This is a genomic window from Steroidobacter agaridevorans (assembly GCF_009932555.1).
GTDB lineage: Bacteria > Pseudomonadota > Gammaproteobacteria > Steroidobacterales > Steroidobacteraceae > Steroidobacter > Steroidobacter agaridevorans.
In genome coordinates this window covers 1-47,355 of the sequence record NZ_BLJO01000015.1, presented here as the reverse complement: position 1 = coordinate 47,355, position 47,355 = coordinate 1, and the positions used below count along the sequence as shown (strand labels likewise).

The 47,355-nt window shown below is 61.5% G+C and carries 44 protein-coding genes, 2 tRNA genes, 1 other RNA gene and 1 pseudogene; 11 read left to right on the top strand and 37 right to left on the bottom strand.

The features are described 5' to 3' along the window. The first annotated feature begins 443 nt into the window (after positions 1–443). Positions 444–520, top strand: a tRNA-Met gene (locus GYH35_RS34130). Between the two features lie 241 nt (positions 521–761). On the opposite strand, the gene nuoN is transcribed toward GYH35_RS34130, so the two are convergent. The 21 genes from nuoN to rlmE form a co-directional block, all read right to left on the bottom strand. Then, positions 762–2,204: an NADH-quinone oxidoreductase subunit NuoN gene (nuoN, locus tag GYH35_RS34125; protein WP_202624989.1), complete on the bottom strand. Its 1,443-nt coding sequence runs from the start codon at positions 2,202–2,204 to the stop codon at positions 762–764. A 19-nt stretch (positions 2,205–2,223) separates the two neighbouring features. Continuing rightward, entirely contained in the window at positions 2,224–3,759 is a 1,536-nt protein-coding gene (locus GYH35_RS34120; protein WP_161816436.1) for an NADH-quinone oxidoreductase subunit M, read from the bottom strand. Positions 3,760–3,778: 19 nt separating this feature from the next. Then, a complete protein-coding gene (nuoL, locus tag GYH35_RS34115; RefSeq protein ID WP_161816437.1) occupies positions 3,779–5,896 on the bottom strand; it encodes an NADH-quinone oxidoreductase subunit L in 2,118 nt (705 codons plus the stop codon). An 18-nt stretch (positions 5,897–5,914) separates the two neighbouring features. Continuing rightward, positions 5,915–6,220, bottom strand: coding sequence for an NADH-quinone oxidoreductase subunit NuoK (nuoK, locus tag GYH35_RS34110; protein ID WP_129649173.1), 306 nt, complete (start codon positions 6,218–6,220; stop codon positions 5,915–5,917). Further along, positions 6,217–6,840 carry an NADH-quinone oxidoreductase subunit J gene (locus tag GYH35_RS34105; protein WP_161816438.1) on the bottom strand — a complete coding sequence of 208 codons (624 nt, stop codon included), beginning with the start codon at positions 6,838–6,840 and terminating at the stop codon, positions 6,217–6,219. Before GYH35_RS34105 ends, nuoK begins: the two co-directional genes overlap by 4 nt. Continuing rightward, positions 6,840–7,331, bottom strand: coding sequence for an NADH-quinone oxidoreductase subunit NuoI (gene nuoI, locus GYH35_RS34100; RefSeq protein ID WP_129649169.1), 492 nt, complete (start codon positions 7,329–7,331; stop codon positions 6,840–6,842). The genes GYH35_RS34105 and nuoI overlap by 1 nt, the downstream gene beginning before the upstream one ends. 21 nt (positions 7,332–7,352) lie before the next feature. Next, complete coding sequence (gene nuoH, locus GYH35_RS34095) at positions 7,353–8,372, bottom strand: NADH-quinone oxidoreductase subunit NuoH (protein ID WP_161816473.1); 1,020 nt, start codon at positions 8,370–8,372, stop codon at positions 7,353–7,355. Between the two features lie 38 nt (positions 8,373–8,410). Next, positions 8,411–10,588 (bottom strand): NADH-quinone oxidoreductase subunit NuoG, encoded by a 2,178-nt coding sequence (nuoG, locus tag GYH35_RS34090; RefSeq protein ID WP_161816439.1) that lies wholly within the window; start codon positions 10,586–10,588, stop codon positions 8,411–8,413. 125 nt (positions 10,589–10,713) lie between these two features. Beyond that, entirely contained in the window at positions 10,714–12,048 is a 1,335-nt protein-coding gene (gene nuoF / locus GYH35_RS34085; RefSeq protein WP_161816440.1) for an NADH-quinone oxidoreductase subunit NuoF, read from the bottom strand. 30 nt (positions 12,049–12,078) lie between these two features. Next, positions 12,079–12,666 (bottom strand): NADH-quinone oxidoreductase subunit NuoE, encoded by a 588-nt coding sequence (nuoE, locus tag GYH35_RS34080; protein ID WP_161816441.1) that lies wholly within the window; start codon positions 12,664–12,666, stop codon positions 12,079–12,081. After that, positions 12,663–13,916: an NADH-quinone oxidoreductase subunit D gene (locus tag GYH35_RS34075; RefSeq protein ID WP_161830708.1), complete on the bottom strand. Its 1,254-nt coding sequence runs from the start codon at positions 13,914–13,916 to the stop codon at positions 12,663–12,665. The genes nuoE and GYH35_RS34075 overlap by 4 nt, the downstream gene beginning before the upstream one ends. 8 nt (positions 13,917–13,924) lie before the next feature. Continuing rightward, on the bottom strand, positions 13,925–14,644 hold the full coding sequence (locus tag GYH35_RS34070) for an NADH-quinone oxidoreductase subunit C (protein WP_161816443.1): 720 nt from the start codon (positions 14,642–14,644) through the stop codon (positions 13,925–13,927). 27 nt (positions 14,645–14,671) lie between these two features. Further along, positions 14,672–15,175: a NuoB/complex I 20 kDa subunit family protein gene (locus GYH35_RS34065; protein WP_129778973.1), complete on the bottom strand. Its 504-nt coding sequence runs from the start codon at positions 15,173–15,175 to the stop codon at positions 14,672–14,674. Beyond that, positions 15,166–15,522 carry an NADH-quinone oxidoreductase subunit A gene (locus GYH35_RS34060; RefSeq protein WP_129649367.1) on the bottom strand — a complete coding sequence of 119 codons (357 nt, stop codon included), beginning with the start codon at positions 15,520–15,522 and terminating at the stop codon, positions 15,166–15,168. Before GYH35_RS34060 ends, GYH35_RS34065 begins: the two co-directional genes overlap by 10 nt. Positions 15,523–15,811: 289 nt before the next feature. After that, a tRNA-Leu gene (locus tag GYH35_RS34055) sits at positions 15,812–15,896 on the bottom strand. A 44-nt stretch (positions 15,897–15,940) separates the two neighbouring features. Then, positions 15,941–16,363 carry a preprotein translocase subunit SecG gene (gene secG, locus GYH35_RS34050; RefSeq protein WP_161830707.1) on the bottom strand — a complete coding sequence of 141 codons (423 nt, stop codon included), beginning with the start codon at positions 16,361–16,363 and terminating at the stop codon, positions 15,941–15,943. A gap of 34 nt (positions 16,364–16,397) precedes the next feature. Then, entirely contained in the window at positions 16,398–17,156 is a 759-nt protein-coding gene (gene tpiA / locus GYH35_RS34045) for a triose-phosphate isomerase (protein ID WP_161816445.1), read from the bottom strand. A 101-nt stretch (positions 17,157–17,257) separates the two neighbouring features. Continuing rightward, positions 17,258–18,607, bottom strand: a complete 1,350-nt coding sequence (glmM, locus tag GYH35_RS34040) for a phosphoglucosamine mutase (protein WP_161816446.1) — start codon at positions 18,605–18,607, stop codon at positions 17,258–17,260. 18 nt (positions 18,608–18,625) lie between these two features. Next, complete coding sequence (gene folP, locus GYH35_RS34035) at positions 18,626–19,495, bottom strand: dihydropteroate synthase (protein WP_161816447.1); 870 nt, start codon at positions 19,493–19,495, stop codon at positions 18,626–18,628. Positions 19,496–19,566: 71 nt separating this feature from the next. Further along, positions 19,567–21,498 carry an ATP-dependent zinc metalloprotease FtsH gene (gene ftsH / locus GYH35_RS34030; RefSeq protein ID WP_161816448.1) on the bottom strand — a complete coding sequence of 644 codons (1,932 nt, stop codon included), beginning with the start codon at positions 21,496–21,498 and terminating at the stop codon, positions 19,567–19,569. Positions 21,499–21,661: 163 nt separating this feature from the next. Next, positions 21,662–22,285, bottom strand: coding sequence for a 23S rRNA (uridine(2552)-2'-O)-methyltransferase RlmE (rlmE, locus tag GYH35_RS34025; protein WP_161816449.1), 624 nt, complete (start codon positions 22,283–22,285; stop codon positions 21,662–21,664). Here rlmE and yhbY point away from each other — a divergent pair. After that, a complete protein-coding gene (yhbY, locus tag GYH35_RS34020; RefSeq protein ID WP_161816450.1) occupies positions 22,284–22,595 on the top strand; it encodes a ribosome assembly RNA-binding protein YhbY in 312 nt (103 codons plus the stop codon). The two genes, rlmE and yhbY, sit on opposite strands and share 2 nt — an antisense overlap. Here yhbY and GYH35_RS34015 read toward each other — a convergent pair. The 9 genes from GYH35_RS34015 to hrcA all read right to left on the bottom strand — a co-directional run bounded on the left by GYH35_RS34015 (position 22,576) and on the right by hrcA (position 34,212). Then, complete coding sequence (locus GYH35_RS34015; RefSeq protein WP_161830706.1) at positions 22,576–23,064, bottom strand: DUF4149 domain-containing protein; 489 nt, start codon at positions 23,062–23,064, stop codon at positions 22,576–22,578. The two genes, yhbY and GYH35_RS34015, sit on opposite strands and share 20 nt — an antisense overlap. 76 nt (positions 23,065–23,140) lie before the next feature. Continuing rightward, the gene (greA, locus tag GYH35_RS34010) at positions 23,141–23,617 is read right to left on the bottom strand and encodes a transcription elongation factor GreA (RefSeq protein ID WP_161816452.1); all 477 of its coding nucleotides are present in this window, start codon (positions 23,615–23,617) and stop codon (positions 23,141–23,143) included. Then, positions 23,614–26,883 carry a carbamoyl-phosphate synthase large subunit gene (gene carB, locus GYH35_RS34005; RefSeq protein ID WP_161816453.1) on the bottom strand — a complete coding sequence of 1,090 codons (3,270 nt, stop codon included), beginning with the start codon at positions 26,881–26,883 and terminating at the stop codon, positions 23,614–23,616. Before carB ends, greA begins: the two co-directional genes overlap by 4 nt. Before the next feature lie 10 nt (positions 26,884–26,893). Next, positions 26,894–28,099 carry a glutamine-hydrolyzing carbamoyl-phosphate synthase small subunit gene (gene carA / locus GYH35_RS34000; RefSeq protein ID WP_161816454.1) on the bottom strand — a complete coding sequence of 402 codons (1,206 nt, stop codon included), beginning with the start codon at positions 28,097–28,099 and terminating at the stop codon, positions 26,894–26,896. A 220-nt stretch (positions 28,100–28,319) separates the two neighbouring features. Then, positions 28,320–29,132: a 4-hydroxy-tetrahydrodipicolinate reductase gene (gene dapB, locus GYH35_RS33995; RefSeq protein ID WP_161816455.1), complete on the bottom strand. Its 813-nt coding sequence runs from the start codon at positions 29,130–29,132 to the stop codon at positions 28,320–28,322. 8 nt (positions 29,133–29,140) lie between these two features. After that, positions 29,141–30,268, bottom strand: coding sequence for a molecular chaperone DnaJ (gene dnaJ, locus GYH35_RS33990; RefSeq protein ID WP_161816456.1), 1,128 nt, complete (start codon positions 30,266–30,268; stop codon positions 29,141–29,143). Between the two features lie 115 nt (positions 30,269–30,383). Next, positions 30,384–32,315, bottom strand: coding sequence for a molecular chaperone DnaK (gene dnaK / locus GYH35_RS33985; RefSeq protein ID WP_161830705.1), 1,932 nt, complete (start codon positions 32,313–32,315; stop codon positions 30,384–30,386). A gap of 159 nt (positions 32,316–32,474) precedes the next feature. Next, entirely contained in the window at positions 32,475–32,996 is a 522-nt protein-coding gene (grpE, locus tag GYH35_RS33980; RefSeq protein ID WP_161816458.1) for a nucleotide exchange factor GrpE, read from the bottom strand. Between the two features lie 157 nt (positions 32,997–33,153). After that, positions 33,154–34,212 carry a heat-inducible transcriptional repressor HrcA gene (hrcA, locus tag GYH35_RS33975; protein WP_161816459.1) on the bottom strand — a complete coding sequence of 353 codons (1,059 nt, stop codon included), beginning with the start codon at positions 34,210–34,212 and terminating at the stop codon, positions 33,154–33,156. Between the two features lie 262 nt (positions 34,213–34,474). Here hrcA and GYH35_RS33970 point away from each other — a divergent pair, with 262 nt between their 5' ends. Both GYH35_RS33970 and recN read left to right on the top strand, forming a co-directional pair. Next, the gene (locus GYH35_RS33970; RefSeq protein ID WP_161816460.1) at positions 34,475–35,395 is read left to right on the top strand and encodes an NAD(+) kinase; all 921 of its coding nucleotides are present in this window, start codon (positions 34,475–34,477) and stop codon (positions 35,393–35,395) included. A 17-nt stretch (positions 35,396–35,412) separates the two neighbouring features. Then, the gene (gene recN / locus GYH35_RS33965; protein WP_161830704.1) at positions 35,413–37,179 is read left to right on the top strand and encodes a DNA repair protein RecN; all 1,767 of its coding nucleotides are present in this window, start codon (positions 35,413–35,415) and stop codon (positions 37,177–37,179) included. 16 nt (positions 37,180–37,195) lie between these two features. Here the strand turns inward: recN and fur are convergent, their stop codons facing one another. Beyond that, the gene (gene fur / locus GYH35_RS33960; protein ID WP_161816462.1) at positions 37,196–37,633 is read right to left on the bottom strand and encodes a ferric iron uptake transcriptional regulator; all 438 of its coding nucleotides are present in this window, start codon (positions 37,631–37,633) and stop codon (positions 37,196–37,198) included. A gap of 111 nt (positions 37,634–37,744) precedes the next feature. Here fur and GYH35_RS33955 point away from each other — a divergent pair, with 111 nt between their 5' ends. Continuing rightward, positions 37,745–38,146 (top strand): outer membrane protein assembly factor BamE, encoded by a 402-nt coding sequence (locus GYH35_RS33955; RefSeq protein WP_161816463.1) that lies wholly within the window; start codon positions 37,745–37,747, stop codon positions 38,144–38,146. Between the two features lie 6 nt (positions 38,147–38,152). Here GYH35_RS33955 and GYH35_RS33950 read toward each other — a convergent pair whose 3' ends face one another. Both GYH35_RS33950 and GYH35_RS33945 read right to left on the bottom strand, forming a co-directional pair. After that, a complete protein-coding gene (locus GYH35_RS33950) occupies positions 38,153–38,464 on the bottom strand; it encodes an RnfH family protein (RefSeq protein ID WP_161816464.1) in 312 nt (103 codons plus the stop codon). Continuing rightward, positions 38,451–38,888, bottom strand: coding sequence for a type II toxin-antitoxin system RatA family toxin (locus GYH35_RS33945; protein WP_161816465.1), 438 nt, complete (start codon positions 38,886–38,888; stop codon positions 38,451–38,453). Before GYH35_RS33945 ends, GYH35_RS33950 begins: the two co-directional genes overlap by 14 nt. Positions 38,889–38,917: 29 nt before the next feature. On the opposite strand from GYH35_RS33945, the gene smpB reads away from it, so the two are divergent. From smpB to GYH35_RS33925, 4 genes are all read left to right on the top strand, one after another. Then, entirely contained in the window at positions 38,918–39,394 is a 477-nt protein-coding gene (gene smpB, locus GYH35_RS33940; protein WP_129649118.1) for an SsrA-binding protein SmpB, read from the top strand. A gap of 102 nt (positions 39,395–39,496) precedes the next feature. Further along, positions 39,497–39,848, top strand: a transfer-messenger RNA (tmRNA) gene (gene ssrA / locus GYH35_RS33935). A 172-nt stretch (positions 39,849–40,020) separates the two neighbouring features. Next, entirely contained in the window at positions 40,021–41,241 is a 1,221-nt protein-coding gene (locus GYH35_RS33930; RefSeq protein WP_161830703.1) for a tyrosine-type recombinase/integrase, read from the top strand. Between the two features lie 10 nt (positions 41,242–41,251). After that, entirely contained in the window at positions 41,252–41,785 is a 534-nt protein-coding gene (locus tag GYH35_RS33925) for a hypothetical protein (protein WP_161830702.1), read from the top strand. 256 nt (positions 41,786–42,041) lie between these two features. Here GYH35_RS33925 and GYH35_RS33920 read toward each other — a convergent pair whose 3' ends face one another. Continuing rightward, entirely contained in the window at positions 42,042–42,452 is a 411-nt protein-coding gene (locus GYH35_RS33920; protein WP_161830701.1) for a PIN domain-containing protein, read from the bottom strand. Continuing rightward, the gene (locus tag GYH35_RS35300) at positions 42,439–42,672 is read right to left on the bottom strand and encodes an AbrB/MazE/SpoVT family DNA-binding domain-containing protein (RefSeq protein ID WP_161830700.1); all 234 of its coding nucleotides are present in this window, start codon (positions 42,670–42,672) and stop codon (positions 42,439–42,441) included. The genes GYH35_RS33920 and GYH35_RS35300 overlap by 14 nt, the downstream gene beginning before the upstream one ends. Between GYH35_RS35300 and GYH35_RS33910 the strand changes: the two genes are divergently transcribed. Next, positions 42,638–43,459: a hypothetical protein gene (locus GYH35_RS33910; RefSeq protein WP_202624990.1), complete on the top strand. Its 822-nt coding sequence runs from the start codon at positions 42,638–42,640 to the stop codon at positions 43,457–43,459. The two genes, GYH35_RS35300 and GYH35_RS33910, sit on opposite strands and share 35 nt — an antisense overlap. Positions 43,460–43,466: 7 nt before the next feature. Continuing rightward, positions 43,467–44,636: a helix-turn-helix domain-containing protein gene (locus tag GYH35_RS33905; protein WP_161830698.1), complete on the top strand. Its 1,170-nt coding sequence runs from the start codon at positions 43,467–43,469 to the stop codon at positions 44,634–44,636. A gap of 67 nt (positions 44,637–44,703) precedes the next feature. Here GYH35_RS33905 and GYH35_RS33900 read toward each other — a convergent pair whose 3' ends face one another. Together GYH35_RS33900 and GYH35_RS33895 are read right to left on the bottom strand one after the other, a co-directional pair. Then, complete coding sequence (locus tag GYH35_RS33900) at positions 44,704–46,509, bottom strand: ATP-binding protein (RefSeq protein ID WP_161830697.1); 1,806 nt, start codon at positions 46,507–46,509, stop codon at positions 44,704–44,706. Continuing rightward, positions 46,506–47,355, bottom strand: a pseudogene (locus GYH35_RS33895) (hypothetical protein); the annotation flags it as partial. The pseudogene GYH35_RS33895 and the gene GYH35_RS33900, both read right to left, overlap by 4 nt.

Below are 47,355 nucleotides of genomic sequence, written 5' to 3'. Positions count from 1 at the left end.
TCGGCCGTCGTCAGCTGAGCACGAGTCCAAACCAACCAGAACTCACGACTCGTACACCACTTCCAGGGACGCGATCACAGTAAGCCGGCTCCTCGATAAGACCGAGTTCACGCGCCTCCGCCGACTCTAACAACGAGACGACTTCCGTGACACCGAGCCGCGCCAGACCGGCAAATTCATCGGACGCCCAATCGCCGGACCGAGGTCGTCCCATCACGCCCAGACGGCCACTGCCGATGCGCGTAATTTCGTAGAGGGTTGGTTGCATGTGTTTGTATGGAACTCCGACCGATCTTGTCGCGCCCGAGCCTTGAAAATTGCCGCCGTCGGCTTCATTTACAGCCGTAACGACGGACATTCACACTGATTTCTTTACGATTTCGCGGCCGATTATTTAGCTTGTAATGTTCGTCGCGAGGCGCTTACAATGCGCGCCCTCCTGTTGCGGGGTGGAGCAGTCTGGCAGCTCGTCGGGCTCATAACCCGAAGGTCGCAGGTTCAAATCCTGCCCCCGCTACCAACCTTGTCGGCATTCCCGCTGGCAAGTGGTTACCTGAATTTGCCGGCATCCGATTGGCCCGACCCGGGCGCGATTCAGCACGCCCGCGCCTGCAGCCACCACACCCTTCTGCTCTAGCGGAACACCACACCGCGCACGCCTCATAGGCTTTTATTGTTCTATCGCGCGGCCCAGAGAAGTTGCGCCGCTGCGGCTCGAGACAGAACCGGCAGCGGCGTATTTCGAGATTAGCGCTCTCGCCTTACGGCAGCACGCGAGCGCAAAGATCCAACAATACCGACGGGAAAATGCCGAGGGCGAGCACGGCCACGCCGTTGGCGCTCAGTACGGCGCGAAGCGTGCCGCCGGCTTCGATGTTGTAGGTGTCGGTCGGCTCATCGAAGTACATGAGCTTGATGACGCGCAGGTAGTAGAACGCACCCACGACCGACAGCAGCACGGCCACCGCCGCCAGCCAGCTCAGGCCCACATTCACCACCGCGCCGAGCACGGCGATCTTCGCCCAGAAGCCGACGAACGGCGGCACGCCGGCGGTGCTGAACATCAGCATCATCATGACAGCAGCGAACCAAGGGCTCTTGCGGGCCAGTCCCTTGAAGTCCTCGAGCTGGTCGCCTTCGAAGCCTTTGCGCGACAGCAGCAGGATCATGCCGAAGGAGCCGACCGCCATGATCACGTAGGTCAGCGTGTAGAACATCGAAGCGCGGTAGCCGTCGTTCGTTCCGGCGAGGATGCCCAGCAGGATGAAGCCGACGTGCGAGATGGTCGAGTACGCCAGCATGCGCTTGAGATTGGTCTGCGCGATGGCGACCACGTTGCCGATGATCATCGATGCGATCGAGATCGCGATCAGCATGTTCTGCCAGCTTGCGACCATCGCATCGAGACCTTCGGCGAGCACGCGGATCGCGAGGATGAACGACGCGATCTTCGGCGCGGAGCCGATGAACATGGTCACCGGCGTCGGCGCGCCGTGATAAACGTCGGGCACCCACATGTGGAACGGCACGGCGCCGAACTTGAAGGCGATGCCGACGATGACGAACGCCAGGCCGAAGATCAGGCCGAGGTTGCCCGCCCCTACTTCGCGCACCGCCACCGCCAGCTCATCGAGCTGCAACGTGCCGGCGACGCCGTAGAGAATCGAGAAGCCATACAACAGCGCGCCGGAAGCAATCGCGCCGAGCACGAAATACTTCATCGCCGATTCGGCGGCGACACCCGAGTCACGATCGAACGCCACCATCGCATACAGCGACAACGACAACAGCTCGACGCCCAGGTACACGGTCAGCAAGCTGCCGGCCGAGACCATCACCATCACGCCGAGCATCGCTACGAGCGCCAGGATGAAGAACTCGCCACGGAACAGGCCATTCCGCTGCAGGTACTCCCGCGAGTACAGCAACGACACGGCGACCGTTCCGTAGGTGAACAGCTTGAGCACATCGCCCATCGGATCGGCGATGAACATGCCATCGAACGCGATGACGCGGCCGTCGACCGCATAGTTCACGGTGACGAACGCACAGCCCGCCAGCGTGAGCATCGTGAGTCCGTAGGTGACCCAGCGCTTGCTGTCGTCCAGGAACACATCGACCAGCAGGATCACGCAGATCGCCGTCAGCAGGAAGATCTCCGCCGCCGCAGCCTGCATACCAAAGTTTGTTACTACTGCTTCCATCTACTTAGGCTCGATAGGTTCAGAGCTTGGAGACGGTGATCTGCTGCACCAGGTTTTCCACCGTGGGGCGCATCACGTCCAGCAAAGGTGCGGGCCACAGGCCGAGTCCGAGCACCGCCAAGGCGAGTACGCCGAGGACCAGGAACTCGCGGCCATTCACGTCCGTCAGTTCGGCGACGTGATGGTTGGCGACCGGGCCGAACACCACGCGCTTCACCAGCCACAAGGTGTAAGCGGCGCCGAGGATCAGCGTCAGACCCGCCAGGAATGCGTACCAGAAATCGGCACGGAAGCTGGCGAGGATCACCAGGAACTCGCCGACGAAGCCGGACGTCGCGGGCAAGCCGGAGTTCGCCATGCCGAACAGCACCATGAACGCCGCGAAGATCGGCATCGTGTTCACAACGCCGCCGTACGAGCTGATCTCACGGCTGTGCACGCGGTCGTACAGCACGCCGACGCAGAAGAACATCGCGCCGGAGATCAGGCCGTGCGAAATCATCTGCACCATCGCGCCGTCGATGCCCATCGCAGCGCCAGTCGTGTCGCCCGAGTTCACGCGCATCAACTCGAACGTGAGAAACGAGCCGAGCGTGACGAAGCCCATGTGCGCAATCGAGGAGTACGCGATCAGCTTCTTCATGTCCTGCTGCACCAGGGCGACGAAGCCGATGTACACCACCCCGATCAGCGACAGCGAGATCACCAGCCAGTCGAGCGTGTCGCTCGCATCCGGCGTGATCGGCAGCGAGAAGCGCAGGAAGCCGTAGCCGCCCATCTTCAGCATGATGGCCGCCAGGATCACCGAGCCGCCGGTGGGCGCTTCCACGTGCGCATCCGGCAACCAGGTGTGCACCGGCCACATCGGCACCTTGACCGCGAACGCGGCGAGGAACGCGACGAAAATAAACAACTGCTCGTTCAGGCCCAGCGGCAGGCGCTGGAAGTCCGCGATCGCATAGCTGCACTGGCCGGCATCGCAGGTCTGCAGATACATGTAGATCAGCGAGACCAGCATCAGCACCGAGCCGAGGAACGTGTACAGGAAGAACTTGATCGTCGCGTACACACGGCGCGGTCCGCCCCAGATGCCGATGATGATGAACATCGGGATCAGCATCGCTTCCCACAGCACGTAGAACAGCAGCGCGTCGAGCGACGCGAACACGCCGATCATCAAGCCTTCGAGGATCAGGAACGCCGCGTAGTACTGCGCCGGGCGCTTGTCGATCACGCTCCAGCCCGCAATCACGACCAGCGGCGTGATGAAGGCCGTCAGCACGATCAGCGGCATTGCGAAACCATCGACGCCAAGCGCGTAGTAGGAGTTGAACAGCGGGATCCAGGTGCGCTCCTCTACGAACTGCATCGCCGCGGTCGTGGTGTCGAAGTTCGTCCACAACAACGTCGAGATGCCGAACGTGACGGCGGTGGTAATGAGCGCAATCCAGCGACCGGCTGCGATGCCCTTGTCGCCGAGCAGGATCATGGCCACACCACCGGCGATGGGCAGCCACATCAAAACACTGAGAATGGGCCAGGTAATCGTCGACATATCGGGTTCTTACTTTGAATTACCGCAGCACATACCACGCGAGGAGCACCGACAGGCCGATGATCATCGCGAACGCGTAGTGATACAGATAGCCGGACTGAAGACGACGCATGACGCCCGACAGCCAGCCGACTGCACGCGCTGAGCCATTGACCGCCGCACCATCGATGAGGGCCACGTCACCCACCCGCCACAACGCGGTGCCAAGACCGACGCTGCCGCGCGCGAACACCGCCTGATAGATCTCGTCGAAGTAGAACTTCTTCGCGAACAGGTGATAGAGAGCCGAGAACTTGCCCGCGATCACCGCTGGCAGATCCGGACGCTTGATGTACAGGAACCACGCCGCCGCCCAGCCCGCGAACGCCAGGTAGATCGCCGGTTGCTGGAACGCGTGCAAAATGAATCCGAGCGGGCCGTGCCACTCTTCGCCGATGTGGCCGAGCACGTTGTGCTCCTCGTTCACGAACAACACGCCGTTGAAAAAATCGCCGAACAGCATCGGGCCGATCGTGACCGCGCCGATGAACAGCGACGGAATCGCCAGCAGGATCAGCGGCAATGTCACAACCCACGGACTCTCGTGCGGCTCGACCGGGCCGTGATGGCCGTGATCGTCGTGAGCGACGGCGTGCGCTCCAGCCGGCGCGTGATGGCCATGAGCAGCGGCGCCATGGTCGGCGTGTGTGTCGGGCTCGTGACCCGCGTCCGCATCGCTCGTCAGGTGCGTGCTGTTGCTCTCGCCATGCGACTCATGCGACACCTCGCGGAAACGTTCCGGACCATGGAACGTCATGAACACCAGACGGAAGCTGTAGAACGCAGTGATGAACACGCCGAGGAACACGCACCAGTACGCGTAGGTCGCGCCCGGAATGTGAGAAGCATGCACCGCTTCGATCAGCGCATCCTTCGAGAAGAAGCCCGACGTGCCCGGGAAGCCGATCAGCGCGAGCGTGCCGATGGCCGACGTCCAGTACGTGATAGGCATGTACTTCTTCAGGCCGCCCATCTTGCGCATGTCCTGCTCGTGATGCATGCCGATGATCACCGAGCCCGCCGCCAGGAACAGCAGCGCCTTGAAGAAGGCGTGCGTCATGAGATGGAACAGTGCGCCGGCGTAAGCGGACACACCGAGCGCCACCGTCATGTAGCCGAGCTGCGAGAGCGTCGAGTACGCGACCACGCGCTTGATGTCGTTGTTCACCAGGCCCAGCAGGCCCATGAAGAACGCGGTCGTCGCACCGATGACCAGCACCGTCGACAGCGCCACTTCCGACAGCTCGAACAGCGGCGACATGCGCGCCACCATGAAGATACCCGCCGTCACCATCGTTGCCGCGTGGATCAGCGCCGAGATCGGGGTCGGGCCTTCCATCGAATCCGGCAGCCACACGTGCAGCGGCACCTGCGCCGACTTGCCCATCGCGCCGACGAACAGGCAGATACAAACGACCGTGATCGCCTGCCATTCCACGCCCGGGAAGATTTCCATCGTGTTCGCGACGATCGCGTCACGCGCGTCGAACACGGTCGCGTAGTCGAGCGAGCCGGTGTAGTACGCGACGCCGGCGATGCCGAGCACGAAGCCGAAGTCGCCGACGCGGTTGACCAGGAACGCCTTCAGGTTGGCGAAGATCGCCGACGGGCGCGTGTACCAGAAGCCGATCAGCAGGTACGACACCACACCCACCGCTTCCCAGCCGAAGAACAGCTGCATGAAGTTGTTCGACATCACCAGCATGAGCATGGAGAACGTGAACAGCGAGATATAAGCGAAGAAGCGCTGATAGCCCGGGTCTTCCTTCATGTAGCCGATGGTGTAGACGTGCACGCACAGCGACACGAAGGTCACCACCGTCATCATCATGGCGCTCAGGTTGTCGACCAGGAAGCCGACTTCCATGCGAATGCCGTCGCTCACCAGCCAGGTGTAGACGGTCTGATTCACGATGGGCGCGCCGTCGACCAGCAACAGCTTCAACACGTAAGCCGAGAGGCCGAACGCGATGGCGACGCCCGCGATAGTGACGGTATGAGCACCGGCGCGGCCGATGACCTTGCCGGCGAGGCCGGCGAGGATGGCCGCCAGCAGCGGGGCGAGAACGATGGTCAGGAGTACGGATTGCGAGATCATTTCTTGTTAATCCGGGGACTAGCCTTTCATCGTGTCGAGCTGCTCGACGTTGATGCTCTTACGCTCGCGGAACAGCACCACCAGGATGGCGAGACCGATGGCGGACTCGGCGGCCGCGACCGTAAGGATGAAGAACACGAACACCTGCCCGCCGAGGTCGCCCAGCTGGCGCGCGAACGCGATGAAGTTGAAGTTCACCGCGAGCAGCATCAGCTCGATGCACATCAGCAGCAGAATGACGTTCTTCCGGTTCAGGAAGATGCCGGCGACGCTGAGCGCGAACAGAATGCCGGCCAGCATCAAAACGAAGTTCAGGGAAATCATGACTGCTTCTCCCCTCCTTCGATCACGGGAGGCATCTTCACCACACGGATGCGATCCTGGGCACGCACCGACACCTGCGCACCGATATCCTGCTGCTTCAGGCCGGCGCGGCGACGCATGGTCAGCACGATCGCGGCCACGATGGCGAGCAGCAGGATCACGGCCGCGAGCTCGAACGGATACAGATATTTGGTGTAGAGCAGCTCACCGAGCGCGCCGGTGTTGCTGTAGCCGGCTTCCGCCGCCACTTGCGTGACAGGCGTGACTTCCTGACCGAGCGTCTTCACGAACACGACGCTGCCGATCTCGGCGACGACGATCAGCGCGATCAGAATGCCGAGCGGCGCATAGCGCGTGAATCCTTCCCGCACCTCCGCAATCTTGACGTCGAGCATCATGACCACGAACAGGAACAGGACCATCACGGCGCCGACGTAGACCAGCACCAGCACGATGGCGAGGAACTCCGCTTCCAGCAATATCCACAGGACGGCGCTGTTGAAGAACGAGAACACCAGGAACAGCGCCGCGTGCACCGGGTTGCGCGCGGTAATGACGCCGATGGCTGAAACCAGCAGCACACCGGAGAACGCGTAGAAAAGAATTTCGGTGATGGACATTAGCGGTACTTCGCGTCGGCAGCTTTGTCGGCCGCGATCATGGCTTCGTAGCGATCGCCGATGGCCAGCAGCTTGTCCTTGGTCATGATGTTCTCGCCGGGATTCTCCATGTGGTACTCATGGATGCGCGTCTCGACGATGGCATCGACCGGGCAGGCCTCTTCGCAGAAGCCGCAGAAGATGCACTTGAACAGATCGATGTCGTAACGCGTGGTGCGGCGGGTGCCGTCGGCGGCGACGTCGGACTCGATGGTGATCGCCAGCGCCGGGCACACCGCTTCGCACAGCTTGCAGGCGATGCAGCGCTCCTGGCCGTTCGCGTAACGGCGCTGCGCATGCAGGCCGCGATAGCGAGGCGATTGCGGGGTCTTCTCTTCCGGGTACTGGACCGTGATGTTGGGACGCGCGACGAACTGACGCATCGTCACGTACAGACCGACGATGAGCTCGGTCAGGAAGAACGTCTTGAAAAAACTGGCAGGCGTTTTCATGGCTTACTCGGTGCTAGCGCCTTATTTCGACCAGGGTCCGATGTCGTATGCGAAGAACACGCCGAGCACGGCGAGCCAGACCAGCGTCACCGGAATGAACACTTTCCAGCCCAGGCGCATGATCTGGTCGTAGCGATAGCGCGGGAACGTCGCACGGAACCACAGGTAACAGAACAGGAAGAACGCCAGCTTCAGGAACAGCCAGTGGAAGCCCGGCGCGGTGATGAAGCCCGGCAGCGGATAGCCTTCGAACGGCGACAGCCAGCCGCCGAAGAAGAAGATCGCGGTCAGCGCCGAGATCAGGATCATGTTCACGTACTCGGCGACGAAGAACACGGCGAACGCCATGCCCGAGTACTCGACGTGGAAGCCGGCGACGATCTCCGACTCGCCTTCCACCACGTCGAACGGCGCGCGGTTGGTTTCAGCGACGCCCGAGATGAAATAGACCACGAACAGCGGAATCATCCACCAGAAGAAGTAGCTGAAGTAGCCGCCCGACTGCCGCTCGATGATCTCACCGAGATTCAGCGAGCCCGCGGCCATCACGACGCCGACGAGCGCAAAGCCCATGGCGATTTCGTAAGCGACCATCTGCGCGGCGGCGCGCATGGCGCCAAGGAACGCGTACTTCGAGTTGGTTGCCCAACCGGCGAGGATCACGCCGTACACACCCGCCGAGCTGAGCGCCAGCAGATACAACAAACCGGCGTTGATGTCGGCGACCGCGAAGCCCGGCCACAACGGTACGACGGCCCACGCGGCGAGCGCAGGAATCACGGCCAGCAGCGGCGCGATGATGAACAGGAACTTGTTGGAAGCCGTCGGGACGACGATTTCCTTCAGCATCAGCTTGAGCACGTCCGCGAACGGCTGCAGCAAACCGCCCGGGCCGACACGGTTCGGGCCGATGCGGGCTTGAATCGAGCCGATGACCCGACGCTCGGCGAGCGTCAGGAACGCCATCGTGAGAATGACGCTGATGAACAGGATCAACGCGACCACGCCGTAGAAAACCACGGCGCGGATCCATTCCGGCAGGAACGGCAGCAGCGTATTTACGAAATCAGGAACGCCACTCACGCGCCGACTCCTCGTTCTTCGCGACCTTCACGCGTGTTCTGCAATGCCGACGAACGGCGGACCATGGCGTCCACCTGGTAAATCGGCACATCGCGCACGACCGGAGCACCCGCCGCCTTCGCCTGCAACGTGCGTGTCACCGGCTTGGCTGTGAACGTCTGGCTTTCATCGAGTGCCTTGCGAATATCGGCGGTGACCTGATCGGCCGCGGTGTACTCGAAGCCAGGCAGGTTGAGGAGATTGCCAAGCACGCGCAACACCTTCCAACCCGGCCGCGACTCACCCACCGGCGATGCGGCGCCCGGCACGCTCTGCCAGCGGCCTTCGAGGTTCACATACGTGCCCGCCGTTTCGGCGAACGTGCCGATCGGCAACACCACATCGGCGAACTGAGCCGCAGTCGAGTACGGCGACAGCGCAACGACGAACTCCGCGCCTTCCAGCGCAGCGCTCACGTTCTCGGCCGCGATATCGAGCTTCGGCTCAACGGCGCCGAATACGATGTAAGCCTTGAGCTTGGCCGCGAACATGTCGGCGACGTTCAAGCCCGGCGATGACATTGCCCCGCCACCGATCGAGCGACCCGGCAGGAAGCCGACGATGTGCGCGCCGACGGCATTGCCGCCTTCCGGCAGATAACCGAGCGTCGCGCCCGTGACTTCAGCCAGCGCGCCCGCGACCAGGCGCAGATCGGCGAACGCCGGATCGCGCTGAGCAATCGCACCGAGCAGGATCAACCGACGCTCGCCTTCGCTCAGCTGCTGAGCAATGGCTTTGTGCGTGTCGTTCGGCTGAGCTTGACCCACCAGCGACGCGATCGACGCCGGCGCGGTCTTGCCGCTCGCATTGATCGCGGCGGCGGCCACTGCGATCAGATGATCGAGCGAGCCGATGCCGTTCGAGGCGAGATAACCCGCGACCGGGAACAAATAGTCGTAACGCTTCGCGTTGATGAAGGACACCTTGCCGCCCTTCAGCGCAGCCTTGCGGATGCGGTGCGCGAGCAGCGGCACTTCCTTTCGGATGTTCGAGCCGATGACCAGCACGCTGTTTGCCGTCTCGAGTTCCTTGATCGAAACACCGAGGGACGGGAACAACGGATCGCTCTCTTCGTCGCGGAAGTCCGAACGACGCAGACGATGGTCCAGGTTCGCACTGCCGAGGCCACGCGCGACGCGCGACAACAGGAACAGCTCTTCCAACGTCGAGTTCGGCGAAGCGACCGCGCCGATCTGTCCGCCGCCATGTTGTTTGGCGATGCGGCCCAGCTTCTCGGCAACCTTCTGCAGCGCCGTTTCCCAATCGGTTTCCTGCAGCACGCCGTTCTCACGGATGGAAGGCTTCAGGAGGCGATCTTCGCTGTAGATGCCCTGGTAGCTGAACCGATCGCGGTCGGCGATCCAGGTCTCGTTCACGTCTTCGTTGGCACGCGGCACGATGCGCATCACGCGACCACGCAGCACGTGTGCGTAGATGTTGGTGCCGACGGCGTCATGCGGAGAGATCAGCGGATGCTGAGTCATTTCCCAGGCACGGGCGCGATAGCGGTACGGCTTGTTGTTCAACGCGCCGACCGGGCACAGATCGATGATGTTGGCCGACAGCTCGTGATCGACGCTCTTTTCGATGAACGTGCCGATCTCGGTCATTTCGCCGCGGCCGACGGTGCCCAGCTCCTGGAATCCCTGCACGTCCTGCGTGAAGCGCACGCAGCGGGTGCAGTGAATGCAGCGGGTCATGTCGGTGGACACGAGCGGGCCGAGGTTCTTGTCTTTGACGACGCGCTTGCGCTCGCTGTAGCGAGAGATGTCGCGGCCGAAGCCCATCGCCAGATCCTGCAGCTCACATTCGCCGCCCTGATCGCAGATCGGGCAGTCGAGCGGGTGATTGATCAGCAGGAACTCCATCACGGCGCGCTGCGCGGCGATGGCTTTCGGCGACTTGGTGAAAACTTTCATGCCTTCGGCGACGGGAGTAGCGCACGCCGGCATCGGCTTGGGCGCCTTCTCCACCTCCACCAGGCACATGCGGCAGTTGGCGGCGATCGGCAACTTCTCGTGGTAACAGAAACGCGGAACGTACACGTCGTTCGCGTCCGTCACCTGGATCACCATCTGACCCTTGCGCGCCTTCATCGGCACGCCATTGACTTCAATATTGACCTCGTCACTCATATTCAATCCTGACCCTTCCAGGCCACCGACGGGCGGTTGCTCGATTCAGATGGTCTTACGGGCATCGGTTGCATCTGGCTCAGGGTAGTCGATTCATTCGGTTCGGGTTGGTCGCCGCACACTCGTTAAGCAGCGGCCGCACGGCGATCGCGTTCGACGATGCTGTGGCCATGCTCGATGATGTATTCGAATTCGTGCCGGAAGTGCTTCATGAAGCTCTGCACCGGCCAGGCGGCGGCGTCGCCGAAGGCGCAAATGGTGTGGCCTTCGATCTTGTTGGCGACGTCGACCAGCATGTCCAGATCGGACTTCTTGCCCTGCCCCGCCAGCATTCGCTTCAACATGCGGTTCATCCAGCCGGTGCCTTCACGGCACGGCGTGCACTGACCGCACGACTCGGCGTAATAGAAACGAGAGATGCGCTCGAGAGCGCGCACCATGCACGTCGTGTCGTCCATCACGATCATCGAGCCGGTGCCGAGGCTCGAGCCGACTTTGCGCACGCCGTCGTAATCCATCGTCGCGGTCATCATCGCGTCGCCGGGCACGACCGGCACGGACACACCGCCAGGGATCACGGCTTTCAACTTGCGACCGTTGCGGATGCCGCCGCAGATCTCCAGCAGGTCCTTGAACGGAATGCCGAGCGGCAGCTCGATGTTCTGCGGCTTGTTCACGTGGCCGGAGATCGAGAAGATCATCGTGCCGCCGGCGTTCGGCACGCCGAGCTCGGTGAACCACTTCGGCCCCTTGCGCAGAATCGTCGGCACCGACGCATAGCTCTGCGTGTTGTTGATCGTCGTGGGCTTGCCGTACAAGCCGAAGTTCGCCGGGAACGGCGGCTTGAAACGCGGCCGACCCTGCTTGCCTTCCAACGATTCCAGCAACGCAGTTTCCTCGCCGCAGATGTACGCACCCGCGCCGACGAACGAAAACAAATCGAAGTCCACGCCCGAGCCCAGCAGATTCTTGCCGAGCAAGCCCGCGGCATAAGCCTCTTTCAACGCTTCTTCGAAACGCGGCACGGGCTCATCGAGGAACTCGCCGCGGATGTAGTTGTAACCAACCGAGGCGCCCATGCAGTAACCACCGATGGCCATACCTTCGATCAGCGCATGCGGGTTGTAGCGCAGGATGTCGCGGTCGTGGCAGGTGCCTGGCTCGCTCTCGTCCGAATTACAGACGACGTATTTCTGGCCCGGCGCATTGCGCGGCATGAAGCTCCACTTCATGCCCGTCGGGAAGCCGGCGCCGCCGCGGCCACGCAGGCCGGAAGCCTTCACCTGCTCGATGATCTCTTCCTTCGGCGTCTTCTCGCGCAGGATCTTCTCCCACACTTCGTAGCCGCCGGTCTTGCGATAGCTCTCGATCGACGACGGACGCTCCATACCGAGCGTCGCGAAGCAGACGAAGTTGCTCGCGTACTTGCCTAACAGCAGTTTGTTTGATTCGTCAGTCATGGTTGGCGATGGCTGTTGAGTCTCGCGACCTTACTTGTGCCGATCCAGAATCTCGTCGATCTTCTCGGGCGTGAGATTCTCGAAGTACACGTGGTCGACCATCATCATCGGCGCGTTGTTACACGCGGCCAGACATTCCTCTTCGCGCTTCAGGAAGAAGCGGCCATCAGGCGTGCTCTCGCCCACCTTGATGCCGAGCCGCTTCTCGACGTGCGACAACATTTCCTCGCCGCCGCACAACATGCAGGAGATGTTGGTGCACACCGAGATGCTGTGGCGGCCTACCGGCTTGGTCTCGAACATCGAATAGAACGTCGCGACCTCGTAGACCTGGATCGGCGGCAGGCCGATGTACTCGGCGACCGCGTCCATCGATTCCTTGGTGAGGTAGCCGCCGATGTCGTGCTGCACGGCGCGTAGCGCCGCGATCACCGCCGAGCGCTTGCGATCCGGCGGAAACTTCGTCAGCCAATGATCGATTTCATGGCGCGCATGCTCGGACAGAATGCTCTTGCGACCGTGCGGCGCGTCGTGAGCGACTTCACCCGTATCGATTTCATTCAACTCCGGCGCGCTCTTGCCGCCGTCGTTGGAACCTGGATCTTGCGTGCCGCTCATCGGTCGACTTCCCCGAATACGATGTCCTGGGTGCCGATCACGGCCACCACGTCCGCCAGCAAGTGACCCTGCACCATCTCTTCCAGCGAAGCGAGATGTGCAAAGCCCGGCGCGCGACACTTCACGCGATAGGGCTTGTTGGCGCCATCGGACACCAGATAAATACCGAATTCGCCTTTCGGCGCTTCCACGGCGGCGTAGGTCTCGCCCGCCGGCACGCAGTAACCTTCGGTGAACAATTTGAAGTGATGAATCAGCGATTCCATGTCGCCCTTCATCTCTTCGCGCTTCGGTGCGGAGACCTTGTGATCTTCCAGCATCACCGGGCCGGGATTGGCGCGCAGCCAGTCGACGCACTGCTTGACGATGCGATTCGACTGACGCATCTCTTCGATGCGCACCAGATAACGATCGTAGCAATCGCCGTTCACGCCGACCGGAATGTCGAAGTCCATGCGGTCGTACACTTCGTACGGCTGCTTCTTGCGCAGGTCCCATTCGATACCGGAACCGCGCAGCATCGCGCCAGTGAAGCCGAGCTGCAGCGCCCGCTCCGGCGATACGACGCCGATGTTCACCGTGCGCTGTTTCCAGATGCGGTTGTCGGTGAGCAATGTTTCATACTCATCGACGTTCGCGGGGAAGCGCGCGCAGAAGTCATCGATGAAGTCGAGCATGCTGCCGCGACGACGCTCGTTGAGCCGATCCACGTCGGTCTGCGAGCGCCACTTCGACGGCTGATACTTCGGCATCGTGTCCGGCAGGTCGCGATACACGCCGCCCGGACGATAGTAAGTCGCGTGCATGCGCGTGCCCGACACTGCCTCGTAGCAGTCCATCAGGTCTTCGCGCTCACGGAACGCATACAAGAAGACGGTCATCGCGCCGATGTCGAGGCCGTGCGCACCGAGCCACATCAAGTGATTCAGGATGCGAGTGATCTCATCGAACATCACACGGATGTATTGAGCGCGCTCCGGCACCTTGATGCCGAGCAGCTTCTCGATCGCCATCACATAGGCGTGCTCGTTGCACATCATCGACACGTAGTCGAGACGATCCATGTAGCCGATCGATTGATTGAACGGCTTGGACTCGGCGAGCTTCTCGGTGCCCCGATGCAACAGACCGATGTGCGGATCGGCCTTCTGGATGACCTCGCCATCCATCTCCAGCACCAGGCGCAAGACGCCGTGCGCGGCAGGATGCTGCGGGCCGAAGTTCAGCGTGAAATTATGAATGTCTGCCATGTCAGAACTCAGCGATTCGCGGGCGAGGCAGCAGCGCCGACCGGGACTTCCTTGAGCACCTGGTCGTAACGGTTGTCTTCGCGAATGACGCGCGGCACGAGCGTGCGCGGCTCGATGGTCACCGGCTGGTAAACGACGCGGCCCTTGGCCGTGTCGTACTTGACCTCGACGTTGCCGATCAGCGGGAAATCCTTGCGGAACGGATGGCCGATGAAGCCGTAGTCGGTGAGGATGCGGCGCAGGTCCGGATGATTCCGGAACATGATGCCGAACAGATCGAAGGCCTCGCGCTCGAACCAGTTGGCGCTGTTCCACACGTCGTAGACGGAATCGATCACCGGCGGCTCGCCTTCGTTGGTGAAGCAGCGCAGGCGCAGGCGCCAGTTGTTGGAAATCGAGAGCAGCTGATAGATGACGGCGAAGCGCGGCTGCTTCGTCTCCTCGCTGACATGTTCCTTGATGCGATTCACGCCGCGGCTGAAACCGGTGGCGGTCGATGCCAGCGTGTTCCACTCTTCGCGGCCGTAATCCAGATAGTCCACGCCGGCCAGATCGATCAGCTGCTCGAAGCCGAACTCTGCGTTGTCACGCAGCTCGCGGCACACAGCAATCAAGTTGGCGGCGTCGACTTCGAACGCAACTTCGTTGGGCAACGCCGGCAGCGGACGCAGCTCTTGAGCAAAGCGCGCCGTCAGTCGCGAGGCCAATGTCTCGGTACGTGAACTCATCCAGTTCTCGCTAAACCTAAGCCCGAATCAACGGGCGATCGTGCTGGTGCGGCGGATCTTGTTCTGCAATTGCAGGATGCCGTACAGCAATGCTTCGGCACTCGGCGGGCAGCCCGGCACGTACACATCGACCGGAACGATCCGGTCGCAGCCGCGCACCACCGCGTACGAGTAGTGGTAGTAACCGCCGCCATTGGCGCAGGAACCCATCGAGATGACCCAACGGGGCTCGGGCATCTGGTCATAGACCTTGCGCAGCGCCGGCGCCATTTTGTTCACCAGCGTGCCGGCCACGATCATCACGTCCGACTGACGCGGGCTCGGGCGGAACACCACGCCGAAACGATCGAGGTCATAGCGGGCCGCGCCCGCGTGCATCATCTCGACCGCACAACAGGCGAGACCGAAAGTCATCGGCCACATCGAACCGGTGCGCGCCCAGTTCATGAGCGAATCGACCGTGGTGGTCATGAAGCCGCGTTGAGTTACCGCGGCGTCCGGCGTTTCCGCCGTGGGAGCCGTCAATCCCATTCCAACGCCCCCTTCTTCCACTCGTACACGAAGCCCACCACCAGGATCAGCAGAAACACCCCCATGGCGGCGAGCCCGACCATGCCGACCGCGTCGAGCGCGACCGCCCACGGAAACAGGAAGGCGATTTCCAGGTCGAACACGATGAACAGGATGGCCACCAGGTAATAACGCACGTCGAATTTCATGCGCGTATCGGAATAAGCCTCGAAGCCGCACTCGTAAGCGGAGAGTTTTTCGGCATCGGGTTTGCGGGGGCCGAGCAGGAAGCCCAGGCCGATGAGCACGGAGCCGAGCACGGCGGCCACGCCCAGAAAAATCAGGATGGGAACGTAGTTCTGCAACATCGCGTAAGTCGCTGACGCGCCGGGTCCGGCGGCGGCGCGCATTGTATCAGGCCGGTCCAAAAAGGGTTCTATAAGAATTGCACGAAGGCAGCCTTCTTCGGCGAAGAACCCTCGAAACAGCCGAAAAACAGCGGTAGTTGTGCGCAGTCGAATCAACGCTGGACTACGCCACCCGCCGCTGGAAGGCGGGCGCAGGATACGCTGAATCAGGCAGTTGGCAAGCATCTGCGGGAGGCTGCGGAAGGCGCGCTCCCGGGCGGGAAGTGAATTCTTTGTTATCGAATATAAATGGTGCGGCTGAGAGGACTCGAACCTCCACGGATTGCTCCACTACCACCTCAAAGTAGCGTGTCTACCAGTTCCACCACAGCCGCACTGAAATCGACTTGCGAGTTTCTTTGTCTCGCTCAAAAACCTTCTACTGTTTCGGCGGTTCACTCGGAGCCGGTTGAGGGGCCGGTTCCGCGGGCTTTTCTACCGCCGGTTCTACTACCTGATTGCTCGCTGGATTCGCAGGCGGCGTCGCCGGCGTCGTGGCGGGCAGCTCAGGCGCCTTGTCCTGCAAATTCACGCGATCGATCACGCTCTTCGGCGCATCTGGCGCGCGACCGCCCAGATAGGCCAGCGTCAAGCTGGTCACGATGAACAACGCTGCGAGCGTCGCCGTCGTGCGAGACAGGAACGACGCCGAGCCACGAGCACCGAACACCGTGCCCGACGCGCCCGCGCCGAAGCCGGCGCCTGCATCGGCGCCCTTGCCTCGCTGGAGCAACACCAGCGCCACAATGGCCGCGGCGATCAACAGGTGAAAAATCACCACCGCCGAATGTAACCAGTTCATACGATTCCAATTCCGCTCTTAATGAGCCCGGTCTTCAATGAGCTTGACCCGCCGCGCAGATCTTCAAAAACTCATCTGCCTTGAGCGACGCGCCGCCGATCAGTCCACCGTCGACATCCGGCATCGCGAAGATCTCCTTCGCATTGCCGGCCTTCACGCTGCCGCCATACAGCACCCGCAAACGGGCCGCGATATTAGCATCACGAGCCGCCACCTCGGCGCGAATATGTGCGTGAACGTCCTGCGCCTGCTCCGGCGTCGCGTTCTTGCCCGTACCGATCGCCCAGACAGGCTCGTACGCGAGCACCGCCTGCTGTAGCGCCCCGGGGGCCGCCACATCCAAAACCGCTTTCAACTGCCGGGACACCACTTGCGTGGTCTGCCCTTTCTCCCGCTCCTCCAACGTTTCGCCGACGCAGAGGATCGGGATCAGACCCTGCGCTTGCGCCGCCAGAAACTTACGCGCCACCAGCGCGTCGTCCTCGCGATAAATCGTACGCCGCTCGGAGTGGCCCACGATCACATACGTGCAACCGACATCCTTCAACATGGCCGCCGAAGCTTCGCCGGTGAACGCACCGATCGATTCGGCGCACACCGATTGGGCGCCCAGCTTCACGATCGAATCCTTCAGCAGCCGCCCCACTTCCCACAGGTACACATTGGGCGGACACACGGCGATATCGACCGGCACCTGCCCCGGCAACCCGAGCAGCAGTCCCTCGATCAACTCGGCGTTCTGGGCGCGCGAGCCGTGCATCTTCCAATTCCCGGCAATGAATGGCCGGCGCATCGGCGTACCTCCACAGTTGGTGTTCGGGCGGCCCTGCGAAGGGCGCGGAAGCTTAGCGGCGAGTCAGGCCGAAATCAAACCGAAACCGCAGGTTATACAACTTAGCCCACGGCCACCTTCTGTTCCGCGGCCGCCGCCACCGTACCGGCCAATTCCCGGCAGATCTCCCTGACCAGCTTTTCGTCCCTGCCTTCGACCATGACGCGGATCACGGGTTCAGTGCCCGACGGACGCAGAACGATGCGGCCCGTGCCAGCCAGCTTCGCCTCGGCGCGCGCCACCGCCTCGGTAATCTGGGTGGAGCTGAACGGGTCGATCTTCTTGGCGACCCGCACGTTCTCCATCACCTGCGGATACTTCGGCATCGGCGCGGCCAGCTCGGCCAGGCTGCTGCCGGTCTCCTTCATGATCGCCAGGACCTGCAGCGCGCAGATCAAAGCATCGCCGGTCGTGGTGTGATCGAGCGCCAGCAGGTGGCCCGAGGTCTCGCCACCGAGCGTGCCGCCGGTCTCCTTCAGCAACTCCATCACGTAACGATCGCCGACCTTGGCGCGACGGAATTCGATGCCCTCTTTCTGCAGCGAATGCTCCAGACCGAGATTGCTCATGACGGTGCCGACGACCGGTCCCTTCAACAGCCCCTTCTTCTTACGGTCGCGCGCGATGATGTACAGCAGTTGATCGCCATCGACGGTGCGGCCGAGGTTATCGACCATCACCAGACGATCGCCGTCGCCGTCGAGCGCGATGCCCGCCTGCGCCTGCACGCCCGGCACCGTGAGTTGCAACAAGCTGGGCGACGTCGAGCCGCAATTCAAATTGATGTTGCGGCCGTTCGGCGAGGAGCCGATCGGCACGATCTCGGCGCCGAGATCGGCGAGGATGCGCGGGCCGACTTTGTAACCGGCGCCGTTGGCGCAATCGATCACCAGCTTGAAGCCCGACAAATCCAGGCCCGGCACGGTGCTCATCGCGAATTCCTGGTAACGCACGCGCGACTTGTCGACGCGCGTTGCGCGACCGAGCTCGCTCGAGCTGCGGGTCACCGGCGGCTCATCGAGATACTGCTCGATCTGCGCTTCGATCTCGTCGGTCAGCTTGCCGCCGTTGCGATCGAAGAACTTGATGCCGTTGTCTTCGTACGGATTGTGAGAAGCGCTGATCACCACGCCGAAGTCGCATTCGAAACGTTTGGTGAGATAGGCGATGCCGGGCGTCGGCAGCGGGCCGATCAACATCACGTTCACGCCCGAAGCGACGAAGCCCGCCTCCAGCGCCGACTCGAACATATAACCGGAGATGCGCGTGTCCTTGCCGACCAGCACCGTCCCGCCCTTCGGCGCGAGCACACGCGCCGCCGAGCTCGCCAGTTTCAGTGCGAATTCCACGGTCAGCGGATGCTCGCCAACGCGGCCACGCACGCCATCGGTGCCAAAGTACTTGCGGCTCAAAACGAATCCCTCGAGTGTTTAGTTTTCAATCGGCGCGCGTGCGTTATAACCGGCAGCGCGTAGGGCCTGGGCGACTTTCACGGCGTCCACCGTCTCGGCCACGTCGTGGACGCGAAGGATAGCAGCCCCGGCCAGCACGGCGGCCGTAGCCACGGCCAATCCGCCCGCCAGGCGCTGTTCCACCGGCCGGCCCAGCAAGGTCTGGAACATCGATTTGCGCGACACCCCGACCAGCAGCGGCAGCCCAGCGTCGAATCCTGGACGGCCCAGCTCGGGCAGGTGCGCCAGCAGGGCGAGATTATGCTCAAGCCGCTTGCCGAATCCGATACCGGGGTCAAGAACCAGACGATCCCGGCCGATTCCGGCAGCCAGACAGGCCTCGACCCGCTGCTCCAGGAATGCCCTCACTTCCCCTACTACGTCATCGTAGCGAGGCTCGTGCTGCATGGTCCGCGGCTGCCCCTGCATGTGCATGAGACACACGGCCGCATCGGTGCGAGCCGCCGCTTCGAGCGCGCCGGGCTCGCGCAGGGCTCGAACGTCATTGATCAAACTGGCGCCGGCCGCGACGGCTGCGGACATCACGGCGGCTTTGCTGGTATCGATGGAGATGGGAATGGAGGTGCGAGCGACGAGCGCTTCGATCACGGGCACGACGCGACCGATCTCTTCTGCTTCGCTCACATCGGCAGCGCCGGGTCGAGTGGACTCGCCGCCCACATCGATCATGCCGGCGCCCTGCTCGATCATTCGCAGAGCGTGCTCGACGGCTCGCGATACGTCGATGAACTGGCCGCCATCGGAAAACGAATCCGGCGTGACATTGAGGATACCCATCACGAGCGGATGGGACAAATCGATCGTGTGGCGGCCGCAGCGTAGCTGCATACAGTGGTGTCCGAATAAAACAAAAGAGGCGCGTTGCCGCGCCTCTTTGTACTCGACTCGTAAGCCGCGAGTTAGTGCTGGCTGGCCGGCTTGCCGATCGGGGCCTCGCCCTTCTCGCGCTCACGGCCCTTGCCGCTGCCATTGCCGCCGAACGGCGCACCGCTGTCGTCCCAGCCGGCGGGCGGCTTCGGATCGCGGCCTTCCATGATGTCCTTGATCTGATTCTCGTCGATGGTCTCGTACTTGATCAGCGCCTCGGACATCTTGTGCAGCTTGTCCAGGCTCGACTCGAGGATGTCCTTGGCACGCTTGTAGTTCGTGTCGATGAGATAACGCACTTCCTCGTCGATAGCGTGCGCCGTCACGTCGGACACCTGCTTGTGCTGCGTTACCTGGCGACCCAGGAACACCTCGCCCTGGTCCTCGCTGTAAGTCAGCGGACCGAGCTTGTTCGACAGACCCCACTTCGTGACCATGTTGCGGGCGATTTCGGTCGCACGCTCGATGTCGTTCGACGCGCCGGTCGTGATCGACTCGGGTCCGAAGATGATTTCCTCGGCGATACGGCCGCCGAACAGCGTGCTGATGCGGCTCTCCAGCCGACGCTTGCTGGTGCTGTAGCGATCGGCTTCCGGCAGGAACATCGTCACGCCCAGCGCACGGCCGCGCGGGATGATGGTGACCTTATAGACCGGATCGTGCTCGGGCACCGTCAAGCCGATGATGGCGTGACCGGCCTCGTGATACGCAGTGAGCTTCTTCTCCTGCTCGTCCATGACCATGGAGCGGCGCTCGGCGCCCATCATGATCTTGTCCTTGGCGCGCTCGAACTCGTCCATCGTCACCGTGCGACGGTTGGCGCGAGCGGCGAACAACGCAGCCTCGTTCACCAGGTTGGCGAGATCGGCGCCAGAGAAGCCCGGCGTACCGCGCGCGATCACCTGCGGCTTCACGTCTTCGGCCAGCGGCAGCTTGCGCATGTGAACTTTCAGGATCTGCTCGCGACCGCGCACATCCGGCAGCGGCACCACGACCTGACGGTCGAAGCGGCCCGGACGCAGCAGCGCCGGATCGAGCACGTCGGGACGGTTGGTGGCAGCAATGACGATCACGCCCTCGGTGCCTTCGAAACCATCCATCTCGACCAGCAACTGGTTCAAGGTCTGCTCGCGCTCGTCGTGACCGCCGCCCAGGCCGGCGCCACGATGGCGGCCGACGGCGTCGATTTCGTCGATGAAGATGATGCAGGGCGCGTGCTTCTTCGCCTGGTCGAACATGTCACGCACGCGGCTCGCGCCCACGCCGACGAACATTTCGACGAAGTCGGAACCGGAAATCGTGAAGAACGGCACCTTCGCTTCGCCGGCGATGGCGCGGGCGAGCAGCGTCTTACCGGTACCTGGCGAGCCGACCATCAGCACGCCGCGCGGAATCTTGCCGCCCAGGCGCTGGAACTTGCCCGGGTCTTTGAGGAACTCGACGATCTCGACCACTTCTTCCTTGGCTTCGTCCACGCCCGCGACATCGGCGAACGTGACTTGCACCTGGTCTTCGCCGAGCAGGCGTGCGCGACTCTTGCCGAAGGACATGGCCCCCCTGCCGCCGGCGCCGCCCTGCATCTGACGCATGAAGTACACCCACACCGCGATCAACAGCAGGATGGGGAACGAAGAAATGAACAGCTGCATCAGGAACGACTGGCGCTCCGGCGCGGCGCCCGAGAACTTCACGTTGTTGTCCATCAGCGTGCCGATCAGCGCGTTGTTCTCCGTCTCGGGATTGTTGACGGTGAACTGCTCGCCGTTGGTGCGGACGCCCCGAATGACATCGGTGGTCTTGTTGAGGGTGACTTCGGCGACGCCGCCGTCCTTCACCTGTTGCAGGAAGGTGGAGTACGGCATCTCCTGTACTCCGCCGGACCGCGCACTGAAGTTGCTGACCACCGTGGCGACAACCACGGCGATGACGATCCAGAGTACGATGTTCTTGGCTAGGTCGTTCAAAGTCCCATCCTCGTGCGCCTGGTCCTATGCCTTCATGGTCAAGAACGCTGGCGGCAGCCTGGAAGTAAATAAGTAGGCGCCGATTGACACTACACCACCGGACCGGGACGCGCCATAACCGACTTCCTGATCCGGAGCAACCCTAAAACTAAGAGCGACCAGCTTAAGCCTTAAAGTCCCGGCCCAGCAGGTAAAGTTCCGGACTTCGCTGGCGAGAGGCATCCGGTTTACGGACCTTGACACTGGCAAAGCTCGCCCGGAGCTCTTTCACGAACGGTTGAAAGTGCCGTCCCTGGAATACCTTGACCAGAAAATCGCCCCCTGGCCGGAGCCGCTGACGGGCAAATTCCAGTGACAGTTCAACCAGATGCATCGAACGGTCATGGTCCACATCGGCGATGCCGGTGGTATTTGGGGCCATATCCGACATTACAAGCTGCGGGCGCTCCTCCCCGAGCATTTGTTCCAACTGCGCCAGCACCGCATCGTCGGAAAAGTCGCCCTGCAGGAAGTCGACGCCGACGATGGCGTCCATCGGCAGGATGTCGAGGGCCACGATCCGGCCCCTGCCCTGCAGTAGCTTGGCCGCCAGCTGGCTCCAGCCACCCGGAGCGGCGCCCAGGTCGACGATGGTCATGCCGGGGCGGATGAGACGGTCGGCCCGCTGAATCTCTTCCAGCTTGAACACGGCGCGCGAGCGATAGCCCATCTGCCGCGCCTGTTTTACGTACGGGTCGCTCTCATGTTCGGCGAGCCATTCCCGGCTCGATTTAGTACGCTTAGCCATGACTTCAGCTCAGCAGCTTTCGGAAAAGCAGAAAAAGTATCTCCGGGGTCTGGCGCACGGCCGCGATCCCATCATTCTCATCGGCACCTCGGGATTGTCGCCCGGAGTCGCCAAGGAGTTCGATCTCGCGCTCGGCGCGCACGAACTGGTGAAAGTGAAAGCCCGCGTCGGCGACCGTGACGAGCGCGACAACATTCTCGCCGAACTGGCCAAGCAAAGCGGCAGCGCTCTGGTCCAGCGCATCGGCAATGTGGGTGTGTTCTACCGCCCGCACAAGGACAAGCCGAAGATCATTCTCCCGGCCGATTGACGTCGGGCTGGCGCGCCTTCCACACCAGCGCCAACGCACTCAAACAGGCGATAAGGAACAGCACGGCGGATACGCCGTGAAGCATCCCGAAGCGAGCCATGTCGTTCGCTTCGCGGGCCGTGTTCATCATCGGGCCGAGGATCAGCTCGCTCGCCAAGGGCGCAGCCGCGGTCAGCAGGATCAACCAGAGAATCGTCTTGCTGGTAACGAAGGCTTTGCGCGCGGCGAACAAAGCGATCAGCAGCATCGCGATGACGACGCCCAGCCAGGTCTCGATATGAAACAGCCGCGCCGCCATCTGCCCTGCCAGCCGGCGCTCGGGCAGCGTCGCGAACAACTGCGGCGCGACGATGCCACACACCGTCCACAGTGAGCCGGCCCAGAGCGTGACCAGGAACGTCACGCAGAAGTCGAGCAGTCTCCGGCCGCGCGGCGCCGGCAATGCTGTCTCTTCCGTTAGGGTGGCCATGAATACGCCGCCTATGATTCGCTGCCCTTCCGAGCCGGCGCGACAGGCAAAATAACAACTGTTGTTGCGTTATGAGCTAGAGGTAGCGGACGCCGACGATCTCGTAGCTCTTCGTGCCGTTGGGCGCGACCACATCCACGACATCGCCTTTCGACTTGCCAACGAGCGCGCGCGCGATCGGTGACGAGACCGAGATCAGGCCGTGCTTGATATCGGCTTCGGCGTCGCCGACGATCTGATAGAGCACCTTGTTGCCGGTGTCCTCGTCTTCCAGATCGAGGGTCGCGCCGAACACCACTTTATCCGTGGCCGGCAGCGACGCGACGTCGATGATCTCCGAGTTCGACAGGTGCGACTCGATGTCCTTGATGCGGCCTTCGATGAAGCTCTGCTGTTCGCGCGCAGCGTGATATTCCGCGTTCTCGCTCAAATCGCCATGAGCGCGCGCCTCGGCAATCGCCTGGATCACGCGCGGACGATCTTCGCTCTTCAAACGCTTCAGCTCGGCGCGCAGCTTCTCGGCGCCTTTCAAAGTCAACGGCAGACGTTTCACGATGCGATCTCCAATCGCTGGCCGGCCGTGCCTGTCTCGCTGGTGCGCGAGATCTCCTGATGCAGATCCTGCAATCGGTTCACGTCGACCTCATTCATGTGGGCAATGGCATCGCAGGTCGCAAGTCCCGCGGCCACGGTCGTGTAGTACGTGACGCGCTTATGGACCGCTTCGCGACGGATGGAACGCGACTCGAAGATCGCCTGCTTGCCTTCGGTGGTATTGACGATCAGCGAAATCTCGTCGTTTTTTATCATGTCCACGATGTGAGGGCGACCCTCGCGCACCTTGTTCGCGACGCGGCACGGAATTCCCGCATTGGTAATGCCTTCCGCGGTGCCAGAGGTTGCAACGATTTCAAATCCCTGCGCGACCAGGCGCCGCGCCAGCTGCACTGCCGCGGGTTTGTCGCGGTCGCGCACGCTGATCAAGCAAACGCCGCGCGTCGGCAGAATGACGCCGGAGGCGAGCTGCGCCTTCGCGTAAGCCTCGCCGAACGAACGGCCGGTGCCCATCACCTCGCCGGTGGATTTCATTTCCGGTCCGAGGATGGGATCGGCCTCGGGGAACTTCGCGAACGGGAACACGGATTCCTTCACCGCGAAGAACTTCGGCACGCGCTCCTCGGTCAAGCCGAGCTCCTTCAACTTCGCGCCGGCCATGACACGTGCAGCCATCTTCGCGAGCGGCACACCGGTCGCTTTGGAAACGAACGGCACGGTGCGCGAGGCGCGCGGATTGACTTCGAGGATGTAGACGATGCCGTTCTGGATCGCGAACTGAATGTTCATCAGACCCACGACTTTCAAGCCTCGAGCGAGCTTGCGCGTCTGCTCCTTCAGATCGGCCTGCGTCTCGGCCGACAGGCTGTTCGGCGGCAGCGAGCAACCCGAGTCGCCCGAATGCACACCGGCCTGCTCGACGTGCTCCATGATGCCGCCGATATAAACATCCTCGCCGTCGCAGATCGCATCGACGTCGACTTCGATGGCCTGATCGAGGAAGCGGTCGAGCAGCACCGGGCTGTCGTTCGACACCTTCACCGCATCGGTCATGTAAGTGCGCAAGTCGTCTTCGGTGAAGACCACTTCCATGGCGCGGCCGCCGAGCACGTACGAAGGACGCACGACCAGCGGGAAGCCGACCGTCTTCGACATGGTGATGGCCTGCTCTTCGGTGCGGGCCGTGCAATTCGGCGGCTGCTTCAGATTCAGCTGCTGCACGAGTTGCTGGAAACGCTCGCGGTCTTCGGCAACGTCGATCGCATCCGGCGTCGTGCCGATGATCGGCGCGCCGGCGGCTTCGAGAGCGCGGCACAGCTTCAGCGGCGTCTGGCCGCCGTACTGAACGATCACGCCGACCGGCTTTTCTTTATCGATGATCTCCATTACGTCCTCGAGCGTCAGCGGCTCGAAGTACAGACGATCCGACGTGTCGTAGTCGGTGGAGACCGTTTCGGGATTGCAGTTGACCATGATGGTCTCGTAGCCCGCCTCGCGCAGCGCGAGCGCCGCGTGCACGCAGCAGTAATCGAACTCGATGCCCTGCCCGATACGATTCGGGCCGCCGCCGAGAATCATGATCTTCTTGCGGTCGGTCGGGTTCGCTTCGCACTCCTCGTCATAGGACGAGTACATGTATGCGGTCGAGGTCGAGAACTCAGCGGCGCAAGTGTCGACGCGCTTGAACACCGGACGGATGCCCATGGTGATGCGCTTACGACGCACGCTCGCCTCATCGAGGCCGAGCAGCGTTGCGAGACGACGATCGGAGAAGCCTTTGCGCTTGAGCGTCCACACGCGATCGCGCGTGAAGGCTGCGAGCCCCTGCTCGCGCACTTTTTCCTCTTCGAGCACGATGTCGTGGATCTGCGCGAGGAACCAGGGATCGATGCGCGATAGCGACTGCACTTCGTTGAACGACAGGCCGCCGCGAAATGCATCGCCGACATAGCGCAGGCGATTCGGGCCCGGCATGCGCAGCTCTTCGCGCAGCTTGTGCATCTGCTCTTCGGCGATCGGCAGCGTCAGCAACGGATCGAGACCGTCGGTGCCGACTTCCATGCTTCGCAGCGCCTTCTGCAGCGACTCCTGGAACGTGCGACCCATGGCCATCGCCTCGCCCACCGACTTCATCTGGGTCGTGAGGCGATCGTTGGCGCCCGGGAATTTCTCGAACGTGAAGCGCGGAATCTTGGTGACGACGTAATCGATGGTCGGCTCGAACGAAGCCGGCGTCGCGCCGCCCGTGATCTCGTTGCGCAACTCATCGAGCGTGTAGCCGACCGCGAGCTTGGCGGCGACCTTCGCGATCGGAAAGCCCGTCGCCTTCGACGCGAGCGCCGACGAGCGCGACACGCGCGGATTCATTTCGATGATGAGCAGACGGCCGTCGGCGGGATTGAGCGCGAACTGCACGTTCGAGCCGCCGCACTCCACACCGATCTTGCGCAACACCGCGATCGAGGCGTTGCGCATCATCTGATATTCCTTGTCCGTCAGCGTCTGCGCCGGCGCGACCGTGATCGAGTCGCCGGTGTGCACGCCCATCGGATCGAGGTTTTCGATGGAGCAGATGATGATGCAGTTGTCCGCGCGATCGCGGACCACTTCCATCTCGTATTCCTTCCAGCCGATCACCGACTCTTCGAGCAGCACTTCGGAAGTCGGCGACGCGTCGAGGCCGCGCTCGACGATGGTGACGAACTCTTCGCGGTTATATGCGATACCGCCGCCCGAGCCGCCCATCGTGAACGAGGGACGAATGATCGTGGGAAAGCCGATCTCGGCCTGCACCGCCAGCGCTTCATCCATGCTGTGCGCGATCTTCGAACGCGGCGACTCCAGGCCGATCTCACGCATGGCGTTGCGAAACTTCTCGCGGTCCTCGGCCATGTCGATGGCCTCGCGAGACGCGGCGATCAATTCGACGCCGTGTTTTTCCAGCACGCCTTCGCGCACCAGATCGAGCGCGCAGTTGAGCGCCGTCTGTCCGCCCATCGTGGGCAGCAGTGCGCTGGGACGCTCCTTCTCGATGATGCGCTCCACCGTGCGCCAGTTGATGGGCTCGATGTAGATGGCGTCGGCGGACTCGGGGTCCGTCATGATGGTGGCCGGATTGGAGTTCACCAGGATGACGCGGTAGCCCTCTTCCTTGAGCGCCTTGCAGGCCTGCGCGCCGGAATAGTCGAACTCACACGCCTGGCCGATGACGATGGGGCCGGCGCCAATGATCAGGATGCTTTTTAGATCGGTACGTTTGGGCATGTGTGATCGGTCAACCTTCGGCGGCGCGGCGACCGTCTTTCGAAGCGGCCGGGGACTGAGCGGACTGCTGGCTGGCAAGCCGCTGGTGGATCATGGCGGTGAAGCGGGCGAACAACTGGCCCACGTCTTGCGGGCCCGGGCTCGCCTCGGGATGGCCCTGGAAGCTGAAGGCCGGACAGTCGGTGCGCTCGATGCCTTGCAGCGAGCCGTCGAACAGCGACTTGTGGGTCACCTTCACGTTCTCGCCGAGCGTGCTCTCATCGACCGCGAAGCCGTGGTTCTGGCTGGAGATCAGCACGCGGCCGGACGCGATGTCCTGCACCGGATGATTCGCGCCGTGATGGCCGAACTTCATCTTCACCGTCTTCGCATCGCTCGCCAGCCCCAGCAGCTGATGGCCGAGACAGATGCCGAACACGGGAATGTCGGTCTGCAGGAATTTCTTGATCGCCTCGATCGCGTACGTGCATGGCTCCGGATCGCCAGGACCGTTGGAGAGGAAGATGCCGTCCGGATTCATCGCGAGCACTTTGTCCGCCGGCGTCTGCGCGGGCACGACCGTTACGCGAGCGCCGTGATCGGCGAGACACCGCAGGATGTTGCGCTTGATGCCGTAGTCATAGGCAACCACGTGCACACGCTGTCCGGGACGTGACTTCGGCCCCTGGAACTCGCCCCAATTGGTGCCTTCGTTCCATTGATACACGCGCTTGGTGGACACGACCTTCGCGAGGTCCATGCCTTTCAAGCCTGGGAATTTGCGCGCGGCATGAACCGCGGCGGTGGCATCCGCCTTCTCGCCCGTCATGATGCAGCCGGCGAGCGCGCCCTTCTCTCTCAAGATGCGCGTCAGCTTGCGAGTGTCGATGTCCGCGATGGCGACGATCTTGCCGCGCTGGAGAAAGCTCTCCAGGGATTCAGAGGCGCGCCAGTTGGAATGCACGGCCGGCAAATCACGAATGATCAGACCTGCCGCGTACACCGATGCCGCTTCCAGGTCTTCCGGGTTGGTCCCGGTGTTGCCGATGTGCGGATAGGTGAGAGTAACAATCTGTCTGCAATAGGACGGGTCCGTGAGGATTTCCTGATAGCCCGTCATGGCGGTGTTGAACACCACCTCGCCCGTCGTGTTGCCTTTGGCTCCGATGGATCGGCCGTGGAAAACGGTCCCGTCCTCGAGTGCCAGTACAGCGGCCACGTTACCGGTGTGGTTCATGTAGCTCCCGATGTCAGCTGTTTCAGACACGCATGCGGAAGACGAGATGGGCTCTTAAGGCCCTATCCCGCCACAAGTGTTTTCACCGCGTGCTGAAGACGGCAGTCTACGCGAGTCGCCCAAGTGATGAAAGCGAAATGCGCGTGTCTGTCACCTGTCCGATCTCCAGCGAGAGCCAGGGTTGGGCAGGCTCGCTGGATTTAAAGGGTCGGCGCCCGAATTAGAGGCCGAGCACGTCCTGCATCGAGTACAGGCCCGGAGACTTCCCGACCAGCCACTGTGCCGCTTTTACCGCGCCCCGTGCGAAAGCGAGCCGGTCGCTGGCGCGATGTGTCAACTCGATGCGCTCGCCGATGCCGGCAAAGGTCACGGTGTGGTCGCCGACCACATCGCCACCCCGGAATACCGAGAAGCCGATCGAGCCGCGCTTGCGAGCGCCCGTGTTGCCATGACGGGAATATTCAGCCGCGTCCGCCAATTTGACATCTCGTCCGTCGGCGGCGGCCGCACCCAGTGCCAGCGCGGTTCCCGAGGGTGCGTCCTTCTTGTTGCGGTGATGGGCCTCGAACACTTCGATGTCGTAATCGGCGTCGAGCTTGTTCGCGGCCAACTCAACGAGCTTGAGCAGCAGGTTCACGCCGAGGCTCATGTTCGGCGCCATGACGATGGGAATGGACTGCGCCGCGGCCGCGATCTGGGCCCGCACCGCTTCGCTGTGGCCCGTGGTGCCGATGACGACCGGGCGCCTGGCCGCGACACAGGCGGCGAGATTGGCTGCAGTCGCTTCAGGCAAAGTGAAATCGATGGCGACCTGCACGTTGCGCAACGCCGCCGCCGGATCCGCCTCAACCGTTACATCGCGCTTGGCGCCGCCAGTCGCATCGCCCGCATCCTTGCCGAGCCAGCGACTGTTCGCGGACGCCGTCGCGCCACTGAGCTTCGCGCCGGGTGCTTCATCGATCGCGGTCAGCAACGCACGGCCCATCCGGCCGCTCACGCCGAGCACGGCGATCTGCAATGAATGTTCGGCCATCGGTCGAATCAGCTTCTGATGGTGTCGAAGAAACGTTTCACGCCGTCCAGCCAGGTGCTTTCACGCGGGCTGTGATTGCGCTTGCTCTCGTGCATGGACGCGTCGAACGCACGCAGCAGCTCTTTCTGCTCTTCGGTGAGATTGACCGGCGTCTCGACCACGACGCGACAGAACAAATCTCCCGTCGCTCCGCCGCGCACCGGCTTGACGCCCTTCTCGCGCAGGCGGAAGACACGGCCGGACTGAGTTTCGCCGGGCACTTTCAATTCGACGTTGCCGCCGAGCGTGGGCACTTCGACCGTGCCGCCGAGCGTCGCGGTCGAGAAACTCACCGGCACTTCGCACGACAGATGACTGCCGTCGCGCTCGAAAATCGCATGTTCCTTGACGCGGATTTCGACGTACAGATCGCCCGCCGGCCCGCCATTGCGTCCGGCCTCGCCTTCGCCGGTCAGACGAATGCGGTCGCCGTTGTCGACGCCCTGCGGGACTTTGATGTTGAGCGTTTTCTTCTGGCGCAGCCGGCCCTGCCCCAGGCAGGAATCGCACGGCTGACTGATGATCTGGCCGCGGCCTTTGCAACGCGGACAGGTTTGCTGAACCGCGAAGAAACCTTGCTGCATACGGACCTGACCGGCGCCGTTACAGGTATCGCAGGTGACTGGCTTGGAGCCAGGCGCCGCGCCCGAGCCCGAGCAAGGCTCGCACTCGGTGAGGGTCGTGAATTCGATATCCGCGGAATGGCCGAACACGGCCTGCTCGAGATCGAGCTCGAGGTCGTAGCGCAGGTCCGCGCCACGAAACACCTGCTGGCGCCCGCCACGACGGCCGCCGCCGAAAATGTCACCAAACACATCGCCGAAGATGTCGCTGAACGCATCGGAGGCGCTGTAGCCCCCGCCGCCGCGAGCCGCGAGCCCTTCGTGGCCGTGCTGATCGTAAATGGCGCGCTTCTGCGCGTCGGTCAGCACTTCATACGCTTCCTTGCACTCCTTGAATTTCTCTTCGGCTTCCGCGTCGTTGGGATTGCGATCGGGGTGAAACTTCATCGCCAGACGGCGATAAGCCTTCTTGATCTCGGCCTCCGTGGCCGTGCGGGCTACATCGAGCACCTTGTAGTAGTCGCGCTTGGACATTCGCGGAAACAACCCCACGCAAAGATGGCGGCATGATGCCTGCGTGCGCCGGCCTCAGCCACCTGAATACAAAATCGGCCCGGCGGACTTCACATCCGCCGGGCCGCCACTGTGCTTACTTCTTCTTGTCTTTGACTTCTTCGAACTCGGCATCGAGCACGTCGTCGTTGCCGCCGCCCGCGCCACCGCCGGCGGCCGAGCCCTGCGGGCCCGCACCCGGACCGGCCGCGCCAGCTTCAGCCGACTGCTGCGCCAGAGCGGCAGCCAGACGGCTCACTTCGCCAGCCTTCTTCTCGATGATGTCCTTGTCGTCGCCGCTCAGCGCCTTCTTCAGATCCGACACGGCATTTTCGATGTTGGCGCGATCGGCAGGCTGAACCTTCTCGCCCAGATCCTTCAGCGCCTTCTCGGTACCGTGCACCAGCGCGTCGGCCTTGTTACGCGACTCGACCAGCTCGCGGAACTTGCGGTCTTCCTCGGCGTGCGCCTCGGCGTCCTTCACCATGCGCTTGATCTCGTCCTCGTTCAGGCCCGACGAGGCCTTGATGACGATCTTCTGTTCCTTGGCGGTGGCCTTGTCCTTCGCCGACACGTTCAGGATGCCGTTGGCATCGATGTCGAACGTGACTTCGATCTGCGGCATGCCGCGCGGCGCCGGCGGAATGCCTTCCAGGTTGAACTGGCCGAGCGACTTGTTGTCGTGCGCCCGCTGACGCTCACCCTGCAGCACGTGAATGGTCACGGCGCCCTGGTTGTCGTCCGCGGTCGAGAAGGTCTGATTCGCCTTGGTGGGAATCGTGGTGTTCTTCTCGATCAGCTTGGTCATCACGCCACCGAGCGTCTCGATACCGAGCGACAGCGGCGTCACGTCGAGCAGCAGCACGTCCTTCACTTCGCCGGACAGCACGCCGCCCTGAATTGCGGCGCCGACGGCCACGGCTTCATCGGGGTTCACGTCCTTGCGCGGCTCCTGGCCGAAGAAATCCTTCACCTGCTTCTGCACCAGCGGCATGCGTGTCTGGCCGCCGACCAGGATCACTTCGGACACGTCCTTGATGGACAGGCCCGCGTCCTTCAGCGCGATCCGGCACGGCTCGATGGTCTTGTTCACCAGGTCCTCGACCAGCGACTCGAGCTTGGCGCGAGTGAGCTTGATGTTGAGGTGCTTCGGACCGGACGCGTCCGCCGTGATGTACGGCAGATTGATTTCGGTCTGCTGGCTGCTGGACAACTCGATCTTCGCCTTCTCCGCAGCTTCCTTGAGGCGCTGCATGGCGAGCGGATCGCGACGCACGTCGACGCCGCTTTCCTTCTTGAACTCTTCGCCGAGGTAATCGATGACGCGCTTGTCGAAGTCCTCGCCGCCGAGGAACGTGTCGCCGTTGGTCGCGAGCACTTCGAACTGACGCTCGCCGTCGACATCCGCGACTTCGATGATGGACACGTCGAACGTGCCGCCGCCCAGGTCATACACCGCGATCTTGCGATCGCCGCCCTGCTTGTCGAGGCCATAGGCCAACGCCGCGGCGGTCGGCTCGTTGATGATGCGCTTGACGTTCAGACCGGCGATGCGGCCGGCGTCCTTGGTCGCCTGGCGCTGCGAGTCGTTGAAGTAGGCGGGCACGGTGATGACGGCTTCGGTAACCGTGGTGCCAAGGAAATCCTCGGCGGTCTTCTTCATCTTCTGCAGGATGCGCGCGGAGATTTCCTGCGGCGCCATCTTCTTGCCCTGCACTTCCACCCAGGCGTCGCCGTTGTCGGCCTTGGCGATCTTGTACGGGACCATGTCGACGTCTTTCTGCACGACGTTGTCTTCGAAGCGGCGGCCGATCAGACGCTTGATCGCGAACAGCGTGTTCTGCGGATTGGTCACGGCCTGGCGCTTCGCGGACTGGCCGACGAGCACTTCATTGTCCTTGGTGAACGCCACGATCGACGGCGTGGTGCGGTCGCCTTCGCTGTTCTCGATCACGCGCGGCTTGCCGCCTTCCATGATCGCGACGCACGAGTTGGTCGTGCCGAGGTCGATGCCGATGACTTTGCTCATGGCCCAATGTCTCCTGCAAATGTTCCGTTAGTAGTTAGTTCGAGTCTTAACAAGTCTGTAAATCTGGCCAGGTGCGCGGACTGTGTCCGCGGCGCCGGCCGTCTTGTCGCGATATCTGCGGATGGGTGCCGGCGTTTACAAGTCCCCAAGTCCATTGAATCAGGGCGCTTTTGCGACGATCACGCGCGCCGGGCGCAACAGCCGGCCGTTCAGCTGGTAACCCTTCTGCACGACCTGGGTCACGCTGTCCGGCACATGCTCGGCGGAGGGCTGCATGGCCATGGCTTCGTGCAGCTCCGGATTGAACGGCTCGCCCAGCGGATCGATCTCGGTCAGGCCGTTCTTCTCGAACGCCTTGGCCAGCAATTTCAGGGTTGCTTCGGTGCCGGCGCGCAGGGTCTGCGCGTCGCCGGCGGCCAACAGGCCCAGCTCCAGGCTGTCCTTCACGCCGACCAGATCGTTGGCAAATTTATCGACGGCGTATTTATGAGCCTGCTCTACATCCCGGGACGCACGCTTGCGAATATTTTCCATCTCGGCGAGCGCGCGCATGTACAGGTCGCGGCTTTCCAGCGCTCGGACTTCGGCGGCCTGCAGGGCAGCCTGCAAATCGACCTCCCCGCCTTCTGCGGGGGCGCCATTGGCGCCGGGCGGGCGATCCTGCTCGTTGGGCGTGCTCATGAATCTGGTTCTCCTCATCGCAAAAGGGCTCGTGCCCGCCCGGCTGCGCCGTGGCGGGACGCGGTTTCTTTAAAGGGGCGGCATTCTGCCTGATCAGGCGGCCGACCTCAGCCCTGACCTCTCCTGGGGACAGGTCAGGCGCGACGGGAATGGCGGCTCAGGCGCGGGAATTCAAGGCGGAGCCGAGCAGCTTTGCGGTGATATCGACGATCGGGATGATGCGCTCGTAGGCCATTCGCGTTGGACCGATGACCCCCAGCACGCCGACCACTTCCTGGTCCAGGGTGTACGGCGCCGTGACCACGCTGCAGTCGTCCAGGATGGTGTAGCCGGATTCCTGGCCGATGAAGATCTGCACACCGTCCGCCTTCAGACTCAGATCGAGCAGGTGCAGGATGTCGCGCTGCTGGGTGAACGCCTCGAACAGGCGCCGCAGCTTCTCGACGTTGGATAGCTCGGCGAAGCTCATCAGGTTGGTTTCGCCGGCGATGACATATTCCATGCGGCCCGAGGCCGGCGACGGCATGACCACGTGCTGCGCCAGATGAATGGCGTCGAGCATCACCTGGTTCAGCGACTCGCGTGTTTCCTTCAGCTGATTGAGCAAGTGCTCGCGCACCGCGCTCAATTCCTTGCCGCCGAATTCCTGATTCAAATAGTTCGAGGCGCGGCGCAGCTCCTCGGAACTGTAGTGACGATCCAGCTGCACGATGCGGTTCTGCACTTCACGGCCGTTCACGACCATGATCGCCAGCACCCGGTTATCCGACAGCGGCACGAATTCGATCTGACTGAGCGCCGAGTGACTCTGTCGCGGCAATGTCACGACGCCGGCGAGCCGGGTGACGCTCGATAACATCTGGGAAGCAGCGGCCACCAGCGCCTTGTGGTCGGCGGTGTGCTCGCCGAAGCGCGACTGGATCGCGGCGATCTTCTCGTCGTCGAGCGGCTGATACTTGAGCAGCGTGTCGACGAAAAAGCGATAACCCTTGTCGGTGGGAACGCGGCCCGCCGAGGTGTGCGGCGAAGTGACGAAGCCCAACTCCTCCAGATCCGCCATGACATTGCGGATGGTCGCCGCGCTCAGGTTCAGCCCCAGATCACGGGACAGAGTGCGGGATCCGACGGGCTGCCCGTCGCGGATGTAATGTTCCACCAGCAGCTTCAGCAACTGCTGGGAACGGTCATTCAGCGGTTCGTCGTTCAGGGTCGGCATCGTAGCGGTTCGGGCGGCTTGGTTCGTGGGGCCTTTGCCCCGCCGCATCTAAGACTCAAACCTATGTGACAGAAGGCATTTTGCACCAGCTTGCAATGCGGTGCCGCTGTCCAAGCGAAGCTAAGCACCGCGCGAGGCGCTGTCAAGCAGACCGCCCCTTAGTCAAGCGGGCGTTCGATAAGGGCTATCTTGGGTCCGGTCGCCGCTTCACAACGGGATTCGCATGGCTGGCCGACATGGGTCCGTGCTACAAACCGCATCCATGCCCGCAGCGCCCCAACCGTTCCAAACCATCGCCATCATCGGCAACACCCGTGACTTGCGGGTTGTCGAATCCTTGCAGGTTTTGGCCGCTCATCTACACAGCCGTGCGCGGCGCGTGCTCGTCGATGCGGCCACGAGCGTCGACTACCGTGGCGTCAAGGTCGAACGCTTGCCTGAATCGGATCTCTGCGCGACCTCGGACCTGCTCATCGCGGTAGGCGGCGACGGCTCCATGTTGCACGCAGCCCGGCTCGCAGCTCCGCGCGGCTTGCCGGTCCTCGGCATCAATCGCGGCCGACTCGGATTCCTCGCCGACATCGGCCCGACCGAGCTCACCACGCGTGTCGATGAAATTCTCGCCGGTCGCTATGTGAGCGATCAGCGCGCGATGCTGCAAGCAACCTTGAGCTCGCCCGGCCAGCCCGATCGCCAATGCAACGGCCTGAACGACGTCGTCCTGCAGAAGTGGCAGACCGGTCGCATCCTCGATTTCGAGACCTATATCGATGGCCGCTACGTGAACACCCACGGCGGCGACGGTTTGGTGATCGCAACGGCGACCGGCTCGACCGCGTATGCGCTGTCGTGTGGCGGCCCCATTCTGTATCCGGGTTTGGATGCGCTGGTGCTCGCGCCGATCTGTCCACATACCTTGTCGGACCGGCCCATCGTGGTCCGGAGCAATGCCATCATCGAAGTGCGGCTGCTCGATCGCCCGGACAGCAACGGACAAGTCACTTGCGATGGCGTTTCGCTCGGCGCGCTGTCGCAGGGTGATCGCCTGGTGGTTCGCCCCGCCGCGAGCAACGTGACCCTCCTCCATCCCGCCGATCACGATTACTATCGCACGCTGCGCTCGAAGCTGCGCTGGGGCCGCGGTGACCGAACCGCTCCCTACCCCGACCCAAACTCGGAATAACATCCTCTAACGCGAAGATGCTCACTCATATTCAGATCCGCGACTTTGCCATCATCGACGCGGTCGAGCTGGAGCTTGGCCCGGGCTTGACGGTGCTGACCGGCGAGACCGGCGCGGGCAAGTCGATCCTGGTCGATGCGCTGCTGCTCGCGGCCGGCGGGCGCGCGGGGGCCGAAGTCGTACGTCACGGCGCTGAACGAGCCGAAGTGTCGGCGACATTTGCCATCGAAAAGAACGCCGCGGCCCACACCTGGCTCAACGAGCAATCCATCGAGCACGAAGGTGAATGCGTGCTGCGTCGAGTGATTTCCGCGGATGGCCGCTCGCGCGCTTACGTCAACGGACAAACGATGTCCGTGCAATCGCTGCGTCAGCTCGGCGAGACGCTCGTCGACGTGCACGGCCAGATGGAATATCAATCGTTGGTTCGTCGCTCAGCGCAGCGTGAGTTGCTCGACCAGAGCGGCGAGCATCGTGAGCTGGTGAGCGCTGTTGCCGAGGCATGGCGCACTCTGTCGCAGGTCAAAGAGGAACGCGATCGTGCGGCCGCATCCGTGCAGGATCGCGAGGCTCGCCTGGAGCTCCTGCGCTATCACTTGAGCGAGCTGCAAGCGCTCGACCTCAAGGAAGGCGAAGCTGAAGAACTCGGTGCCGAGCGGACGCGCCTGTCCCAGCGCGGACGACTCGCATCGGGCGCGCGCGAAATCATTCAGCTGCTGCGTGAAGCGGAAGATGTGAGCGCCGAGCAAGCGATCTCGCGCGCACTGAGCACAGCGCGTCATGTCGGCGAGCTGGATCCGACGTTCGCACCGATGGCGCAGCTGATCGATGAGAGCCTGATCGCGCTTCGCGAAGGCGTCGAAGCGGTGGAGCGTTACGAGTCCGATCTCGATGCCGATCCGCAGCGTCAGGAGTGGGTCGAAGAGCGACTCGCGACCATGGAATCGATCGCGCGCAAACATCGCGTCGAAGTCGGCGCCCTGCTCGGCTTGCAAGCGGAGCTGCAGCAGGAGTTCCAGCGGCTCGATTCGCTCGAAGCGTCGATGGCGCAGATCGAGAAGCGATTGGAAGAGGCGCAGAAAAAATTCCGCGCGGCGTGCGACAAGCTCACGGCTGCGCGCAAATCCGCTGCGAAAGCGCTGAGCACGAGCATCAGTGCATTGATGCAAACCCTCGGCATGCCGGGCGGCAAGTTTCAGATCGAGGTGCGCGCCGCCGAATCGGCCGGCGTGAATGGCGCCGATGACATCGAGTTTCTGGTCAGCGCCAATCCGGGTCAGCCGCCCCGTCCGCTCGCCAAGGTGGCGTCGGGCGGCGAGTTGTCACGTATCAGCCTGGCCATTCAGGTTGCCGCTGTGCAGACCGATGCCATGGCCGACTCTCTGGCCTGCCTGGTGTTCGACGAAGTCGATGCCGGCGTGGGCGGCGGTGTGGCGGAGATCGTCGGCCGTCAGCTGCGGACCCTCGGCGAACGGGCGCAGGCCCTGTGCGTAACGCATCTACCTCAGGTCGCCAGCCAGGCTCACGCTCATGTGCGAGTCACGAAGCTCACGGATGGCAAGACCACCCGCACCGCCCTGCACCCGCTGACTGCCGATGAGCGCATCGAGGAGATCGCGCGCATGTTGGGCGGTATCAACGTGACGGATAAAGCGCGGGAACATGCCGCCGAGATGCTGCGACCAGCGCCTGCGAAGGGTTCAGCCAAGGCGGCGGCTAGCGCCACCAAGGCTCCGGCCAAAGCCGCGGCCGCCGCTCCGAAGAAGAAGCCGGCGCGGCGCTGAGCCGTTTGGGGTCGCTTTAGTTGCGACCCTTCTGGTTTCTGGCCGGGCAGTCCGGCCGGCTGCAGTAGCCGTACAGGATCATGGAGTGATCCTTCAGCTCGTACTTGAGACGGGCCGCGACCTGGCGCTGCCGCTCTTCGATGCCGGCATCCATGAACTCTTCCACCCGGCCGCAGCCTAAGCAGACAATGTGGTCGTGGTGCTGGCCCTCGTTGAGCTCGAACACCGCCGTGGTGCCCTCGAAGTGATGACGTGTAACCAGCCCCGCGGCCTCGAACTGCGTCAAGACCCGGTACACCGTGGCAAGGCCGATATCCTCGTGAGATTCGAGCAGATGCTTATAAATGTCTTCCGCACTCATGTGGCGCGGCGTGGCCGTGCCGAGAATCTCGAGAATCTTGATCCGAGGCAACGTGACCTTCAGCCCGGCCTTGCGCAAATCATTGGTTTCCACGTGCTTGGTCCTCAGATCGAAGGTCGGCGAGCGTCCCGCTGCGGGACCGACCGCTTTTGAGTATCATCCTGCCGCATTATCTCGCAGCCCAGCCGCTGGCTCCACCCCGAAATGACACGAATCAAGTACACCTGGTCCTGCCTTCGAGTGCGAGCACTGGCCTCGCTGATCGCCACCGCGCTGCTGGCCGGCGGCCTCTCAGGGTGCGTCCACCGCGTCGATATTCAACAAGGCAACTTTCTCGACAAAGAGGACATCGACCGGGTGGCGGTCGGCATGACCCGCGTCCAGGTGCGATCGCTTCTCGGTACGCCCATGGTGGCGGACCCGTTCGTGAGCACGCGCTGGGATTACATGTACTACTTCAAGCGCGGGCGCTGGAGCTCGCCGCAGAAGCGTCATTTCATCGTGTTCTTCGACGCCACCGACAAGGTCGAGCGCATCGATCGGCCGACCGATACGGTGCCGACACTGGTGAAGCCACCCGAAGCGAAAACCGCTGCGACGAATTGAGGCGGGTTATTTTCGTCGCTGAGATTCGGCGCGGCTGCGCTGAGCCGCTTCGCGCCGGCTCTGTTTAGGATCGATCAGCAGCGGCCGCAGGATCTCGATGCGGTCGCCATCGCGCAGCTCGTAGGTGAGCGGCACTGCCCGCCCGAAAATGGCGCACTCCAAGGGACGAGCCGCGGCTTCCGGAAATTTTTGCAGCAGACCGGAGCGATTCACGGCTTCGGTGAGCGAGGTGCCCGGCGGCACTTGCAGATCCACGCTCGGCTGTCGATCCGGCAGTGCGTACACCACGCGGATGCGCAGTAGCTCACTTTTTTCCATAGACCGCACGAGCGCGATCGACGAACGCGTCGATCAACTCGGCGCAGTTCTTCTCGAAGGTGTGCGACAACAGCATGCCGAGCATGGCGTTGGCGAACTCGAAACGAACCGTGAGCCCGACCTTGACGCCCTTGTCGCCCAGCGGCGTGAACGTCCAACGGCCTTCGAAGGTCTTGAAAGGCCCGGCCACCAGCGTCATTAACATCTCGGTGGGACGTTTCAGAAAATTGCGCGTCGTGAACGTCTCGCGTACGCCCGCTTTGTGCATTTCCAGCTTGCCGGTGACCTGTTCCGGCGTGCTCTCCAGCTTCGTTGCCGCGGAAATCCACGGCACGAACTGCGGATACTGCTCAATGTCCTCGACCAGCGCGAACATTTGTTCGGCCGTATAGGGCACCAGGGCACTTCGAGTTACTTCACGCATGCGCCGGCACGGTACAATCCGCGCCCTCTATGAGCAAGCAGAAAGCCGACAACAACCCGACCATCGCCGAGAACCGCCAGGCCCGCCACGAGTACTTCATCGAGGAGACTTACGAGGCTGGCCTGTCGTTGCAGGGGTGGGAGGTCAAGAGCATGCGCGCAGGACGCGTGCAGCTGAAGGAAGCGTACGTGTTCCTGAAGAACGCCGAAGCCTTCCTCTACGGCGCGCACGTCTCCGCCCTGCCCACTGCGTCCACGCACGTCATCCCCGACCCGATCCGCACGCGCAAGCTGTTGCTGAACCGCGCGGAGCTGAGCCGACTGGTCGGCGCTGTCGAGCGCAAGGGCTACACCTTGGTGCCGCTGGAAATGTATTGGAAAGCCGGCCGCGCCAAATTGCGCATCGGCCTAGCCAAGGGCAAGAAGGAGCACGACAAGCGCGCCACCTCGAAGGACCGCGATTGGCAGCGTGAGAAATCGCGCCTGATGAAACATTCGAAGCGCTGAGCCCGCCGCGGGCTCGACAAACGCATTTCGTGACTCGCAGCCCTTGTGATCCTGGCGTTTGCCCTTACACTAGCGCCGTTGCCACGAGTGGCGACACCTTACGGGGGCGACCGGCTTCGACGTGGGTGGCGAAACTCCAGGTGCATGCGGAGTTGTAGGTAACTCCTTAAACTGCTTACAAACTTATAGTTGCAAACGACGACAACTACGCTCTGGCGGCTTAATCCCGCCTAACCTCCGCCTGGTATGTGCTTGTGCATCCAGATTGGGGGACGCGCTCACAAGCTCGCGAGTCGGTGTGCTACAGGCCGCCTCGTTAAAACGCTCTGCAGCTGGTCGTTCGTCTTCCCTGCTCCTCGGGTAGCGCGCGGCGAGATACAAAGAGTGAGCTAAGCATGTAGGTCCTGTAGCGTAGTGCTTGCGGACGCGGGTTCGATTCCCGCCGCCTCCACCATCACCTGTTCCGAGGACATCCAAGAAGATCCATAAGTCCTCGGAATTACTCGAAAACCCCGAGAATTCCAGCTTCGGATGACTGCTGTCGTCCGTTGACATCTTAGACCTGTCGGGGGCAACTTCAAGGGGTAACTGGAGGCGACCTGTCGCCGACACGGAGAGTTACCCCAATGCCGTTGACCAACGTTCAGGTCCAAAACGCAAAACCTCGCGAGAAGGATTGGAAGCTCTACGACGAGAAAGGACTGTTCCTGCTCATCCGAGCTGCCGGCCACAAATGGTGGCGGTTCAAGTATCGCTTCGGCGCTCGCGCCGATGGCAAGCCAGGTAAAGCGGAGAAGAATCTTTCGCTCGGCGTCTTCCCAGAAGTCTCGTTGAAGCGCGCTCGCGAGAAGCGAGACGAAGCGCGCCGACTACTCGCCGAGCACATCGATCCCAGCACTCAACGGAAGCAGGAAGAACACCAGAGACGTGTCGCGCAGCTCAACACCTTCGAAGCCGTCGCACGCGACTGGCTCACGAAGCAAAGCTGGGGCGAGAGCCATGGCGCGCGTAACGCGCGAAGATTGGAGCAGCACGTCTTTCCTTGGGTGGGTTCACTCGGCGTCAGCGGCATCAAGCGCGCGCAGATCAAAGAGGTTTTGCAGCGGATAGAGAAGACGGGGCATGTCGAGACTGCCTACCGTGTGCTTCAACTCATTCGCTCGATCTTCGACTTCGCCATCGCGGAGGAAATCTGCGAGCACTCACCCTGCCTGGGATTGTCGAAGACGTTATCGGCTCGCCCTACGCGCCATCACGCGACCATCACTGACCCGAAGCAGGTCGGCGAGCTGCTGAGAGCCATCGACGGCTATGGGGGTACGTTTCCGGTCGCTTGCGCTCTTCGCCTCGCTCCGCTGCTGTTCGTTCGCCCTGGCGAACTTCGACAAGCTGACTGGTCAGAATTCGATCTGGACGGCACTCACCCTCAGTGGCGCATCCCTGCAGCGAGAATGAAGATGCGCGAGCAGCACATCGTCCCGCTCGCGAAACAAGCCGTGGCGATTCTTCGCGAGCTACAGCCTCTCACTGGCCCTACTGGCCTTGTCTTTCCCGGACTGAGAAGCCTTGCGCGGCCTATGAGCGAGAACACCTTGAACGCCGCCCTCCGCCGCATCGGCTACGACAAAGAAACAATGACCGCGCATGGGTTCAGATCGCTGGCTAGCTCGATCCTAAATGAGCAGCACTGGCATAAAGACGCGATCGAGAGGCAACTGGCGCATGGCGAGCGAGACAAGATTCGGGCGGCGTACAACCACGCAGACTACCTACCGGAGCGACGGAAGATGATGCAGGCGTGGGCGGACTATCTGGACGGCCTGCGCGGTGGCGGCCCAATAAAGTAGGAGTCTCCCCATGCCAACAGCACAATCATCGTCCAGCGCGGCCTTTCGCCCGATCACCGGACACATCGCTCCGGATATCTTGGGGTTCTATCGAAACGGCCAGCCAGACTACAAGCGCGTAGCCGACGTGGTGAAACTCACGAAGGAAGATCTCGGCAAGATTTCGAAGGTTTCCAAATCCTCGGTGCGCTTCGATGACGCAATTCCGGCGGCGACGGCGATACGACTGCGCGAGATCGCCAACATTGCGAATCTCGTTGCCGAATTCTTCGACGGCGATATTCATAAGGTCGCGCTTTGGTTTGAGCGGCCGAACCCACGCCTCGGAAACGTATCGCCCCGAACGATGATTCGCGGCGACCGCTACAAGCGCCTTCTGAACTTCGTGCTGGAATCGCGGGAGGCTGCTGACGCATCAAAGCTGAAATCCCCGGCATGGCACAGCGATTTACTGCGAGAGACCGAGCAACGATATGACGCCGGAAAAGAACAACCTGTCGATTGGGCAGCAGCCAAGCGAAAACTGCGCGAACGCCACAAATGAGGCTGGGGATGCTCCGGTCGGCCGTCCAGAATCATCGACGGGGCCGGGAGCGGGTACGGTTGGCGCACCTCATAAGGGGCGGATTTTGGCAGCCCTCCGGCGGTCGCCACTTGCTGATGCCGATCTCCAGATTTCCCGCAAATCATGACGGCGTCCTTCCGCATGCCTTGCACCATTTGCGACGCGCCGCTAATACCCCGGCGACCCATCCATCGAGAGCTTTGATGCCAGTGGCATCAAAGGCTCAGCTACAACTTTACGGCTTAGCAAACGGATTAATAACGGTAAGCCGCTTCTCAATCACCTGCTGATGCTGAAGATCCTCTGAGTAGAGAACGTTGCATCCAGCCAGCAGCGCCGACGCGACGATCACCGAATCGTAAAATGAAAAGCCGTATCGCTCGGCGATTTCACTCCCCTTGTCGTGGTGTTCGATCGTTAGAGGGTGAGTCACGCAGACGGTGCGAATCGTACCCAACATCTCGCGGGCTTCAGCGAACGACAAGCCGAACTTGCGTACCGCGACTGTCGTGAATTCGTTTAGGACTTGAACGCTAATCGCACCCGATCGCGCAAGCAGCACTTCAGCGCGGTCAGCCTTCTCAGCATCGGCCGACAGCAAATACAACAGGACGTTGCTATCGAAAAATGACTCAGCGTCGCTCATTTGCTTCAAGGCGGTCGAACTTGAAATCTTTCGGCATACGACCGCGGAACCGACGCAGCCGAGCTAGCAATTCCTTGGCGTCAGGTGTCTTTTCAATCTCAAGCGCCCGCTTACCCGCCGCGTGCAGAGTCACGTCATCGCCCTCTCGGAGTCCCAAGGCCTCCACGACGGCGGCAGGGAGTCGGATGGCCAAGCTGTTGCCCCACTTCGAGACCTGCATAAAACACCTCTGGATATACACCAATACCAGAGTATATCCGGCGACCCTTGGTACGGCAACCCGAAGGCTTCTTGTTTTTCCACCTCAAATGAGGTTAGTTTATAGGAAGTCCCACCAGGATACGGATATGCCATCGGTACAAGTGATCGTCGAGCCTGCCGCCGTCGCTGCACGGCTCGAAACCATGCAGCTCACTGAAGAAATCTTGCGCGAGTCGCTGTACCAAGCCTACCTCCATCGGGTTCGGTTGACCCCCAATCATCCGCCCAGCTTCCCAGGGCTCGAAATGTGGGGATGGGCAGTCGCCTCGCTGCGGGAGCAATTGCGGTCACGAGACTGGGTGCCCGTGAACTTTGGAAATTACTCACTAACGGTTCATGAAGAACTGGCGCTCGCGATCAACGTTGCCTCTGGCGACGAAGCCACCGGCTACGCGAAAGGCAATCCGACAACCCGATCCAAGAAGGGGCCGAATACCGCCGATGCCGTTGAGGTCAACCGCCAGTCTGATCTATTCGCGGAGCTTTTGCCGCCTCCCCATCCGGAGCAAAGATTAAAGGCCGCGGACTTCACAACTTGGCTGCTTCTCCATCATATCGACATGAGGAAACAGGAGCTTCGAGCCGAGTTGTCACGCCCAACCGAGATGGACGACGACGGAAGGGTGTCGAGATGGACTGATCGCATCATATTGCCGCCTATTTCGTTTGACGGCGACCGAATCGAGCTTGCGCCTCCAGCTGGACCTAGCTCGGATTTCGACATCGAGATCCGCCGAAAGTCCTGAGCCGATCATGTTCAATCCCCAAAGACTCAGCCTCGCCCGAAAGCGGCGGGGCATGAATAAGCGCGCGCTCGCGAAACGGATCGGAGTATCTGAACGTTCGGTGGTCGGCTATGAGACTGGAACCCAAGTCCCCGAATGCCTGACGCTCGCGAGACTCGCTGACGTACTTGAATTTCCGCAAGCGTTTTTCTATGGCGACGATCCAGAATTTCCGACGCCAGACGTTGCAAGTTTTCGCTCGCTGTCCAAGATGACAGCGTCACAGCGCGACACGGCGCTCGGTGCGGGTGCCGTCGCGCTGCTCCTCAATCAATGGATAGAGTCGAGATTTGAGCTGCCGCCACCAGATGTGCCCGATCTCGGCCGCGAACGATCCACCATTCCAAAGGAAGAAGTAGCGTCCACGTGCCCCGACATCGACTACTTGTCCCATGAAAGTTCCCAGGACCCTCAGACTGCAGCGGACATGCTCCGTGTGCATTGGGGACTGGGGGAAGCGCCGATTCCCAACATGATTAAGCTACTGGAATCCAAGGGAGTCCGTATCTATTCCTTGGCGATCGACGCGAGAGAAATCGACGCGTTTTCAATGTGGAAAGGCGGTGTACCTTTCATGTTCCTGAACACGGGGAAGTCAGCGGAGCATTGCCGTTTCGATGCGGCTCATGAGCTCGGTCACTTAGTGCTACATCAGCACGCCCAACCACAGGGAGCCGATCTCGAACGCGAAGCGAATGCATTCGCTTCGTCATTCTTGATGCCGCGCTCAAGCACCCTTGCTCTCGCTCCCCGCGCCCCATCACTTCCCAGCCTAATCAAGCATAAAAAATACTGGGGCGTTTCCGTCGCCGCGTTGAACTATCGACTACACAGCCTGGGTCTGACATCGGAATGGACCAATCGGACTCTATGCATCCAAATCGCCCAGGCAGGCTTTCGCACCAACGAACCTGATCCACTCCCACATGAGAAGTCGGTGGTGCTGGAGAAAGTATTTGCAGCCCTCCGTGACGATGGACTGACCAAGGCGAAGGTAGCCGAGCTACTGGCAATTACGAGTCAGGAGATCAACGAACTTACATTCGGGCTCATGTTGAATGCCCTCAAAGGCGGAGCCAACCACGGGACGGCACAGTCCGCTCGGAGGTCTAAAGCTCATCTGCGGCTCATCACGTAAATGCTGGGAGATGCTAGTCCAACGATCCGTGAGCATCCGCTAACCGCGCTAAAGAAATTCTCCTGACCTATGCAGGAGCATCAGCAGCTTCACTCCATAGCTGTTCAAGATCCACGTCTTCGCTGGCCGGCTGCTTATCTCGATCAAGTCGGTCGACCTGCAGCACCATCGGAAGGTCGAATGCCGTTCCAGTCACAACGCAGCTTCCTTGTGCAAGCCCGGGAATGAGGCTGCGCGACAGCGAATCCAGTGTAGTTATCGTATTGTCGATCAGGAAGAGGTCCCGATCGTTGACCAATCGGTGAATAAAAAAATTGTGAAGCTGCGAAACTATGGTCGGCGAGATATCGGCCGGCCGCTGGCTTGCGATCGTCACAAAAACCCCGAACTTTCGACCCTCCTTGATGATCTCCTCGAACTGCTCCAATCGATAGTCTTTCCAACTCTCGCTTTCACGAGTCGATTGCTGCGAGAGAATATTGTGAGCCTCGTCAATGATCAGATGAACTGTCTTGTCTGGAGGCGTAGCTACCGTGTCCTTGTGAGAGTTGTAGTAGTGCTTAGCGAACAGCAGCGGCAATACCTTTTTTGTCTCGTTGTTGCAACGTCTAAGCGAAATCACTGTAAGCAGCTTATCTGGAGCTGCGGCATCACCCACTGTCAGCACCTTCCTAAGGTTCGACAGGGATGACTCCACCCTCTTCACCAGCGGCTGGATGTGGTCAAACTGCACATATCCATTTATAAGGTCGCCGATGAGCTGTAACGTCACCCTCAACAACAATTGATCAAACGCATCCAAGTTGGTAGCGTCAAGCGTCTCCACGGTTGGCGCGATCTCCGCATCGTACTCTTCCCCATCAGGATCGAAGAACGTATGGCCGCGCATGAACTTAGACTGATGGGAATGCCAGCTCACCTCCTTCAACAAGTCGATTAGTGCGTCGTTCTCTACAATCTTCGCAACGGATCGCATTAGGTCCAGAGCGGCGGCTTTTGGGTGTCCAGCTGAGAACGCATCTCGAAATTTTTTCTTTGCAAAAGCGGTCAATGATCCCGGATTCTTCTCATACCGTCGCCTCCCGTCGATAACCCGATTAAGAAATGGCCGCTGGGTGTTGGGAGTTGCCTGGAAGAGCAGTGACAATGTCTCAAGATCCCAGAACTCCTCAGCCTTCAGTGGAAACACCGCTCCTGGCGGCTGTTCAACTCCTGCATTGGGCGCTTTAGTCGCGAGCGAATAGACCATTTTCGATTCGCCAGGCACCAACTGGTTGCCAGTGTATTCGCCATTAAAGTCGAGGATTACGAACCTGCTTTTGTCAGCTATCGCCGAGAACTTTTGCTCAAACAATACGGTATATAGCTTCGCCAGCGTATTCGACTTGCCGCTGCCCGTGTTCCCAAAAATCCCGATGTGGCTATTGAACAGCCGCTTCCACGGAAGACTGACTGCGATGTCCTCCTTGAGCATTCGGCCAATTTTGAATGGCTTTGCCGACCCAGCTCGGTCAAAAATGGACGCGATGCGCTCCTCCTGTAGAAGGAAAGCCGCGTCCTTAATCATTGGCAAGTACTTGATGCCTTGCTTAAACCCTGTGTGGTCAAAAAATCCAATCGGGCGCGCCTCAACCTTTCGGATATACCCAACCTTGCCATTGGCGCTTTCAACCCGTGCCTCGTCTAGAAACTCACCCTCGACGATACATATGATCTCTCGGAACCCTCTCTGGATCGCGAGATATTCACGGATCGAAACGCCTTTGTACTTCTCACCTCCGTAGAAGAGAGTCTCCTTACTAGAGTCCTCGTCAATTCTCAGGGTGATCTTTGTTCCGTTGACTGCAATCACCTCGCCAACACGAATCGTCATGCGACGTTTGCGGGCACAGCCGCCCCGATAGGGATGACATTGGCTGGCGGCACGTGAATATTCGCCGCAGCCTTAGTATCTGCCGTCGCTTCAGTTCGGCCAGTGAACACCTTGCTATTAAAGGCCGAGAAGTCTAACGGCTCATCATTCTCGAGCATCAAGCATTTTACGTTGCTATGTTGACGGAACTGCGCAGAGATGGCTTCGTGGGAAGACTTCCCATAGCAGCATATGAACACTTGAAGATGGGGGTTGGAGAGGGAACGCTTAACCAAATTTAAGATGTGCTCGTCAGCAAACGAGAAACCAAAGGCAATCAGGACTGCATTCGGCTTCTCAAGCTCATAGCTCAGCAACCGCAACATCTGGTAGTAGTGCTCCTCATATACCGTTTCGTGGAATTTCCATTTCGTAGGATTCACGACCGGAATCCCTTTGTACTTGGCCCAGAAGGCGTCTAGCTGCGCTTGGTCGAATTTGGGGTCAGCCAACTGTTCCAACTTGAAATCGTTATTCATCAACCCGGCCGAGAAGGGCGCGAGCCTCGCCCGTGCGACATCATCCAGCAGTTCCGCATCAGTGTTGATTGAATACTTAACCTCTATCCCATCCTCGGCCTTGCTCCAATAGACCGACCCATGCAGGTGTATGAGATTGATCTGAGGAACGCTACTTTGATGTCTATCGAAGACCCCCGTTTGACAGAGAAAGCTATTGAAGTTGCGAGCCTCCAGCAGTTTCTTGCGAAATCCCCTCGTTCCATCGTTGAGGATTGCGTCCCGGGACGTGGTGTACGAGTGAGGCGTGACCGCTGAAGCGGCGGTCACCGTGAGTCTTGATAGAGTT

Coding starts and splice junctions, on each gene's coding strand:
- nuoN (WP_202624989.1), bottom strand. CDS start 2,204: ATGGAAGCAGTAGTAACAAACTTTGGTATGCAGGCTGCGGCGGCGGAG.
- recN (WP_161830704.1), top strand. CDS start 35,413: ATGCTCACTCATATTCAGATCCGCGACTTTGCCATCATCGACGCGGTC.
- GYH35_RS35300 (WP_161830700.1), bottom strand. CDS start 42,672: ATGCAGGTCTCGAAGTGGGGCAACAGCTTGGCCATCCGACTCCCTGCC.
- nuoF (WP_161816440.1), bottom strand. CDS start 12,048: ATGACTGACGAATCAAACAAACTGCTGTTAGGCAAGTACGCGAGCAAC.
- GYH35_RS33905 (WP_161830698.1), top strand. CDS start 43,467: ATGTTCAATCCCCAAAGACTCAGCCTCGCCCGAAAGCGGCGGGGCATG.
- GYH35_RS33910 (WP_202624990.1), top strand. CDS start 42,638: ATGGCCAAGCTGTTGCCCCACTTCGAGACCTGCATAAAACACCTCTGG.
- GYH35_RS33930 (WP_161830703.1), top strand. CDS start 40,021: ATGCCGTTGACCAACGTTCAGGTCCAAAACGCAAAACCTCGCGAGAAG.
- nuoI (WP_129649169.1), bottom strand. CDS start 7,331: ATGAAAACGCCTGCCAGTTTTTTCAAGACGTTCTTCCTGACCGAGCTC.
- GYH35_RS33900 (WP_161830697.1), bottom strand. CDS start 46,509: ATGACGATTCGTGTTGGCGAGGTGATTGCAGTCAACGGAACAAAGATC.
- nuoL (WP_161816437.1), bottom strand. CDS start 5,896: ATGATCTCGCAATCCGTACTCCTGACCATCGTTCTCGCCCCGCTGCTG.
- nuoK (WP_129649173.1), bottom strand. CDS start 6,220: ATGATTTCCCTGAACTTCGTTTTGATGCTGGCCGGCATTCTGTTCGCG.
- carA (WP_161816454.1), bottom strand. CDS start 28,099: ATGAACCACACCGGTAACGTGGCCGCTGTACTGGCACTCGAGGACGGG.
- GYH35_RS33920 (WP_161830701.1), bottom strand. CDS start 42,452: ATGAGCGACGCTGAGTCATTTTTCGATAGCAACGTCCTGTTGTATTTG.
- GYH35_RS34015 (WP_161830706.1), bottom strand. CDS start 23,064: ATGGCCACCCTAACGGAAGAGACAGCATTGCCGGCGCCGCGCGGCCGG.
- GYH35_RS33945 (WP_161816465.1), bottom strand. CDS start 38,888: ATGCGTGAAGTAACTCGAAGTGCCCTGGTGCCCTATACGGCCGAACAA.
- GYH35_RS34070 (WP_161816443.1), bottom strand. CDS start 14,644: ATGAGTTCACGTACCGAGACATTGGCCTCGCGACTGACGGCGCGCTTT.
- carB (WP_161816453.1), bottom strand. CDS start 26,883: ATGCCCAAACGTACCGATCTAAAAAGCATCCTGATCATTGGCGCCGGC.
- yhbY (WP_161816450.1), top strand. CDS start 22,284: ATGACTTCAGCTCAGCAGCTTTCGGAAAAGCAGAAAAAGTATCTCCGG.
- folP (WP_161816447.1), bottom strand. CDS start 19,495: ATGCAGCTACGCTGCGGCCGCCACACGATCGATTTGTCCCATCCGCTC.
- GYH35_RS34065 (WP_129778973.1), bottom strand. CDS start 15,175: ATGGGATTGACGGCTCCCACGGCGGAAACGCCGGACGCCGCGGTAACT.
- GYH35_RS34105 (WP_161816438.1), bottom strand. CDS start 6,840: ATGTCCATCACCGAAATTCTTTTCTACGCGTTCTCCGGTGTGCTGCTG.
- GYH35_RS33925 (WP_161830702.1), top strand. CDS start 41,252: ATGCCAACAGCACAATCATCGTCCAGCGCGGCCTTTCGCCCGATCACC.
- secG (WP_161830707.1), bottom strand. CDS start 16,363: ATGAACTGGTTACATTCGGCGGTGGTGATTTTTCACCTGTTGATCGCC.
- GYH35_RS34120 (WP_161816436.1), bottom strand. CDS start 3,759: ATGTCGACGATTACCTGGCCCATTCTCAGTGTTTTGATGTGGCTGCCC.
- GYH35_RS33970 (WP_161816460.1), top strand. CDS start 34,475: ATGCCCGCAGCGCCCCAACCGTTCCAAACCATCGCCATCATCGGCAAC.
- dnaJ (WP_161816456.1), bottom strand. CDS start 30,268: ATGTCCAAGCGCGACTACTACAAGGTGCTCGATGTAGCCCGCACGGCC.
- rlmE (WP_161816449.1), bottom strand. CDS start 22,285: ATGGCTAAGCGTACTAAATCGAGCCGGGAATGGCTCGCCGAACATGAG.
- GYH35_RS33950 (WP_161816464.1), bottom strand. CDS start 38,464: ATGGAAAAAAGTGAGCTACTGCGCATCCGCGTGGTGTACGCACTGCCG.
- GYH35_RS33955 (WP_161816463.1), top strand. CDS start 37,745: ATGACACGAATCAAGTACACCTGGTCCTGCCTTCGAGTGCGAGCACTG.
- grpE (WP_161816458.1), bottom strand. CDS start 32,996: ATGAGCACGCCCAACGAGCAGGATCGCCCGCCCGGCGCCAATGGCGCC.
- GYH35_RS34060 (WP_129649367.1), bottom strand. CDS start 15,522: ATGTTGCAGAACTACGTTCCCATCCTGATTTTTCTGGGCGTGGCCGCC.
- dnaK (WP_161830705.1), bottom strand. CDS start 32,315: ATGAGCAAAGTCATCGGCATCGACCTCGGCACGACCAACTCGTGCGTC.
- dapB (WP_161816455.1), bottom strand. CDS start 29,132: ATGGCCGAACATTCATTGCAGATCGCCGTGCTCGGCGTGAGCGGCCGG.
- tpiA (WP_161816445.1), bottom strand. CDS start 17,156: ATGCGCCGGCCATTCATTGCCGGGAATTGGAAGATGCACGGCTCGCGC.
- smpB (WP_129649118.1), top strand. CDS start 38,918: ATGAGCAAGCAGAAAGCCGACAACAACCCGACCATCGCCGAGAACCGC.
- nuoG (WP_161816439.1), bottom strand. CDS start 10,588: ATGAGTGACGAGGTCAATATTGAAGTCAATGGCGTGCCGATGAAGGCG.
- GYH35_RS34075 (WP_161830708.1), bottom strand. CDS start 13,916: ATGGCAGACATTCATAATTTCACGCTGAACTTCGGCCCGCAGCATCCT.
- nuoE (WP_161816441.1), bottom strand. CDS start 12,666: ATGAGCGGCACGCAAGATCCAGGTTCCAACGACGGCGGCAAGAGCGCG.
- hrcA (WP_161816459.1), bottom strand. CDS start 34,212: ATGCCGACCCTGAACGACGAACCGCTGAATGACCGTTCCCAGCAGTTG.